This window comes from Gilliamella sp. Pas-s95 (assembly GCF_009795795.1).
Lineage (GTDB): Bacteria > Pseudomonadota > Gammaproteobacteria > Enterobacterales > Orbaceae > Gilliamella > Gilliamella bombicola.
This window is the reverse complement of the sequence record NZ_WTFC01000022.1, coordinates 1-42,601: the sequence shown is the minus strand read 5'-3', so window position 1 is coordinate 42,601 and position 42,601 is coordinate 1. Positions and strand designations below refer to the sequence as shown.

39 protein-coding genes and 1 pseudogene are annotated in these 42,601 nt (G+C 36.5%); 21 read left to right on the top strand and 19 right to left on the bottom strand.

Annotated elements, in window-relative coordinates:
• Positions 1–229, top strand: a 229-nt coding sequence (locus tag GQ598_RS11115) for a hypothetical protein (RefSeq protein ID WP_237410331.1), incomplete at its 5' end; no start/stop codon positions are given.
• A gap of 374 nt (positions 230–603) precedes the next feature.
• Here the strand turns inward: GQ598_RS11115 and citG are convergent.
• The 15 genes from citG to pepN all read right to left on the bottom strand — a co-directional run bounded on the left by citG (position 604) and on the right by pepN (position 17,006).
• Positions 604–1,506: a triphosphoribosyl-dephospho-CoA synthase CitG gene (citG, locus tag GQ598_RS07260; protein WP_160403287.1), complete on the bottom strand. Its 903-nt coding sequence runs from the start codon at positions 1,504–1,506 to the stop codon at positions 604–606.
• A 101-nt stretch (positions 1,507–1,607) separates the two neighbouring features.
• Positions 1,608–4,619: a DNA translocase FtsK 4TM domain-containing protein gene (locus GQ598_RS11360; protein ID WP_160403286.1), complete on the bottom strand. Its 3,012-nt coding sequence runs from the start codon at positions 4,617–4,619 to the stop codon at positions 1,608–1,610.
• Between the two features lie 112 nt (positions 4,620–4,731).
• On the bottom strand, positions 4,732–5,256 hold the full coding sequence (locus tag GQ598_RS07250; protein ID WP_160403284.1) for a gamma carbonic anhydrase family protein: 525 nt from the start codon (positions 5,254–5,256) through the stop codon (positions 4,732–4,734).
• Between the two features lie 5 nt (positions 5,257–5,261).
• Entirely contained in the window at positions 5,262–6,503 is a 1,242-nt protein-coding gene (locus GQ598_RS07245; RefSeq protein WP_202112711.1) for a Bcr/CflA family multidrug efflux MFS transporter, read from the bottom strand.
• A 133-nt stretch (positions 6,504–6,636) separates the two neighbouring features.
• Positions 6,637–7,326 carry a 16S rRNA pseudouridine(516) synthase RsuA gene (gene rsuA, locus GQ598_RS07240; RefSeq protein WP_160403282.1) on the bottom strand — a complete coding sequence of 230 codons (690 nt, stop codon included), beginning with the start codon at positions 7,324–7,326 and terminating at the stop codon, positions 6,637–6,639.
• 21 nt (positions 7,327–7,347) lie between these two features.
• Entirely contained in the window at positions 7,348–8,079 is a 732-nt protein-coding gene (locus GQ598_RS07235) for a class I SAM-dependent methyltransferase (RefSeq protein WP_160403280.1), read from the bottom strand.
• A complete protein-coding gene (prlC, locus tag GQ598_RS07230; protein WP_160403278.1) occupies positions 8,066–10,093 on the bottom strand; it encodes an oligopeptidase A in 2,028 nt (675 codons plus the stop codon). Before prlC ends, GQ598_RS07235 begins: the two co-directional genes overlap by 14 nt.
• Positions 10,094–10,188: 95 nt before the next feature.
• Positions 10,189–10,446, bottom strand: a complete 258-nt coding sequence (gene ibaG, locus GQ598_RS07225; protein ID WP_160403276.1) for a BolA family iron metabolism protein IbaG — start codon at positions 10,444–10,446, stop codon at positions 10,189–10,191.
• 118 nt (positions 10,447–10,564) lie between these two features.
• Positions 10,565–10,837 carry an STAS domain-containing protein gene (locus GQ598_RS07220; protein WP_160403274.1) on the bottom strand — a complete coding sequence of 91 codons (273 nt, stop codon included), beginning with the start codon at positions 10,835–10,837 and terminating at the stop codon, positions 10,565–10,567.
• Positions 10,838–10,843: 6 nt separating this feature from the next.
• Complete coding sequence (gene mlaC / locus GQ598_RS07215) at positions 10,844–11,488, bottom strand: phospholipid-binding protein MlaC (protein ID WP_160403272.1); 645 nt, start codon at positions 11,486–11,488, stop codon at positions 10,844–10,846.
• Between the two features lie 9 nt (positions 11,489–11,497).
• Entirely contained in the window at positions 11,498–12,088 is a 591-nt protein-coding gene (mlaD, locus tag GQ598_RS07210) for an outer membrane lipid asymmetry maintenance protein MlaD (RefSeq protein WP_160403270.1), read from the bottom strand.
• Positions 12,089–12,099: 11 nt separating this feature from the next.
• Positions 12,100–12,879 carry a lipid asymmetry maintenance ABC transporter permease subunit MlaE gene (gene mlaE / locus GQ598_RS07205; protein WP_180214338.1) on the bottom strand — a complete coding sequence of 260 codons (780 nt, stop codon included), beginning with the start codon at positions 12,877–12,879 and terminating at the stop codon, positions 12,100–12,102.
• A complete protein-coding gene (mlaF, locus tag GQ598_RS07200; RefSeq protein WP_160403268.1) occupies positions 12,879–13,697 on the bottom strand; it encodes a phospholipid ABC transporter ATP-binding protein MlaF in 819 nt (272 codons plus the stop codon). The genes mlaE and mlaF overlap by 1 nt, the downstream gene beginning before the upstream one ends.
• A gap of 216 nt (positions 13,698–13,913) precedes the next feature.
• On the bottom strand, positions 13,914–14,243 hold the full coding sequence (locus tag GQ598_RS07195) for a rhodanese-like domain-containing protein (RefSeq protein ID WP_160403266.1): 330 nt from the start codon (positions 14,241–14,243) through the stop codon (positions 13,914–13,916).
• Between the two features lie 129 nt (positions 14,244–14,372).
• Complete coding sequence (gene pepN, locus GQ598_RS07190; protein WP_160403264.1) at positions 14,373–17,006, bottom strand: aminopeptidase N; 2,634 nt, start codon at positions 17,004–17,006, stop codon at positions 14,373–14,375.
• 157 nt (positions 17,007–17,163) lie between these two features.
• Here pepN and pncB point away from each other — a divergent pair, with 157 nt between their 5' ends.
• The 6 genes from pncB to mdtH all read left to right on the top strand — a co-directional run bounded on the left by pncB (position 17,164) and on the right by mdtH (position 24,609).
• Positions 17,164–18,357 carry a nicotinate phosphoribosyltransferase gene (gene pncB / locus GQ598_RS07185; RefSeq protein ID WP_160403262.1) on the top strand — a complete coding sequence of 398 codons (1,194 nt, stop codon included), beginning with the start codon at positions 17,164–17,166 and terminating at the stop codon, positions 18,355–18,357.
• A gap of 161 nt (positions 18,358–18,518) precedes the next feature.
• Complete coding sequence (asnS, locus tag GQ598_RS07180) at positions 18,519–19,922, top strand: asparagine--tRNA ligase (RefSeq protein WP_160403260.1); 1,404 nt, start codon at positions 18,519–18,521, stop codon at positions 19,920–19,922.
• A 290-nt stretch (positions 19,923–20,212) separates the two neighbouring features.
• Positions 20,213–21,358, top strand: a complete 1,146-nt coding sequence (locus GQ598_RS07175; protein ID WP_160403258.1) for a porin — start codon at positions 20,213–20,215, stop codon at positions 21,356–21,358.
• Between the two features lie 302 nt (positions 21,359–21,660).
• A complete protein-coding gene (locus GQ598_RS07170; RefSeq protein WP_091346289.1) occupies positions 21,661–22,803 on the top strand; it encodes a porin in 1,143 nt (380 codons plus the stop codon).
• 135 nt (positions 22,804–22,938) lie between these two features.
• The gene (locus tag GQ598_RS07165; RefSeq protein ID WP_160403289.1) at positions 22,939–23,397 is read left to right on the top strand and encodes a methylglyoxal synthase; all 459 of its coding nucleotides are present in this window, start codon (positions 22,939–22,941) and stop codon (positions 23,395–23,397) included.
• Positions 23,398–24,609 (top strand): multidrug efflux MFS transporter MdtH, encoded by a 1,212-nt coding sequence (gene mdtH, locus GQ598_RS07160; protein WP_160403256.1) that lies wholly within the window; start codon positions 23,398–23,400, stop codon positions 24,607–24,609.
• Here the strand turns inward: mdtH and GQ598_RS07155 are convergent.
• Entirely contained in the window at positions 24,587–25,366 is a 780-nt protein-coding gene (locus GQ598_RS07155; RefSeq protein ID WP_160403253.1) for a class II glutamine amidotransferase, read from the bottom strand. The two genes, mdtH and GQ598_RS07155, sit on opposite strands and share 23 nt — an antisense overlap.
• A gap of 1 nt (position 25,367) precedes the next feature.
• The gene (gene lpcA / locus GQ598_RS07150) at positions 25,368–25,946 is read right to left on the bottom strand and encodes a D-sedoheptulose 7-phosphate isomerase (protein ID WP_160403251.1); all 579 of its coding nucleotides are present in this window, start codon (positions 25,944–25,946) and stop codon (positions 25,368–25,370) included.
• Positions 25,947–26,340: 394 nt separating this feature from the next.
• Between lpcA and ribE the strand changes: the two genes are divergently transcribed.
• The 11 genes and pseudogenes from ribE to gorA all read left to right on the top strand — a co-directional run bounded on the left by ribE (position 26,341) and on the right by gorA (position 36,330).
• Complete coding sequence (gene ribE, locus GQ598_RS07145; RefSeq protein ID WP_091346282.1) at positions 26,341–26,811, top strand: 6,7-dimethyl-8-ribityllumazine synthase; 471 nt, start codon at positions 26,341–26,343, stop codon at positions 26,809–26,811.
• A 4-nt stretch (positions 26,812–26,815) separates the two neighbouring features.
• Complete coding sequence (gene nusB, locus GQ598_RS07140) at positions 26,816–27,235, top strand: transcription antitermination factor NusB (protein ID WP_091346280.1); 420 nt, start codon at positions 26,816–26,818, stop codon at positions 27,233–27,235.
• A 21-nt stretch (positions 27,236–27,256) separates the two neighbouring features.
• Entirely contained in the window at positions 27,257–28,312 is a 1,056-nt protein-coding gene (locus tag GQ598_RS07135) for a TrmH family RNA methyltransferase (protein ID WP_160403249.1), read from the top strand.
• A gap of 159 nt (positions 28,313–28,471) precedes the next feature.
• The gene (nadR, locus tag GQ598_RS07130; protein WP_160403248.1) at positions 28,472–29,398 is read left to right on the top strand and encodes a multifunctional transcriptional regulator/nicotinamide-nucleotide adenylyltransferase/ribosylnicotinamide kinase NadR; all 927 of its coding nucleotides are present in this window, start codon (positions 28,472–28,474) and stop codon (positions 29,396–29,398) included.
• A gap of 61 nt (positions 29,399–29,459) precedes the next feature.
• Positions 29,460–30,236, top strand: a complete 777-nt coding sequence (gene ubiE / locus GQ598_RS07125; protein ID WP_160403246.1) for a bifunctional demethylmenaquinone methyltransferase/2-methoxy-6-polyprenyl-1,4-benzoquinol methylase UbiE — start codon at positions 29,460–29,462, stop codon at positions 30,234–30,236.
• Positions 30,237–30,250: 14 nt separating this feature from the next.
• Complete coding sequence (gene ubiB / locus GQ598_RS07120; RefSeq protein ID WP_160403245.1) at positions 30,251–31,792, top strand: ubiquinone biosynthesis regulatory protein kinase UbiB; 1,542 nt, start codon at positions 30,251–30,253, stop codon at positions 31,790–31,792.
• 98 nt (positions 31,793–31,890) lie between these two features.
• Positions 31,891–32,109 carry a twin-arginine translocase TatA/TatE family subunit gene (gene tatA / locus GQ598_RS11355; RefSeq protein ID WP_160403243.1) on the top strand — a complete coding sequence of 73 codons (219 nt, stop codon included), beginning with the start codon at positions 31,891–31,893 and terminating at the stop codon, positions 32,107–32,109.
• A gap of 3 nt (positions 32,110–32,112) precedes the next feature.
• Positions 32,113–32,436 (top strand): annotated as a pseudogene (gene tatB / locus GQ598_RS07110) (Sec-independent protein translocase protein TatB); the annotation flags it as partial.
• An 11-nt stretch (positions 32,437–32,447) separates the two neighbouring features.
• The gene (gene tatC, locus GQ598_RS07105; RefSeq protein WP_160403239.1) at positions 32,448–33,209 is read left to right on the top strand and encodes a twin-arginine translocase subunit TatC; all 762 of its coding nucleotides are present in this window, start codon (positions 32,448–32,450) and stop codon (positions 33,207–33,209) included.
• A 54-nt stretch (positions 33,210–33,263) separates the two neighbouring features.
• The gene (hldE, locus tag GQ598_RS07100; RefSeq protein WP_160403237.1) at positions 33,264–34,688 is read left to right on the top strand and encodes a bifunctional D-glycero-beta-D-manno-heptose-7-phosphate kinase/D-glycero-beta-D-manno-heptose 1-phosphate adenylyltransferase HldE; all 1,425 of its coding nucleotides are present in this window, start codon (positions 33,264–33,266) and stop codon (positions 34,686–34,688) included.
• Positions 34,689–34,977: 289 nt separating this feature from the next.
• Entirely contained in the window at positions 34,978–36,330 is a 1,353-nt protein-coding gene (gene gorA, locus GQ598_RS07095) for a glutathione-disulfide reductase (RefSeq protein WP_160403235.1), read from the top strand.
• A 113-nt stretch (positions 36,331–36,443) separates the two neighbouring features.
• Here gorA and GQ598_RS07090 read toward each other — a convergent pair whose 3' ends face one another.
• A complete protein-coding gene (locus GQ598_RS07090; RefSeq protein ID WP_160403233.1) occupies positions 36,444–37,781 on the bottom strand; it encodes an MFS transporter in 1,338 nt (445 codons plus the stop codon).
• 231 nt (positions 37,782–38,012) lie between these two features.
• On the opposite strand from GQ598_RS07090, the gene GQ598_RS07085 reads away from it, so the two are divergent.
• From GQ598_RS07085 to mnmE, 3 genes are all read left to right on the top strand, one after another.
• Positions 38,013–38,585, top strand: coding sequence for a DNA-3-methyladenine glycosylase I (locus GQ598_RS07085; RefSeq protein WP_091346254.1), 573 nt, complete (start codon positions 38,013–38,015; stop codon positions 38,583–38,585).
• Positions 38,586–39,185, top strand: coding sequence for a YdcF family protein (locus tag GQ598_RS07080; RefSeq protein WP_160403231.1), 600 nt, complete (start codon positions 38,586–38,588; stop codon positions 39,183–39,185).
• Between the two features lie 144 nt (positions 39,186–39,329).
• Positions 39,330–40,691: a tRNA uridine-5-carboxymethylaminomethyl(34) synthesis GTPase MnmE gene (gene mnmE / locus GQ598_RS07075; protein ID WP_160403229.1), complete on the top strand. Its 1,362-nt coding sequence runs from the start codon at positions 39,330–39,332 to the stop codon at positions 40,689–40,691.
• A 373-nt stretch (positions 40,692–41,064) separates the two neighbouring features.
• Here the strand turns inward: mnmE and GQ598_RS07070 are convergent, their stop codons facing one another.
• Entirely contained in the window at positions 41,065–42,096 is a 1,032-nt protein-coding gene (locus GQ598_RS07070; RefSeq protein ID WP_160403227.1) for an AI-2E family transporter, read from the bottom strand.
• Positions 42,097–42,601 lie beyond the last annotated feature (505 nt).

Here is a 42,601-nt window from a genome sequence, read left to right as displayed (position 1 = left end):
TGGACAAAAAGAGTCCTGTTCAATATCGGGAGTATTATTTTCCAGCAGCTTAGTTTTTTTGTACAACTTTTGGGGTGCAGTTCACATTTTATTCACCCAAGCTCAAAACGTCCGAAACCACCGCACCCAATTTATTCTATTCACCAAAACAAAAAAGGCCCGATTTTTCGCCCAAAAATCGGTCAGAAAAGGTATTGATTTTATTAAAGTTTTTCTGACTTTTTTTTAACAAAAACTGCCTTACAAAAACACAACAATCTTTCTCAAAAACGATGGTTATGTTGTCTGTCTTGTTCCGGCGTCAGAATGTGCCGACAACAGAGCGAGGTCAGCACGCCAAACAGGGATGTTTGGCGAGGCTATTCTCCGTCTGGAACGGATAATAGCCGGTGCGTTAAGACCGAGCGATGGCGGAGGGTAGCCGAAGGCCACATTCTGCAGCCAAGCGCGGGATTGCTAAGGGAATTCGCTCTAATTCCCTTAGCTCGGACGTGGTCACGATAGCTATTTTGTTCACCCAAGGTTAAAACGTCCGAAACCTGCGCACTTAATGTATTCTATTCACCAAAATAAAAAAGACCTAATTTTCCGCCCAAAAATTGGTCAGAAAAGGTATCTATTATATTGAGACAAAAACCAAGTGATCGCAATTAAATCGGCCGAACCACCGGGGCTTAGGTTGCGTTTTATTAATTCGGTATCAAGTTGATACAAATTTTCCCTTACTTTGGGATTCATTATGCCACCTTGTTTGATGAGTTTTTTCGCTTGTTCTTGAACAAAAGCCAACCCATCAAGGCCGCCTCGTGAAACCAGATTAGTATCTTGATTAAAAGCCAGTAAATATAACATCGCCTGTAATAAGCAAGTTTCTTCATCATAGCCACTGTTTTGCATTTCTTGATAGATAGGTAGTGAAACGTTTCGAACAGTTGCATAACCAGATTCTGCTTCGCCACGTGCGCCAGATAAGTGATGACGTTTAAATAGTTTTTCGCCTATTGAATTAGCTTGGTTATTTTGCTGTAGTTCGCTTTGAACTATACCTTGGCAAATGCCTGAAACTTGCTCACAGATGCTTTGTGCATGGGTGGGTAAACCAAGTTGTTCTAATCGGCCAATTGCACCCAATAGCAATCCAAAAGCAAATATGCCACCTTTATGGGTGTTGACTTGGTTGGTGGCTTGGAACATGGCTTGTTCACACTCAATACCAATCGGTCTAATTCCTGCTAAAAATAGTTTGTTATCGTGTAAGGCGGATGCTTTGCCATATTGATAAAAACGTTCAAACCAGTTGCTAATGGCGCTGATGCTGTGGATAAAGGTTTGAAAATTCATGTCGCGGTGGGCGCCGCTGTTATTCATGTCAACTAATCCGGGCTTAGGTGATAGGCAAATTTCTTTAATTAATGCTTGGGTTGCTAATTGTGCAGGTAAGCATCGATTGGAGTCATTATTGAGTTTTAGCTCTAATAATGCTATTTGCTGATAATAAGCGTTCATTATTATTTGTTACCTATTGGGGATGATAGTTATTCTGTTGTGCGCTGTAATGGCATAATAAACCAATCCATTGTTTTAAATAGCTTGGTTTATTATAAGGATTAATAATCACTATGCGTTGATACCGCAAGTACTTCTCGATTACCGTTGTGGCTTGGGGCGCTAATAATGCCTTCTACTTCCATTTGTTCCACAATGCGGGCAGCTCGGTTATATCCAATTCTAAATTTGCGTTGTACGCTAGAAATTGATGCTCTTCGTGTTTCAACAACAAAAGCGACAACTTGATCAAATAATGGATCGAGCTCTTCAGTTAACATATCTGCGTTACCGTTTTCACTTTCGTCGGTTGCTACAGTGACATTTTCGATATATTTTGGTGTGCCACGTGCTTTCCAATCTTGTACAACGGCGTGCACTTCTTCATCACGGACAAAGGCACCGTGAACGCGAATTGGAATGGAACTATTAGGGGCCAAATAAAGCATATCCCCCATACCAAGTAGTGATTCTGCGCCCATTTGATCTAAAATGGTACGCGAGTCAATTTTACTTGATACTGTAAAGGCAATGCGTGTTGGAATATTTGCTTTGATTAAGCCGGTAATGACATCAACTGAGGGGCGCTGTGTCGCTAATACCAAGTGAATACCAGCCGCCCGTGCTTTTTGAGCAAGTCGTGCAATTAACTCTTCTACTTTTTTACCGACTGCCATAATAAGATCTGCAAACTCATCAACCATAACTACAATGTACGGTAATTTTTCAAGTGTCGGCATGTTAAGATCCATGCTATCGGTTGGTTTCCATAGCGGATCGGGAATCGGTCGTCCCATTTGTTCTGCCAGTTTGATTTTTTCGTTATAACCGGCAATATTACGGACACCTAACGCCGACATGAGTCGATAGCGTCGTTCCATTTCGTTAACACACCAATTAAGCGCATTGGCGGCATCTTTCATATCGGTTACTACTTGAGTTAATAAGTGTGGTATCCCTTCGTAAATAGATAATTCAAGCATTTTCGGGTCAATCATTATAAACCTGACATCTTCAGGTTGCGATTTATATAAAATGCTTAAAATCATTGCATTAACGCCGACAGATTTACCTGAACCTGTCGTACCAGCAACTAATAAGTGTGGCATCTTTGCCAAATCAGCAACCACCGATTGTCCAGAAATATCTTTCCCTAATACTATCGTTAGCGGTGATGGCGCATCTTTAAATTGAGGACTATCTAAGACCTCCCTAAAGTAGACCGTTTGGCGATTTTTATTAGGTAATTCAATGCCAACATAAGGTTTACCAGGAATGACTTCGACTACACGTACTGATGGCATGGATAGTGAACGCGCTAAATCACGGTCTAGCGTTGAAATTCGTGCGGCTTTAATACCCGGTGCCAGTTCAATTTCAAAACGAGTAATTACAGGTCCCGGTAAATAATCAACCACTTTAGCTTTTACGCGGTAATCCGATAAACTTTTTTCAATTAGTTCAGACATGGCATTTAAAGCGGCATGATCAACTTCGATTCGAGCTGTCGGTGGCGCGGTTAACAAGTTTAGCGACGGCAAAGGTGTAGTTGGTTTTGGTAATGGTTTATCATTTCGTCGTAATAATGGATGAATTAAACTTTCTTCGTCGCTTTCGTTGGAATGGTAGTGTTGTACATCTTCAATACGATCTTCTTCAGGATAGATATCGTCAATGATTGGATTGGCTTTTTTTAGCGCTTCGGTATCAATATATTCCAGTTGTTTGGCTTCTGATTCTGCTTTTACTTCTGTGTCAGTGTCAGTTTCTGTATCTGTGATGTTTGCTGTGTCTGCTATGTTAATAATATTTGCTTGATCAGTAATAACCTCTGGTTCTTGGATAAATGGTTGCTTAGATTCAATTATTTCAACCTTTGCAACGTCTATAGCTGGTTCAATGTGTGTTTGTTCATGAGTGAATTTAATTTCAGGCTCATTATGTACCGAAGTAAATAAGGGTTTACTTGGAGCATCAGAAATAGTGTATTTGTCTGGCTCTTCAAAAGACAATTTTTCTGCTGATTTTTGCGTTTGTATTACCTGTTTTATTTGCTCCATTGATGAAGACAATGCTTGCTCTTGATCGGGTGTGGCTTTGTTTGTATTTATGTTTTGGATAATCGATTCTAGACGAGATAGAATTTCGTCTGGGTCAAGTTCTTTCCTTGGCGGATTGTCAATTGTTTGTGAGGTTGTACTTGACGGTGGTAATTGGGCATCTTCGCGCGATGATCCAATTAATTCAGCAGTAGTTTTGATTGAAATTTCTTCATTGTCAGTCAATGTCGTAGTATTTGAAGACTGCTCTTGGAAGGTTTCATTGCTCGGGATTGCGGTTGATGTTTGAATGATATGGGAATTATCATTTTTTGTTTCAAATGGTATGGTAAATTGAGGTGATTTTGTCTCCTCATCAGACTCTATTATCGGTTTTTCATGGTGTGAGTCAGGTTGTTCATAGTTATTTGTCGGGCGAGATTTAATTAACCATCTAATCGGTAACAGTAGAAGCATGACAAAAGCACCTAGTTTTTCGATTAGATTGAGCCATGATAATCCAGTTAATAACGTGACACAGGCTAAGCAAGTTCCAAGAAGAATGAATGATAAAGCAACGTTATTTATAATGGGTAAAAGGCTTTCGATGACTATCGCACCCAAATAACCACCAGCTTCAAACTGTTCAGAATCACGAATATTTAAAGCAAAAAATCCTGTAGCACTAAATATAAACGCTAAAATTCCAATAATCCGAAATGAAAGACTAAAGTAGTTAATAGGCTTATTAGCATGCTTGTAAAAATAGACAATTGATTGTAAACAAATAAAAATAACAATGAAAGGTAGGCTGTAAGCGATAAAACCTAAAAATTGAAAAAGAATATCGCAGGTATATGCGCCAATATAACCACCAAAATTACTAATAGGATCGTGCCAAGCAGTACGAGACCAACCGGGATCAGACGGATCGTAACTGTACTGTGATAAAAATAAACAAACAGCTAACCCGATTATTGTAAATAGAATAAATTGAGTTGTAATTTGTTTTCTTGTAATTTTGGGCTTTTTCAAACACGTACCTAAACATTGTCGCTATTAAAATTGTGGGCATTTTATCATAAATTGCACTCTCTCAAAGAGTGAATAAAAGATAAAACCGCATTTATTATTATCAATAGTGTTGTTATGAATTAACAGGGGTTAGATTTTGGTTAAATCGTTTTCCGTTTTGTACATAATGTTGTGCATTTTTTATATTGCCGTTGATTTCTGCTTCGGTCAATTTGCGGATAATTTTCGCTGGTGATCCCATAATAAGACATCCTTCTTCATAAGGAAGCGAATGGGTAACTAGTGAATTAGCACCTACTAAGCAGTTTTTTGCGATTTTAGCGTTATTGAGAATTGTACTGCCCATACCAATTAGTACATTATCTTCAATCGTACAGCTATGAAGAATGACGTTGTGACCGATAGTGACGTTTTCGCCAACAATGCAAGGGATGTCGGTTTCAAGGTGAATTGTGCAGTTATCTTGTACGTTACTATTTTTTCCTATACGTATGGGGGCAATATCACCCCGTAAAACAGCATTAAACCAGATAGAGACACCTTCTTGTAAAACAACATCACCAATAATATCGGCAGATTTTGCAATAAAACAATTTTGATGAATTTGTGGATGTAAATTACCTAGTTGATAAATCATTACTATTACCTTTTGATGTTTTTGATCCTTAAAAATAATCCAACAGAAAGGAAATTACATAAGACCATAGAGCCAACCATTAGCCATTCTGTTGTATTGTCGATCGTTATGGTTGCAGCAGTATGCGTTGAGACTAATATTGATAATAATATACCTATTGCCCCTGCAACGGCAAATCGAATCGTACCGGCAAGAGAAGACGCCGTGCCTGCAATATGGGGGTAAAAGTCTAAAATGATTGCCATGCTATTGCCACCAATGGTTGACATACAACCGATATAACCAGCAACACAAGCAACAAGATAGGCAAACCCAAAATTAAAGAATGTGACGATCATCAGTCCTATTGCCATAATAAATTGGAGCGACAGGCCTAAGCGCATCATTTTAATAGAGCCAACATGTTTTACAAAACGGCTATTTAATGTATTCATTAGGACCATAACTATGATATTGAACGCAAAGTAGTAACCAAAATTAGTGGATGCAACACCGTGCAGGTTCATATAAACAAAAGGCCCTAAGCTTAAAAATGAAAACAATCCAGCACCAGAAAATGCACCTATCATCATATAAATTAACACTTGTTTATGGCGAAATAGCGTAATGAAATTATTTAAAATGCGAATTAAGCTAAATTTATCACGTTTTGTTTTTGCTAGTGTTTCCGGAATAAAGGTGATGACTAGACCAAAGCAGGTTAAAGCAATTAGGCTGATAGTGTAGAAATTGGCTTGCCAATTGAACCAATATAAAATAAATCCACCAATAATTGGAGCTAATAAAGGAGCAACATTAGATATCAGCATTACAAACGACATCATTTTAGAAAATTCATCACGATCACGATAAATATCTTTCATTAGTGCATTTATTACAATTGTTGTTGCTGCTGCCGCAATGCCATGAAAAAAACGTGCTGTGATTAATTGATTAATATTAACTGCAATACCACAGCTTAACGCTGCAACTATAAAAATAATTAAACCAAAAATTAATACGTTACGTCGTCCATAACTGTCAGTAAGCGGTCCAAATAAAAGTTGACCAACAGAAAATCCTAATAAATAGCAGCTGATTGTTAGCTGTACAGCCGAATCAGCTACATTAAAATCACGAGCGATAGTTGGCATGCTTGGTAAATACATGTCTATGGATAAAGGCATTAACATAGAGAGTAATCCAAGAATAAAAATCAGCGCTTTTTTAGAAATTTTAAGATTAACTAAAGTATTTTGAGTTGGCACGTCGTACTTCCTTCAATTTTTATTCAAGATGCGCATAACCAAATGCGCGACAATAAATGACACAAAATTATTTAAAAAATCTTTAATTATCTAAATGAAAAGTTGTGGTTTAGATCTCTGTAAATTTTACGTGTCAATTAAACGAGTCGATTTCATCTTGTGTAAGTGGTCGATATTCCCCTTCAGGTATATCAAGGATTACTTTGCCGATCTGTTTGCGATGCAACGCAACAACATGATTATTGACTGCAGCAAACATGCGTTTAACTTGATGATATCGCCCTTCACTAATGGTTAGTTCAGCGTGAAAATCATCGATAATATATAATTTAGCTGGTTTAGTGAGTGATTTCTCACTTTTTAATTGGATGCCATTATTAAATATATCAATCAGTTCAATGCCTAGTGGTTGTTCAACTGTGACGGCATAGACTTTTTCACAATGATGCTTGGGTGATGTAATTCGGTGTGACCATTTACCATCATCGGTCAGCAATACCAACCCTGTCGTATCAAGATCAAGCCTGCCAGCTGCATGTAATTTTTCAGGCATCGGCTCATCAATAAAATAAAGAATAGTGGGATGGTCAGGATCATCGGTTGAACAAACATAGCCTTGGGGCTTATTGAGCATGAAATAGCGCTGGCTGGTAACTTGTTCGATTTGATAACCATCATAATGAACAATCTGTTTTGGCGATAATTGATAAGCGCCTGATTTTATAATCTCACCATCGACAGTCACTTTTTTAGCTTTGAGTTCTTTGGTGACAATCGTGCGACTGGCGCCTAAGTGATGAGCAAGAAATTTATCTAATCGCATAATTTAAAACGTGTTCCTGTATTACTTTAAAGGTGTATATATATCAAAACGGTGATTTTTTGTTTTAATTTCGGCCGTCGGTTTTTGATTGGCTAAAAACGGCGCATAATCTGGTCTTTTGACCACAACCCGTTTTTGGGCTAATTTTCTTGCTGGTTCTAATAAACTATCAGCATCATTATCACTACCAACTAGTTGTTGGAATATGCGCATCTCTTTTTTGACAAGTGCACTTTTTTGACGATGTGGAAACATGGGGTCGAGATAAATCACATCGGGTTTATCTGGGTAAGCACTTAATCCCTCAATGCTTGAATGATAAATTAAACGTAAATGCTGCTCAAGCCAACTACCAATATGGGGATCTTGATAGGCACGCTGTAAACCATCTTCTAATAATGCAGCAACGACAGGGTGCCGCTCAAACATAGTGACATGACAACCGATAGATGCTAAAACAAAGGCATCTCGACCAAGCCCTGCTGTGGTATCAACAACGGTAGGTAAATACTCACCTTTTATCCCGACTGCTTTAGCAATTGCTTCACCACGACCACCACCAAATTGACGACGATGAGCCATTGTTCCTGAAACGAAATTAACACATATTGAACCTAATTTTGGTTCGTCAGTCTTTTGTAACTCAAGTTGATTGTTTTGGGTAATCAGAGTGAACGGTAGATCGGCATGTGCCGATAACCACTGCTCAGCTAATAATTTTAGCTGAGCTATGTTAGGACTAGTGGATGCCATAATGTCGAAGTAGTGCTTCAAGTTGAGGTTCGCGACCTCGGAAGTTTTTAAATAGTGTCATTGGTTCATCGCTACCGCCTTGCGATAAGATGTTATCAAGAAAGGCATTACCGGTTTTAGCGTTGAAGATGCCTTCTTCTTCAAAACGTGAAAATGCATCAGCGGATAATACTTCTGCCCATAAATAGCTGTAATAACCAGCAGCATAACCTCCAGCAAAGATATGACTAAATGCATGCGGGAATCGACCCCATTCAACAGTAGGCACAACAGCGACTTGTTTTCTTACTTCGGCTAATGTGTTTAAAATATCTGGATCTTTTTGTGTATGTAATTTAAAGTCAAATAGACCAAATTCCAATTGGCGTAAAATAAATAGCGCGGCTTGGTAGTTTTTAGCATCTAGCATTTTTTCTAACATTTCTGCTGGCAGTGGTTCGCCAGTTTGATAATGTCCTGATATAAATGCAAGCGCTTCGGGTTGCCAACACCAGTTTTCTAAGAATTGACTAGGTAATTCAACCGCATCCCAAGGTACACCATTAATACCTGCGACAGATGAAGTATCAATTTCGGTTAACATGTGGTGTAAACCATGACCAAACTCATGGAATAGGGTGGTGACTTCATCGTGCGTAAATAGCGCTGGTTTGTCGCCAACAGGGCGATTAAAGTTACAGGTTAAATAGGCAACCGGTTTTTGTACATGACCATCAGCAAAACGCATACGACCAATACAATCATCCATCCAAGCGCCACCACGCTTGTGTTCGCGCGCATATAAATCAAGATAGAAGCTACCTTTTAATTCACCGTTAGCGGCAAATAGATCATAAAATTTCACTTCAGGATCCCAAACTTCCACGCCTTGTCGCTCTTTGGCTGTAATACCAAAGATACGGTGTACCACCTCAAATAAGCCATCAATCACTCGTTGCTGAGGAAAATAAGGACGCAACTCTTCATCGTTAATGGTGTACAAATACTGTTTTTGTTTTTCACTATAATAAGCCACATCCCATGGTTTGATATCACTAGCACCAAAAAACTCATAAGCATAACGCTTAAGTTCAGCTAGCTCTTTTTCACCTTGAGGTTTAGCTTTAGTTGCTAAATTAGTTAAAAATTCGATGACTTGTGAAGTGGACTCAGCCATTTTTGTTGCAAGAGATTTATCTGCATAGGTATTGAAGCCTAGTAATTGTGCAAGCTCATTACGTAGCGTTAAGATTTGTTTGATGATTTCTGTATTATCCCACTTACCTGCATGAGGGCCTTGATCTGATGCACGAGTAGTATAGGCTTGATAAAGTTCAAAACGTAAATCACGATTATCACAATAAGTCATAACAGGAAGATAACTTGGCATATCTAAGGTAAGTAACCATCCCTCTTTGTCTTTTATTTTTGCTTGTTCTTTGGCTGCAGCAAGCGCACTTTCAGGCATACCAGAGAGTTCTTTGATATCGGTAATTAATTTTGACCAACCCATGGTCGCATCAAGTACATTATTGCTATACTTTGAGGATAATTCTGATAGTTTTGCGACAATTTCACCGTAGCGTTTTTGTTTATCATCAGGTAAGCCAATTCCGGATAATTCAAAGTCACGCAATGCATTATCAATAACTTTTTTTTGTGCTTTGCTTAACGTCGCATATTGTTCGCTTTCTTTGAGCTGTTTATAGGCTTGATATAAAGGTTTATGTTGTCCAACCCATGTGCTGTATTCAGATAATAATGGCAGACAAGCTTCATAAGCTTCGCGTAGTTCTGGGCTATTTTTAACTGAATTAAGATGGCTAACTGGCGACCAAGCTCGACCAAATTTTTCGTCCACTTCATCAATTGGTTGGATTAAGTTATCCCAAGTGTATTGACTATTTTGTTTTAGTACTGTTTCAATTGTATTTCTGCAGTTTTTTAAAGTTTCTTGTATAGCAGGCAAAACATGCTCGGGTTTAATTTTTGAAAAAAGTGGTAATGGTGCATCTGTTAATAATGGATTAGTCATGTAGCGATACCTTTATACACATGGGTTGTCTATTGATAGAATACAATATGGTGGCAAATTCAGTTAATTCAAGAGAATGTCATACTTGGGAAGCATTATAATCCCATCAATTTGCGTTCGCGTTGCCATTCAGTAGGAGTGTAAGTTTTTATAGAAAGAGCATGGATACGGTTATCATGGATGAATTCTGCCAAAGGAGCATAAATTGTTTGTTGCTTTTTTACGCGACTTAAATCGGCAAATAATTCACCGACAGCAATAACTTGGAAATGGCTACCATCGTCGGTCAAGACATGTACATCATCAAGCTCAAGAGAACTTTTTAATTTATCTATAATTTCTTGTTTATTCATTAGTAATACTCATCATTAATATAAATGTAAGGACTATTTTTTATTAAAAGTTTTTTAGTAATTCTGTGTTGTAGTGCCGTTTTTTAGCACGGTGTCTCAGTACAAAACCTAATCTATTTTAAATGTTGATTACAGGTTGTAAATCATACAAGGTAATGAGCGTTTGCAATTGAGGGTTAATACCTTTGAGTTTGACATGATATTTATTGCAAAAATAAATTAACGTCGCGAGCCCTGAAGAGTCAACCCGAGTAAGTTGCTCTACATCAATGCATTTTATACCGTTTAAAATAGAGTCTTGTGTTGACCATAAGTCGTTTAAGGAGTGAACATCAAGTTCACCCTGTAAACATAATATATCTTGTTGTTGTTCTGTTTTGATTCGCGACATTATCGACTAACCTTTTTGTTTAGTATTTGGATCAATATTGCGATTTGAAAGTTCAGTTAATTGTTTGGTTAATGCATCAATACCATCTTGACGTAAAATAGTTGACCATTCATTTTGTTTTGTGGTGATCATGCTTACACCTTCAGCAACTAAATCATAAGCTTTCCATTCGCCTGTGATAGAGTTTTTACGCCATTGAAAATCAATACGCAATGGTTGTTGATTTTTATCCGGTTGATTTAATAAAACACGAATAGAAATAAGTGTTTTGCCAGTTAAATCTTTAGGCGATTCAACTTGATAGGTTTGACCATTATACATAGATAATGCTTGAGCGAAAGCTTGTACAAGGTAGTTTTCAAAAGCTTCAAAGTAAGCCGTGCGTTGTGCTTCTGTTGCACTTTTATAATAATTACCTAAAATCAATGCACCTGCATATTTGACTTGTACATAAGGCAATAAATCCGATCTTACAATCTCTTTTAGTTTGTTAGGGTTTGATTTTAATGCTGCGGATTGTGCATTCATGGTGCTAAAAATCTTATCAGCAGAAACTTGCATTTCTTTATAGGGATCGTTTTCAGCAAAGGCTGTAGAACTAAACAATAAAGCTAATACTAAAAAAATAGTTGTTTTAAATTTGTTTAACATGTTAACTCCTTAGTTTTCAGTTGTATCTTCTTTTTTATCTTTGTTGGCTTTGTCTTTATCTGATGAGCCTCCTATACTGTAAAGGAATTTACCAATGAGATCTTCTAAAACGAGAGCAGGTGTGGTGTTTTGCACAACAAAACCTTCGAGTAAGTATGGCGGAGTTTTATTTTTTTCTGCTTTAGCTAAAATAGCTGGATCAACGCCTGATGCGTCAATACTAAATTCTGTTTCTCTATCAACGCCTATATTGATATCAATAAACTGTTCTCCAAGTATTCCAGATGTCTTAATTGAAAGTGAACTTGAACTTGGAATTTTATTATATTGTGCATCAATATCCATGGCTACATAAGGTTTGTATTGATTGCCATTTGACGAATTTAGCGAAATATTACTGACGCGACCAATGACTACCCCACCAATTTTGATCGGAGAACGTGCTTTTAATCCCCCAATATTCTCAAATACAGCATAAACTCGATAGGAATTATGGCTTGCAAATGATGTTGGATCGGTTACTTTAAAACATAAAAATAGCACTGAACAAATGACCAGTACCATAAATAATCCTACTGTAATTTCGATTTTACGACTCATGTTTAATGACCTCAATGACTAAACATTAATGCGGTTAAAATAAAATCTAACCCCAAAATAACTAATGATGAATAAACAACAGTGCTTGTTGTTGCTCGACTAATTCCTTCTGATGTTGGTACACAATCGTAACCATTAAAAAGTGCAATCCAAGTGCTAGCGATGGCAAATGCAAAGCTTTTGACAAAACAGTTTCCTAAATCATGCCACCAATCAACATTGCTTTGAATAGATGACCAAAAAAAGCCCGCATCAATACCTTTCCAATCAACACCAACAAGCGAGCCACCTAAAATGCCCACGGTGACAAAAATTGCAGTTAAAAACGGCATACTAAAAAATCCAGCCCAAAAACGCGGAGCGATAATACGTCGTAGTGGATCAATTGCCATCATCTCCATACTTGATAACTGTTCAGTTGCTTTCATTAAACCAATTTCGGCTGTTAAAGCAGAGCCTGCACGGCCAGCAAACAGTAGACCTGCGACAACAGGCCCTAATTCGCGAAGTAGGGCTAGAGCAACCATCATTCCAATGCTTGCTTCGGCTCCAAAAGTAGTTAGAATAAAATAACCTTGCAGAGCCAGAACCATGCCTATAAAAAGACCAGAGACAATAATAATGGTCAGTGATTGTACTCCAACAAAATAAAATTGCTTAATGAGTAATGGAAATTGTTTGTTAAATTGTGGCCTACCAATTAATGCCCCAAACAGCATAACACCGGAACGGCCAATCATCGCAATGATATTGATAAACCATTGCCCTAATTTTGCCAGTAAATTCAACATTATTTTATACCTCTGCTTAGGTCTAATCGGTAATCATCAGCAGGATAATGAAAAGGAACTGGTCCATCAGCCAAACCGTCAAGGAACTGTTTAACCCGTGAATCGTCATTATCACGCAATTGCTGCGGTGTACCACCTGCAATAATATGTTGTTCAGCTACAATATAAGCATAGTCTGCAATACTGAGTACTTCACTCACATCATGACTTACAACAATGCAAGTTAATCCTAATGATTGGTTAATTTCAGATATCAGTTTAACAATCACGCCCATTGAGATAGGATCTTGTCCTGCAAATGGTTCGTCAAACATGATTAAATCGGGATCTAGCGCTATAGCTCTAGCTAAAGCGGCTCGTCTTGCCATACCACCAGATAATTCAGAAGGCATCATTTGAGCTGCGCCACGTAAGCCAACCGCTTGCAATTTCATTAGCACTAAATTGTGTAATATAGGTTCAGGTAAGTTAAAGTGTTCGCGTAATGGATAGGCCACATTGTCAAATACCGTTAGATCAGTAAATAAGGCACCTGATTGAAATAACATGCTCATGCGTTTACGTACTTCATACAATCTTGAACGCGACATGCTGGGTATATCTTCACCATCAAATAGAATTTTTCCTGATTGCGGTTTTAATTGTCCACCAATCAGACGTAATAAGGTGGTTTTACCAATACCAGAAGGTCCCATAATTGCCGTGACTTTTCCTTTTGGGACATTCAGACTCATATTTTTATAAATAGGTCTTGTTCCACGATAAAAAGACATATCATGAATTTCAACCAAATTTTTCTGTAATGCCTCTTCCACCATTATTTCCTATACTGCTAAAATTATAATTAGGTCTATTTTACTTGATATTTGTGAATAAAGAAATCAATTAAACGCATTGTCATTTTGCGAATAGTTTTTAATTAAATGGTTTTAATACCTTAAATATTATTAGGAAAGCACATAATCAAAATGGCTATTGGATAATGCCTAAAGAATAAACGAGAAAAAAATAAAGCCCGTTTGATAACGGGAACTTTAATATCTTGGCATTTGTTGATCAATTATGCATGCCCAAGCATCAATTCCCCCTGTCAGGTTGTAAAGGTAATCGGTATCAAAACCATTTTCAGCTAAATAGTTAGCGACATTAAGGCTTCTTATGCCGTGATGACAGTAAATAATAATATCGATTTCATCAGGGATTTTGTCTAAATACAGTGGAATTAGGTTCATTGGAATATGCGTTGCACCATTAATGTTGCAAATAGCGACTTCGTTAGCTTCGCGTACATCAAGTAAGAAAATGTTATCAAACTGGTTTAGTTTTTCTGCCAGTTCTGTTGGTGTGATTTCTTTTATTGTCATTATTTAAGACTCATGAGAATAATTATCAAAAAATTTTAGCTAGAGATGTGTTTTAGTATCAAGCTTCAATTTTTCATTTATGTAATATCATCCTGTAAGAATATTACAGGATGATAATATTTTTGCTATTTATGCTTCTAATGCTTTGCTAATTTTTTCAAATAAATCTTTAGATAAATTTTCAATTTTTAACAAATCTTCAAGTGCTTTTCGCATCTGTTGTTGACGTTTTTCGTCATAACGTTTTAATCGAATCAGTGGATCGATGAGTCTTGCGGCAACTTGCGGATTTTTTTGGTTTAACTCAGTGAGGATTTCAACTAAGAATTGATAACCACTACCATCTTTAGCATGAAATGCCACAGGGTTATTATTTACAAAGGCACCAATTAATGCGCGGATGCGATTTGGATTACTGAGCGTAAATGAGCGGTGAGTTAATAATTTTTTCACTGTAGCAAGGGCGTTCTTATCAGGGCTTGTTGCGTTCAATGCTAACCATTTGTCCATAACTAGTCCATCTTGATGCCATTTATCATCAAAGTCTACTAATAGCTCTGTTCGACAATCAAGTTGAGCTTTTACCGCTACATTCAAGGCGGCTAAACAATCGGTCATATTATTGGCTTGATGATATTGTTGGCTCACTAATGTATTTGCGCGCGAATTGTCATCAGCATAAGCTAATAAAGTTAAACAGCAGTTTTTAAGTGATCGCTTAGCAATATCATTATGTTTAATTTGATATTGTGAAGTGTTATTGTAGTGATAAACAGCTAATAATTCATCATAAAGTTCGTTTGCAAATTGAGTTAATAAAAATAGACGTACTTCATGAATAGCAATTGGATCAACCACAGTAAATAAATTGGCTAATTCGTTTTCAGATGGCAAGGTCAATATTTGCGCGATAAGGGAAGGATCTGTATTTTCTGATAACAATACAGCTCTAAATGCATCTAATACTGAATCAGTTAGTGTTAGCTTTTGATTTTCTTGATGATTTTTTACATTTAAACGAACATATTTTGCCAATAGCATTTGCGCTGCATCGTAGCGGCTAAATGCGTTAGTCGCGTGTTGCATTAGGAAAATGAGATCATTATCTTGATAATCATAAGTTAACTTAACGGGGGCTGAAAAATCACGTAATAATGAAATGATCGGCTTTTCAGTTACCTTATCAAAGATAAATTGTTGTTTACTCTTCTTTAAATTTAAAACATGGTGAATAGTTTTGCCTTGGTATTGCAGTGTAATGACTTCGCCGTTAGGTTGATATAATTCAATATCAAGCGGGATATGTAATGCCTGTTTTTGATTTTGATCTTGTGTCGGTGGTGTATATTGTTCCACTATTAAAGTATATTGTTGATTTGTTGCATCGTACTTATCAGTAACGGTTAGTTCCGGTGTACCTGATTGACTATACCATAATTTAAACTGAGTTAAATCGATGCCAGAGGCATCTTGCATGGCAGCAACAAAATCATCACACGTTGCGGCACTACCATCATGGCGTTTGAAATAGAGTTTCATGCCTGCTTGGAATTTATCTTCACCTAACAAGGTATGCATCATACGAATAACTTCAGCTCCTTTTTCGTATACGGTTACTGTATAAAAGTTATTCATTTCAATAACTTGTTCTGGGCGAATAGGGTGAGACATTGGGCTGGCATCTTCGGCAAATTGAACGGTACGCAAAAGTTTTACATCTTCAATCCGTTTGACTGCGCGAGATCCCATATCGGCGCTAAATTCTTGATCACGAAATACTGTTAATCCTTCTTTTAAACTGAGTTGGAACCAGTCACGACAGGTGACTCTATTACCTGTCCAGTTGTGAAAATATTCATGACCAATTACCCCTTCAATACCTAGGTAGTCATCATCTGTCGCTGTTTGTGGCTTGGCCAGCACATATTTTGAGTTAAAGATATTTAAACCTTTGTTTTCCATTGCCCCCATATTGAAAAAATCGACAGCAACGATCATAAAAATATCTAAATCATATTCAAGTCCAAAACGTGTTTCGTCCCAACGCATTGCATTTTTCAAGCTTGTCATTGCCCAGTGAGAACGATCTAAATTACCTTTATCAACATAAATTTCTAAATCAACTTTACGTTTGGATTGCGTAATAAACTGATCTTTTAAAATATCAAAATCACCAGCGACTAAGGCAAATAAGTAGGCTGGTTTAGGAAAAGGATCTTGCCATTGTACCCAATGACGTCCATCAGCAAGTTCACCTTGCGAGATGCGATTACCATTTGAGAGTAGGTAAGGATAGCGTTGTTTATTCGCAGTGATGCGTGTTGAAAAACGTGCAAGTACATCGGGTCTGTCAAGGTAATAGGTGATATGTCGGAATCCTTCCGCTTCACATTGCGTACAAAGCGCTTCGCCTGATACGTATAATCCTTCCAGTGCGGTATTATTAATCGGTTTGATTTCGTTAACAATCGTTAAAGTAAACTCGGTAGGCACGTTGTGAATAATTAGTCCTGTTTTTGTGATTTGATAATCATTCCATGGTTGCTCGTCGATATTAATGGAGATCAATTTAAGGTCTTCACCATCTAAAATTAAATCGCTTGCCTGTTGGTTTTTTTGAACGACGTGGCTACGGGCTGTTACTGTTGTTATTTCGGGCGCTAAATCAAAATCAAGATCAATGTCGGTAATAGTAAAATTAGGCGCTTTATAATCAAGACGGTTTTTTGCAATAGGTTGCGCTTCAGGTGTTTTTGTATTCATGTTGTTATGACCTTTTGGTTTGGACTCAATTTATACGTTGTGCTAGTGAATATTATAGCCGATTAAAAACAATCTTATTACATAATTAATCTATATCTTCATTATTATTCTGCTATAATCTTCGGAATTTTCTTTAAAGTAATAGCATTAAATTTACATGTTACCAGCAATCATTACATCAATATTAGATACTGATGCTTATAAGTTGCATATGCAGCAGGCTGTATTTCATCGCTATCCTGAAGCAACCGTGGTTGCGCAGTTTCGTTGTCGTAGTGATGATTTACTTGGGCAATATGCAGATCAAATAATACATCAAGTGAAATTAATGGAATCATTAGCTTTGTCTGATGATGAATTTAACTATTTATCAAATATCTCCTTTTTTAAATCTGACTATTTAAATTGGCTTAAAAAATGGCGTTTCAATAGTAATTTGCTTACTATAAAAAATGAAGATGGGGTGCTTTCTATTACCATTAAAGGAAAATGGTTAGATGTCATTTTATGGGAAGTGCCATTACTTGCTATTATCAGTGAGATTGTCCATAAAGATCGTTCGCCAAATATTGGTGTTCCTGAAGCATTGGCAAGGCTAAAAGATAAATTAGCTTTGTTTAATGAGAAAACAGCTAATATGGATATGTCGGGTTTTAATTTAATGGATTTTGGTACTCGTAGGCGTTATTCGTTTTCGGTGCAAGAGGCTGTTGTTAGTTATTTGAAAACGCATTTTAATAACTTTCACAGTACTAGCAATTATTTACTTGCCTATCGTTTAGGGCTTACGCCTGTTGGAACTCAAGCACATGAGTGGTTTCAAGCTCATCAGCGTTTAAGCTATAGTCTTCAGGATTGTCAAACAAATGCGCTTCAGGTTTGGTTAGATGAATATCCTCATGATTTGGGAGTGGCATTGACCGATTGTATTACAATGGATGCGTTTTTACGTGATTTTGACCTGCACTTTGCGTCTCACTATCAAGGGCTTCGTCATGATTCGGGTGATTCAATCGAGTGGGGAGAAAAGGCGATTGCGCATTACCAGCAGTTAGGCATTGATCCTAAAACAAAGTTATTGGTATTTTCAGACAGTTTGAATTTTGATAAGGCACTTAATATTTATCAGCATTTTAATCATCGCGTAAAATTATCTTTTGGCGTAGGTGGTTTTTTGGCTTGCGATATTCCTTCTAAAGAAGCGAATACTAAAGCATTGAATATTGTACTTAAATTAACGGAATGCAATAATCAATCCGTTGCAAAACTATCAGATAGTCCAGGGAAAACAATATCTCAGGATTTAGATTTTATTGATGAATTAAAACGAACTTTTAGTGTTAAAATTTGATAATAATTAATATTTAACCTATCGTTCATATTAGAAAATAGAGATCAGTAATCAAGATTTTATTATTTAAGAATTCCATTTTGCTATGGAATAACCGTTAGAATAGATCTGTATTACTTTAAAGATTACTTAAACAATTAATGTAGAGATGGATAATTAAAATGACTTCAGTTGCACCTATTGTTGATGTGTTACAAGGCAAAATTGCTGTTGGTAGCACAATTTCTGTTCAAGGTTGGGTAAGAACTCGGCGTGATTCTAAAGCCGGCATTTCATTTTTAGCCGTTTATGATGGCTCTTGCTTTGATCCTATTCAGGCGGTTATTGAAAATAATTTACCTAATTATGAACAAGAGATCTTACGTTTAACGGCTGGTTGTTCGGTTAAAGTCACTGGTAAAGTGGTAGAATCACCAGGTCAAGGTCAGAAATATGAATTACAGGCAACACAAGTTGAAGTATATGGCTTTGTTGATGATCCTGAAACTTACCCAATGGCAGCTAAACGTCATTCTATTGAATACTTGCGAGAAGTGGCTCATTTAAGAGCAAGAACCAATATTGTTGGTGCAATAACTCGTGTACGCCATACGCTAGCACAAGCTATTCATCAATTTTTTGACGAACGCGGTTTTTATTGGTTATCAACACCTATTATTACTGCATCAGATACCGAAGGAGCGGGCGAAATGTTCCGTGTTTCGACACTGGATATGTTAAATCTGCCTAAATCGGATAGTGGTAAGGTCGATTTTGATAAAGACTTTTTTGGTAAAGAAGCATTTTTAACTGTTTCTGGGCAATTAAATGCCGAAACTTATGCTTGTGCACTTTCTAAAGTTTATACTTTTGGTCCAACATTTAGGGCTGAAAACTCAAATACAACTCGTCATTTAGCTGAGTTTTGGATGATGGAGCCTGAAGTAGCGTTTGCTGATCTTAACGACAACGCTAAGCTTGCTGAAGATATGTTGAAATATGTGTTTAAAGCCGTATTAGAAAAGCGAGCTGATGATATGCAATTTTTTGCCCAGCATGTTGATAAAGAAGCAATTAAACGTCTTGAGAACTTTATTAATGCTGATTTTGCACAAGTTGATTACACCGATGCTATCACTATTTTACAAAACTGTGATGCTAAGTTTGAAAACCCAGTCAGTTGGGGAATCGATTTAGCCTCTGAACATGAACGTTATTTAGCTGAACAGCACTTTAAAGCGCCAGTGGTTGTAAAAAACTATCCAAAAGATATTAAAGCGTTTTATATGCGTATGAATGATGATGGTAAAACAGTTGCAGCAATGGACGTTTTAGCGCCGGGGATTGGTGAAATTATTGGTGGTTCACAGCGTGAAGAGCGTTTAGATATGTTGGATAAACGTATGGAAGAAATGGGACTGAAAAAAGAAGATTATTGGTGGTATCGAGATTTACGCCGTTATGGTACAGTACCTCACTCTGGATTTGGTCTTGGCTTTGAACGCCTGATTGTTTATGTCACCGGCGTGCAAAATGTACGTGATGTGATCCCATTTCCGAGAACACCACGTAATGCAAATTTTTAAGCTGATTAAATTTCCCGATCTGATATAGGGTTGGGATTTCCAGTTAACTAATTTTTAGTCTATATTTGATTAAAAAATCATCAAACAGTCCTGGTTTTAGGCTTAGACAGCAGGTTTTATGAAAAGTTCGCTTGATTTTAAAAAAAATTTATACATAATTTACGATACTGTAAAAAGTAAATAAAGATAATAGTGATACTATTATCTTTGGAATGAATGATTTTTAAGCAAAATTGACACTAAACTTATGGGGTGTGTCTTTTTTAGAAAAATAACCATGAGGGTAAAAAATGAAACGTAATCTATTGGCAATCGCTATCCCTGCTCTTTTAGTAGCGGCAGGTGCAAATGCGTCTATCGAAGTTTGGAACAAAGATGGTAATAAAGTTGACTTTTATGGCCGAGTAAAAGCAGCTAACAACATCACTGATCGTGGCCAAGCAGGTGAAGGTGATGATACTTCAGCTCGTTTAGGTATGTCTGGTCAAACTCAAATCACTGACAGCGTAACTGGTTACGGTCGTTGGGAATATGAAGCAAAAGCAGGTAAAAACTCTAATAACGAAGTTCGTTATGCGTTTGCTGGTTTAAATTTTGGTGATGCAGGTTCATTCGATTATGGTCGTAATGACGGTGTGTTAAAAGCAATCACAGCTTATACTGACGTATTACCACAATTCGGTGGTGATGCAGCAAACAACGATTGGAACGTGTTATCTGCACGTACTAAAGCTGTTGCAACTTACCGTAACAATAACTTCTTCGGTTTAACTGACGATGTTAGTTTTGCAGTACAGTATGCTGATAATGGCGATAATTCTAATAGTGTTGATTCTATTAGAGGTGGTTCACGTGAAGCTTATGGTGCAAATGCTCAATGGCGTATCTTTGATACTGGCTTAACTGCTGGTGCTGGTTATGCTCAATCAACTTCAAAAGATCATCGTCACAGTACTTGGACTGGCGGTCTTAAATATGATAACTACAATTTATATTTAGGTGCTAACTATTTCCAAAGCAAATTGAAACGTAGAGTAGATCTTGTAAGCTCAGTAACTGGTGATACTCTGAAGACTCTTGATCAAAAAGTTAGAGGTTTTGAATTAGTTGCTCAATATGGTATTGATTTAGAAGTAGGACGTTTAACTCCATCTATCGCTTATGTTCAACATAAAGTTAAGGTTGACTCTGCTCGTTTTGAAGATAACTGGTATTATTACCACTATCGTGGCGTTAATTCACCTTTAGCTAAATACGTATCTGTAGGTGCAACTTACGATCTAAACAAAAACTTCAGTACAATTGTTGAATATAAATTTAACTTACTTGATCGCGATGACGTTGGTGCAGCGCAAAATACCAAAAACCCACGTGGCCACGGTACTAAACCAGGTACTAAAGATGTGTTAGGTGTTGGTTTAATTTACCAATTCTAATCTCTTAATATCTTATAAAAAGGCACTTAGGTGCCTTTTTTTATTTCTTAAATCTTTTTCACTCTAAAAGCACATTTTATGCTTAAAAAAATTTACATTAAGTATTAAAATATTCGCAAATTCGCAGAAATAATCTAATTAACATTATTAAATAGTGAATGTGTACAATAAAATCTATTTGCTATCTAGTAAAATAGATATCACAGTTATAATATAATTGCTATTTATTAGCTGTTATTTATTAAACCAAGAGCAAAACTATTTGCATCTTTAATAATATAAAACACCTACGAGGGTAAAAAATGAAACGTAATCTATTAGCAATCGCTATTCCTGCACTTCTAATTGCAGGTACAGCAAACGCTTCTATCGAAGTGTGGAATAAGGACGGTAATAAAGTTGACTTTTATGGCCGTGTTTATGCTTTAAACTATATTACTGATCGCAATAACCAAACTGGTGAAGGTGATAAAACCACTGCACGTTTAGGTATGTCAGGTCAAACCCAAGTGACTGATAGTGTTACTGGCTATGGGCGTTGGGAATATGAAGCTAAAACAGGCTCTAATGCTGATAATGAAACGCGTTATGCATTTGCTGGTTTAAACTTTGGTGATTTTGGTTCATTCGACTATGGTCGTAATGACGGTGTGTTAAAAACGTTAACATCTTATACTGACGTATTACCTGAATTTGGTGGTGATGCTTCAGACAATGATCTTTATGCATTAACAGCACGTACAAAAGCGGTTGCTACTTATCGTAATGCTGATTTCTTTGGCTTAGTTAATGGGTTACGTTTTGCGGTTCAATATGCTGATAATGGTGATAATAGCTCAACTAGTCACTTTGATAAACATGCTAGCGACGATAAGCGTGATAGTGCTGAAGCATGGGGCTCAGTTGTTGATTGGGATGTGCTTGATACAGGTTTAACTGTTGGTGCTGGTTATGCTCAAACTGGTGGTCATAAAGATGCTAAAGCGTGGTCTGCTGGTATTAAATATGATAACGATAACCTTTATTTAGCAGCATTATATATCCAAGGTAAACAAAAATATGGTTGGGATAATGCATCAACTACTCACAGTGCAAATGATTTAAAAACCAAAGGTTATGAACTTGTTGCACAATATGGTATTGACTTTGAAGTGGGTCGTTTAACCCCATCTGTTGCTTATATCCAACATAAAGTTAAAGATGCATCTAATTATTCAAGTGATGCAGGACTTAAAAGTAATGATTTAGTTAAATATGTTGATGTTGGTTTAACTTATGACTTTAATAAAAACTTACAAGCTATTATCGATTATAAAATCAACTTGTTAGATAAAGATGATATTGGTGCACGCCGTGCTTTATATGAAGATCACTCATTTACCAAATCGCAAATCAATGGCACAACCAAAGATACAGTTGCACTTGGTTTAATTTATCAGTTCTAATTGATTATATCTGATTTTTTTAAAAGGCACTTCGGTGCCTTTTTTATTATCTGTTACTAATTAAATACTCCTTGCACTTTAATTGATACTCTGTTAAAAAATCGATAAAGACAATAATAAATTAGGATAACAATGATGCTCTATACCACACGTAGATTATTGGCTAGAAAAAACATTGCATTAGTTGCTCACGATCACTTGAAGGAATCCTTGCTAAATTGGTGTAACAAAAATCGTGAAATACTCTCTCAGCACAACTTATGCGGTACAGGCACGACAGGGACATTAATTAATAAAGAGACGGGGTTAGATATCATCCCAATGCTTAGTGGACCAATGGGGGGCGATCAACAAATTGGTGCATTAATTGCAGAAGGTAAAATTGATATCCTAATCTTTTTTTGGGATCCACTTAATGCAGTACCCCATGATCCCGATGTCAAAGCACTTTTACGGTTATCGACGGTTTGGAATATTCCTGTTGCTACTAATCAAGCAACAGCCAATGCGTTAATTCAGTCTACTATTTTTACACAAGAAGTTGATATTGAAATTCCTGATTATCAAAGCTATTTAGCTGACAGAGTTAAATAAATGCCAATACCCTCTCAAATTCGTAAAACAGGGCGACAAATATTACTACTTGATAATTTGTTTATTGTCTTAGGTTTTTATGTCGTTTTCCCACTTGTATCAACCCATTTTGTTAGCCAAGTGGGCTGGAGTGCACTCTTTGTTGGTTTTGCGTTGGGATTTAGGCAATTTGTTCAACAAGGTTTTGGTATTATTGGCGGTGCTATTGCTGATCGATTTGGCGCAAAACCTATGATTGTTGTAGGTATGTTTTTACGCTGTGTTGGTTTTATTTCCATGGCGATTGCTGGTGAGCCTTGGTTATTATTACTTTCTTGCTTACTTTCAGCATTAGGAGGACTATTATTTGATCCGCCTCGTATGGGATTAACCATTAAGTTTACCCGTCCACATGAGCGAGGTAAGTTCATATCACTGTTAATGATACAAGATAATGCCGGAGCAGTAATAGGTGCTCTTATTGGTGGAATTTTAATTGATTATGACTTCCATTTAGTATGTTGGTGTGGTGCTTTTATTTTTTTCTTATGTGGGATTTTTAATATTTTTTTTCTGCCGGCGTACCACATTGCTATTGGTAAAGTGCCTATTCTTAATGGCATGAGCATGGTTATAAAAGATAAAAAATTCACACACTATGTGCTTACATTAACTGGTTATTATATACTATGGGTACAAATTATGTTGATGCTACCTTTAACAATCACTCGCGTATCAGGTAGCCCTAGTTATGTGAAATGGATGTATGCTATTCAAGCAGGTATTTCACTGGTACTGCTTTATCCACTTGCTCGTTGGAGTGAAAAATATTTTAGATTAGATCAGCGTCTTAAGTTTGGTCTATTTTTAATGTCATGTGCTTTTATTATTATCGGTTTTACAACACAATTAACAGCATTATTATCACTAATTGCATTATTTTATTTAGGGGCAATTATTGCTGAACCCGCGCGTGAAACCTTATCAACAGTACTAAGTAATCCTAAGGCGAAAGGTAGTTATATGGGATTTAGTCGTTTAGGGCTTGCTCTAGGTGGATTTATTGGTTATACCGGTGCTGGTTGGTTATATGATATCGCTATACAAATAGGATTCCCTCATCTGCCATGGATAGCGTTGACCACAATTGGTCTATTAACATTAAGCTATCTACAACATCAATTTAAAAATGAGCCACCCATGCTACATGTTAAAATGAGGAAGATTGGCTAATTTCACCATCTTTAAATAAAATAGCCTCGCCAGTATTAAGTTTGTTCCATATCTCATTTGAGGTTAATGGTAAGGTTGAAATGATAGTAACAATATCATTTTGTGTTGTGTGTTTTTGAAAATCAATTTCTACATCTTCGTCCAGTAATTTTGCTTTGCCAAATGGTGCTTTGCGGGTTATCCAATGTAAATTAGTTGTGCAATAGGCAAACACATATTGCCCATCAGAAAGTAGCATATTGAATATGCCTAGTTGGCTTAATTGATCTGCACATTGTTTAATAAAATTAAATAGCTCAAGATCATCGACAGGTTTTTGTGAATATTTTTGCTGTAATTGATTAATTAAATAGCAGAAAGCATATTCGCTATCGGTTTCTCCTACAGGTTGAAATAGCCCTGTATCTAAATTTTGGTAATCGGTTAATTGTCCATTATGAGCAAAAGTCCAGTTTTTACCCCACAATTCACGGGTAAATGGATGGGTATTTTCTAGGGCAACACCGCCTCGATTTGCTTGTCGAATATGAGCAATTACGGCTTTAGATTTGATGGGATATTCTTTCACCATTTTCGCAATAGGCGAATAACTGCATGGCTCGGGATCTTTAAATGTACGGCAGCCTTTGCCTTCATAAAACGTAATTCCCCAGCCATCTTTGTGGGGACCTTTGTCCCCACCTCGTTTAATTAGGCTAGTAAAACTAAAGCAGATATCGGTTGGCACATTAGCGCTCATACCCAATAATTCACACATATTATTTAGCCATCTCTTTTTCAATAAGTAAGATTAGAATATGAATGACTTTGATATGAATTTCTTGCACGCGATCTGCATAGCCAAAATGCGGAACACGAATATCGACATCAGCAAGTCCATTCATCTTACCGCCATCTTTACCTGTTAATGTAATGACTTTCATGCCTTTTTGTTTTGCTGCTTCAATTGCTTTCAGCACATTAACTGAATTACCTGAAGTTGAAATACCTAAAAGCACATCGCCTTTTTGTCCAACACCTTCAACATAACGAGAAAAAATATAATCAAATCCATAATCGTTACCGACACAAGAAATATGACTTACATCAGATATTGCTATTGCAGGGTAAGCCGGACGATTGTCACGATAACGTCCAGTTAACTCTTCAGCAAAATGCATTGCATCACAATGAGAACCACCATTACCACATGATAAAACTTTACCTCCTTGTTTAAACGAATTGGCAATTAAAATTGCGGCTTGTTGAATTCGTTCAAGGTTTTTATCGTCTGAAACAAATTTGGTTAATACGTCAACGGCTTGATTTAACTCATCACGAATATTGTCAATGTACACTACTATTTCTCCTTAATAAATTTACATACCATTTTAATTCGTTCCAAATAGCTTGCAAGTGATAAAAATAAAATTCCCAATATTTAACCAATATTGTCAAGAAGAGTGTGTTTAAGTATAAAAATGAATATCAAAATGAAAACGAATTAAAATCATTACTGGTAGCAACAAATAAAACAACAACAAAATTTAAATTAATTTTAATATTAACAAATAATATATTTACAATAGTGAAATTATTTGCATTATTTTTAAATAATACCTTGTATATAACTTGGTCGTAACGCTATTTGCCAATAGGATAAGTCTTTAATTCGTGATACAATTTGGTTAGTATTTTTTCATTTAAAAGAAAGTGAAATCGCATTTAAAATAGAATCGATAAGGAATTAATATGCAAACAATTGAAGGTAAAGTGGCTGCACCAAAAGCCAAAGTTGCAATTGTGGTGGCACGTTTTAATCATTTTATTAATGATAGTTTAGTAAGTGGTGCAATTGATGCATTAACACGTATTGGGCAAATCGATGATAAAAATATTACTGTTATCTGGGTTCCTGGTGCTTATGAAATTCCACTTGCCGCAAAAGTTGCTGCGCAGTCAAAAAAATATGATGCAATTGTGGCATTAGGTACCGTTATTCGTGGAAGCACTGCACATTTCGATTTTGTTGCGGGTGAATCAAGCTCAGGTTTATTAAGTGCAAGCTTAGATAACACCATTCCAGTTGGATTTGGTATTTTAACTACCGAAAGTATAGAACAAGCTATTGAACGTGCAGGCACAAAAGCAGGCAATAAAGGTGCTGAAGCGGCATTAACTGCGCTAGAAATGCTAAATATTATTAAAGCAATTAAGGAGTAATTTAGTGGCATTAGTCAATCCTCGTCGTCGAGCAAGAGAGTGTGCGGTACAAGCAATCTACTCTTGGCAAGTTTCTAAAAACGATCTTGCCGATGTTGAGACCAGTTTTATTGCAGAACAGGACATGAAAGGCGTTGATGCCAAATATTTTCGTGAGTTATTAAACGGTGTGGCAAAGAATACCATCGAATTAGATGAAAAAATGGCACCGTACCTCACTGAACGCACTGTTGATGAATTGGGGCAAGTTGAATTAGCGATACTGCGGATCGCACTTTATGAATTAATGAAACGTCAAGATGTACCTTATAAAGTGGTGATTAATGAAGCCATTGATCTTACAAAAACGTTTGGTGCTGCTGACAGTCATAAATTTGTTAATGGGGTATTAGATAAAATTGCTCCAACCATTCGTACGCGATAACCGATTAATAGTGAGATTGATATGAACGACAATACCGAAAAAAGCAAACCAACTATTTTTTATGCTAAAAATAGTGAACCGAAAAAGCACTCTCGTTCAGCTAAAGAAAAGCTTAGTGGGTGGAAAGGTCAGCGTAAAGATAATGCATCTTCGTTTAACGCTAAACGTGATCATAATGACCGTATTGAAACGTTCAAACCTCGAAATGATAAATCTGAGTTTGTCAAAAAGCGTTTTAATGTTGAACTTAATCAATCTCAATCAGCTATTGCAAATGATTCGCCATGGCAGAAAAAAGTACGTAATAATGATCAAGCCCCTACATTTGGTTATGATGGTTATCGTCAGCGTAAAGAAGAAACATTAGTTTATAGTGAAAATAGTTGTAAAGCGGTTTTTAAACATCGACGCACAGCTATTGTAAAGCTATTTATTACCCAAGAGATGACTTATCAGTTTAAGGATTTAATCGACTGGCTAGTCAAACAGCGGCTGGGTTATGATGTTGTCTCTAGTGAGCAAATTAGCAAAATAACCCAAACTCAACACCATGGTGGTGTCTGTTTAATTGTTAAAAAGCGTATTCCACTCACATTATTGGATTATTTAGAAGAAAGCAATGATAAAGATCATGATTGTATTTTAGCCATTGACGATGTTAACAATCCTCATAATCTGGGTGGGTTAATACGAAGTGCCGCCTTTTATGGGGTAAATGGAGTGATGTTACGCCAAACTAATTTACTTGATAGTGGTTCAGCTATGCGAGTAGCTGAAGGTGGAATAGAAGCTGTTGCCGCAATTAAAAGTGATGATTTTATTGCTTCAATTGATATGTTGAAACAGCATGGCTATCAAGTTGTTGCGTTATTACCTTGTCAGTCAAAGTCTATTGCATCAAGCGAATTGCATAAAACCCGGTTTAACAAAAAAGTAGCTTTAGTTATTTTTCAGCAAATCAACATGAAGTTAATTAATAATGCTGACGTCACCTTACATATACAAGGCAATGAAAATATGCCTGCGCTTAATATTTCAGTGGCAACGGGCATTTTATTATCAAATTTGAAAAAATAAGCCATTAAGAATTTAGCTTTTATCATCGCCTCATCTATTATTGAGACGATAAAAGTTATTTTTAATTATTGATAGCTATCAAATAGCATCATTTGGTTAGAAATTGCGGTTTTTTTCTGTAGAGTATTAATAAGTATTTAAATATGGTCGGTAGTAGCTATGGCTAAACATAAAGTTGGTTTAATTTTCGGGAAGTTTTACCCTTTACATTGTGGTCACATTTATTTGATTGAAAAAGCTATAAGCCAAGTCGATGAATTACATATTTTTCTTGGTTGTGAAGCATCACGGGATAAGCAACTATTTGATAAAAGCCATCTACCAAAGCAACCTCAAATAAGCAATCGTTTTTCGTGGTTAAAAGAGACGTTTAAAGATCGCCATAATATTCATATCCATGTACTTGATGAAGCAGGTATTGAGTTTTATCCTAACGGTTGGCAAGATTGGAGTGATCGTGTTAAGCAGATCCTTGCTGAGCATAAAATTATTCCAAATGTTGTTTTTACCAGCGAGCCCCAAGATGTAAAAAATCATGAACACTATTTCGGTTGTTCGGTTGCTATTGTTGATGCTGATCGACATTTTATGAACATCAGTGCTACACAGATCCGTGAAAACCCTTATAAGAACTGGTCTTTTATTGCGCAAGCAGCAAGACCTTTCTTTGTTAAAAAAGTGGCTATTATTGGTCGAGGTAGATTTTGTGAATTACCTATTCAGCTGGCTAATATTTATAATACGCAATATGTGCCTAATGGCTATATTAATTATATCGAGCGAGAAATTTCGACCCGTCATAACTATTTAAGTGAATGTGATTATATTAAAATTGCAATGTTACACGTTGAACGACTCACTAAAGCAGTAGAAACTGCAAATAAGCTTATTTTTACCTCGATTGATTTTGAAACATTAGCGCAGTATTACAGCCAAATCTTCGAAAAAGAAAACGATGTTTTACAAGCCCTAAAAAACAGTTACCAGTTTGATTTAGTCATTCATGAAAAAGACTTAAAACCACAACGCTCCCAACTTGAATATTTTGAAACAGTTTCAAAGAAGGTTGAAGCATTATTGATTTAGTTCATCACATTTATTATGGCTTATGCTAAAATAAAGTAAATCTTTGTGATAGGTAAATTTTATGTCTCAATCTTTTGATAATAAAGACAATACGAATCAAGAAAAAATTGATTTTGGTTACACGCAAGTTCCAAAGCAAGAAAAAGTAAAGCGTGTTGCTGAAGTATTTCACTCTGTTGCCGATAAATATGACATTATGAATGATCTTATGTCATTTGGTATTCATCGTATTTGGAAAAAAATAACTATTGAATATAGCAGTGTGCGTAAAGGCCAAAAAGTTCTAGATCTTGCTGGGGGCACAGGCGATTTAACGGCAAAATTCTCACAACTGGTTGGTGATGATGGATTAGTTGTTTTAGCTGACATTAACGAATCAATGTTAAAAGTTGGACGAGATAAACTCCGTGATAAAGGCTTATTTAAGAATATTGAATACGTACAAGCCAATGCAGAAGAATTACCTTTTGCTGATAACTATTTTGATTGTATCACCATCTCATTTGGTTTACGCAATGTCACCGATAAAGAAAAGGCTTTACGATCCATGTGGCGGGTACTGAAACCTGGTGGACGCTTATTAATTCTTGAGTTTTCTAAACCACAATATCAAATACTAAATAAAGCATATGATTTGTATTCATTTTCCATGTTACCGTTAATGGGAAAAATTGTGGCAAATGATTCTGAAAGTTATCGCTATTTAGCCGAATCCATTCGTATGCATCCCGATCAAAACACCTTGAAGAAAATGATGGAAGATGCAGGATTTGTTGATGTGAAATATCACAATATGACCGGTGGTATTGTTGCGTTACATACTGGCTTTAAATTTTGATGTGATGAATAATAATGACCTTTTTTAGACTTTTTAAAATCTTAACTGTATTTCGAGCCTATCAATTAAATGAATTGTTGCCGAAACATCGTTCATCAAAATGGCTTGGCATTTTATTATTCTGCTTTTTTTGGGTTAGACCTAAGGCAAAACATCAAGAAATAGGCGAGCGTTTACGACAAGCTCTGCAAGAATTAGGTCCTGTTTGGATCAAGTTTGGACAAATGATCTCAACTCGGCGTGATGTTTTACCTAAACACATAGCTGATGCTTTAGCAAAGTTACAAGACCAAGTCCCCCCTTTTGACGGTAAAATAGCGAAACAACTGATTGAACAAGCATTAGAACAACCGATTGATTATTATTTTTCCAACTTTGATGAAACTCCGTTAGCGTCAGCATCAATTGCACAGGTGCATACTGCGGTATTAAACTCTAGCCAAGCCGAGGTTATCATCAAGGTTTTACGTCCTAATATTTTACCTGTTATCCAAGCCGATATTGGTTTAATGTATTGGGTTGCTAAACAATGTACGACGCGGATAAAATCAGGCGAAAGGTTACGTGCGGTTGAAATAGTGCATGATTATGAAATGACACTATTAAAAGAGTTAGATTTACGCAAAGAAGCTTATAACACAGCAAGATTACGTGATAATTTTATTAATAGCGATATTTTGTATATTCCTTATGTATACCAAGACTTATGTCGAAAAAATATCATAGTCGAAGAACGCATTAAAGGCGTACCTATCGCCGATATTAACCAGCTAAAACAACATAAAGTCAATATGAAATTGCTTGCAGAACGGGGTGTTCAAGCTTTTTTTACCCAAGTTTTTCGTGATAACTTCTTCCATGCTGATATGCACCCGGGCAATATCTTTGTTGATATTACCGAACCACAAAATCCACGTTATATTGGAATTGATTGTGCCATTGTTGGCATATTGAGTGATGATGACCAGCATTATCTTGCCGAAAACTTCTTAGCATTTTTTAATCGAGATTATCGCAAAATAGCCGAAACTTATATCGCATCTGGTTGGGTGCCAGAAACTACTGATGTTATTGCACTTGAAATGGCCATGCGCAATGTCTGTGAGCCCGCATTTGAAAAACCACTGGCTGAAATTTCATTTTCACAGATTTTACTAAAATTATTTCAAGTTGCACGCCAATTTGAGATGGATATTCAACCGCAACTTACTCTTCTTGAAAAAACGCTATTTTATATTGAAGGACTTGGACGTCAGCTTTATCCTGAACTTGATTTATGGCAAACAGCAAAACCATTTTTAGAAAATTGGTATCAAGAAAAATACAGTGCAAAAAAGATACTACAACAAGCATTGGAGTCGCTACCTAAATGGCGCAATATGTTACCAACATTGCCTGAAAAATTAAATGATTACGAACGAATCACCAAACAGATGAGTGCACAATTAAAACAAATTGATCAACAACTACAGCGTAGCAAAAAACGTGAACGAAATCTGTATGGAATGCTGGGGTTAATTTGTGCTTTATGCATTACGATATTAATCATAAATTAACGATTGAAGACTAATAATTACCTATTAAATTGGTGATATTGGGAATATTATAATTTACGTGTATAATTTGGTTAAATACCGCCATTGGAGACAATCAGATGCCAAGCTTACCTCAACTACTCATATTAATCGCTGTAGTAGTATTATTATTTGGAACAAAAAAATTACGTTCATTGGGTTCAGATCTTGGTGAGTCAATTAAAGGCTTTAAAAAAGCAATGAATGATGATGATGGTAAAAAAAATAGTGATAATTCACAAAAAATCGAAAATACCGACTCATCTGATACTAATACCAATAATAACAAAAAAGAGTAACCCGTGTTTGACATCAGCTTTGGGCAATTACTATTAGTATTAATTATTGGTCTGGTGGTATTAGGGCCAGAAAGGTTACCTGTTGCGATAAAAACAGTTGCAGGGTGGATAAAAGTACTACGCCGAATGTCAGCAACAGTACAGCTAGAGTTAAACAAAGAGCTTAAACTGCAAGAATTACAAGACAGTCTAAAAAAGGCCGAACAAAGTGGGCTAACTACATTGACGCCAGAAATTCAAGAATCTATTGACGACTTAAAGCGTGTAACTGAATCATTGCAAAACGAAATCGACTCAGCAACGCAAATCGATCAACAAACACATTCAGATAAAAAATCATGACAGACGATGCTACTCAACCATTAATTGGACATCTTGTTGAACTCAGAACACGACTTTTACGTTGTATTATCTGTATTTTATTGGTATTAATTTGTTTACTTTATTTTTCTAATGATATTTATCATATTGTAGCAAATCCGCTCATCAGCCAATTACCTCAAGGTAGTAGCATGATAGCAACCGATATTGCCGCGCCATTTTTTACACCGATTAAACTTACTGCGGTGGTAGCGATATTCATCTCTATTCCGTATGTGCTATACCAAGTTTGGGGCTTTATTGCGCCAGCACTCTACCAACACGAAAGACGTTTGGTGATGCCTTTAATCGTATCAAGCACAATCCTATTTTATATGGGGATAGCGTTTGCTTATTTTGTGGTGTTTCCATTAGCGTTTTACTTTTTTATTCATACGGCACCGGTTGATGTTGCAATCAACACTGACATTACCAAATACCTCGATTTTGTCATGACTCTTTTTGTAGTATTTGGTTTTGCTTTTGAAGTGCCTGTGGCAATTATTTTGCTCTGCTGGACTGGAATCACCACACCTAAAAGCCTACGTAAAAAGCGTCCTTATATTATTGTTGGTGTGTTTGCCGTTGCTATGTTTGTTACCCCACCAGATGTTTTTTCACAAATATTATTAGCTGTACCTATCTGTTTACTGTTTGAAATTGGCACCTTTTTTGCCCGTTTTTACCAACCACGTCAACATGGCAATATAGAAGATGACTGCCAAGAGTCTGAACAATAGACATAAACAGATAACCAATGAATTAAACTGAACAAGTAAGGATAACAAGTCATAATGAAAACATCATTACCTGATTTTAATTGTGCCAATGTATTAGTTGTGGGCGATATTATGTTAGATCGCTACTGGTATGGAGGAACTAATCGCATATCACCTGAAGCCCCTGTACCCGTTGTTAAAATTGACTCCCTAGAAGAAAGACCCGGTGGTGCAGCTAATGTTGCGATGAATATTACTTCACTTTGTGGTAATGCACGACTTATTGGATTAACAGGCATTGATGAGCCGGCAAAAATTCTTGATGAACAACTCAGTAAACATAACGTTCAATGTGATTTTGTATCCGTTTCAACGCACCCAACCATCACCAAATTGCGAGTCTTATCACGCAATCAACAATTGATTCGTATCGATTTTGAAGAAGGATTTGGTAATGTTGATGCAACGCCTATTCTTGAACGCATTCAAACAGCATTAACGACTAATAAAGTGTTGGTTCTATCGGACTATGCTAAGGGTGCATTATCGGCAGTTCAAGCAATGATTAAACTTGCTAATCAAGCCAATGTACCGATTTTAGTTGATCCTAAAGGTACGGATTTTGAGCGTTATCGTGGTGCAACATTATTAACGCCAAATATGGCTGAATTTGAAGCCGTGGTTGGGCATTGCCGAAACGAAGAAGACATTGTCGAAAAAGGTTATCAGCTTATCAAAAAGTATGATCTTAAAGCCCTACTGGTCACGCGTAGTGAAAAAGGTATGACATTACTACAATTGGACAAACCAATTTACCACCTGCCAACCCAAGCCAAAGAAGTTTTTGATGTCACTGGTGCTGGCGATACTGTAATTGCGACATTAGCCGCCTCTTTAGCTGCCGGGCAATCTTTAGAAGAAAGCTGTTTTTTAGCTAATGCTGCAGCCGGTGTGGTTGTTGGTAAACTTGGTACATCGACTGTTTCACAAGTCGAACTAGAAAACGCCATACGTGCACGTGCTGATGATGGTTTTGGTGTCATGAGCGAAGATGAGCTAAAAGAAGAGGTTCGAAAGGCGCGCATGCGTGGTGAAAAAATTGTCATGACCAATGGCTGTTTTGATATTTTACATGCAGGGCATGTTTCTTATTTGGCAAATGCTCGGAAACTTGGCGATCGCCTAATTGTTGCTGTGAACAGCGATGCCTCGGTAAAAAAACTAAAAGGCGAATCAAGACCAATTAATCCACTCATGCAACGAATGATTGTACTGGGTGCACTTGATTCGGTTGATTGGGTTGTTCCATTTGAAGAAGAAACCCCTCAACGACTCATTGCTAATGTCTTGCCCGATGTCTTAGTCAAAGGTGGCGATTATAAACCCGAAGATATAGCTGGGGGCAAAGAAGTTATCGCTGCTGGCGGTAGCGTTAAAGTGCTTAACTTTGAAGATGGCTGTTCCACGACTAATATTATTAATGCTATAAAAAATCGCTAAATCTTATTGTCAATCAAATCGGTTACTCATTGGAGTAACCGATTTGCTTTAGAATGGGAAAAAACAACTATTTATTTTCTTATTTTAATTACGCCTTAAGACAAACTTTAAAAAAATCATCAAAAAACACTAGTAATGTTGACCAAGTCTTTAATAAAAAAATCATTAACAGTTATTGAAAATTAATAGGTAATAACTATTGTTAAATTTCAAAATTAATACTTTTTTTATTATGCGCTTTATGCAAAGCTAGTGACCAAATTCTGAAAAAGAGTATTAAGGATATTTTATGACCAAACATTATGATTATATTGCCATTGGTGGCGGTAGTGGTGGGATAGCATCGGTTAACCGAGCTGCATCCTATGGAAAAAAATGTGCCATTATTGAAGCAAAATTATTAGGTGGAACCTGTGTGAATGTTGGTTGTGTGCCTAAAAAAGTGATGTGGTATGGTGCACAAATTGCTGAAGCCATTAATCACTATGGTCCCGATTACGGTTTTGATACTACTATTAATAAATTCAGTTGGGATAAATTAATTGCTAGCCGAAGCGCTTATATTGATCGAATCCATCAATCTTATGATCGAGTCCTGAATAATAACAACGTTGATGTGATTCATGGATATGCTAAGTTTGTTGATTCTCATACAGTTGAGGTAAATGGTGAACATTATAGTGCCGATCATATTCTTATAGCTGTGGGGGGCAAACCAACAATTCCGAATATCCCAGGTGCGCAATATGGTATCACATCTGATGGATTTTTTGCGCTAAAAGCCTTACCTAAGCGTGTGGCAGTTGTAGGCGCTGGTTATATTGCTTGCGAAATCGCAAGTGTATTACATGCACTTGGCGCACAAACTCATCAATTTGTTCGCAATGCCACACCATTACGCACTTTTGATCCATTAATTGTTGAAACCTTAATGGAAGTGATAAAAACAGAAGGGCAACACCTTCACACTTTTGCGGTGCCAAAATCCGTCACTAAAAACAGTGATGAGTCATTAACTTTAACACTAGAAAACGGCGAAAGTTATACTGTCGATTGTTTAATTTGGGCAATTGGCCGTGAACCTGCTACAAAAGACATGAATTTACAGGCAGCAGGCATTGACATTGATAATAAAGGCTTTGTGATAGTGGATAAATATCAAAATACCAATGTACCGGGTATTTATTCAGTCGGTGATGATATAGGCGCCATGGCATTAACGCCGGTTGCGGTTGCCGCGGGTCGTCGCTTGTCAGAAAGGCTTTTTAACAATAAACCTGATGAACATTTAGATTATAGCAATATTCCAACCGTCGTCTTCACCCACCCAGCAATTGGTACAGTAGGCTTAACTGAGCCAGAAGCGATACTGCAATATGGTGAAGAAAACGTCAAAGTCTATAAATCCACCTTTACGGCCATGTATACCGCAGTTACGCAACATCGTCAGCCATGTCGTATGAAGTTAGTGTGCGCTGGTAAAGATGAAAAAATTGTTGGTATTCATGGTATTGGATATGGTATGGACGAAATGTTACAAGGCTTTGCTGTCGCACTGAAAATGGGCGCTACCAAAAAAGACTTCGACAATACAGTTGCTATTCATCCAACAGCGGCTGAAGAGTTTGTTACCATGCGTTAATATGATAGCTATTTGTATATCACATTAGTATATAGTACAAAGTTAAATAACAAAGCAGGAAACTCTCCCGCTTTGTTATTGCTAAAATCATTACTGGCTAATAATTAGTTGAGTTACTGCTCCAACCCTTTTTTAGCTAAAGGATAGAAACCAACTCCAATTGCAATTAATGCCACAAAAGAGATATAAATACCCGCACCCAAATAACTATATTCCCCTAATAAATGTTCAGGACTTAATAGATAAATGGTTAATGTTGGTGTAAATGCACTAAATAACGCATAGGCTAAATTATAAGAAAACGATAAGCCTGAATAACGAATTGCAGGTGGAAAAGTCCTTGTCCCAATTATCGGTGTCATGGCAACAGAGCCAATGAAAAGCCCAAAAATAGCCCAAATTAAATAAAGCTTAGTTAGCGACATATCAGGCGATAATGAACTATAAAAATAGAGACTAGAAACCGCAAGGCCTCCCCAACAAATCATCGAGGTTTTAGTTGAACCAAGCTTATCATCTAACCAACCAAAAATAATACAACCTAATGTTAAGGTTAAAGCGGCAATACAACCACCGATCCGCCAATCAAGGTTAGAAAAATGATACATTGCGCCCACAATACGACCCGGGGTAATTAAAATCCCCACCATAATAGCGGTAGACAATGACCACGTTAACAATGCAACAATTGCGCAGGCTGTTTTGTGTTTTTGTAGTACGGTAACAACTGGGATATTTTTCTCAATCGCCTTGCGAGCGGCTAATTCCTTGAAAATAGGTGTTTCTGATAAAAAACGGCGCAAATAAACCGAAATAACCCCAAAAATACCGCCAATAATAAACGGAATACGCCATGCGTAATCTAAAATATTTTGTGTCGTAAAACAAAGATCAATAATAATTGTGACAATAAACCCAAGTAAAATACCACCAGTAATTCCTGATGTTAATGTGCCAACACCAAGTCCATAACGTTGTTTTGGCACATGCTCTGCAATAAATACCCAAGCACCTGGCATTTCGCCACCGATCGCTGCACCTTGTAACATGCGCATAATCAAAAGCAATAGTGGTGCAAAAATACCGATCATTTCGTAAGTGGGTAAAACTCCAATGATGAAAGTTGGTAGCGCCATCATTGCGACACTTAGGGTAAACATCTTTTTACGGCCCACTTTATCGCCAAAATGAGCCATAATAATACCGCCCACAGGTCGAACTAAATAACCAGCAGCAAAAATTCCCCACGCAAACAGATCTAACGTCAAAGGGGATAATGTATGAGGTAAAAATAGCGGTTTAACGATGGTATCGATATAAAGTGCATAAATAACAAAATCATAAAACTCTAGCGTACCACCTAAAGAAGACAAAACTAATGTTTTTAAGTCCTTACTATTTAATGGACGCGCAGGGGGTTGCCACTGTGCATTGATTTCAGACTGATTCATGAACTAACCTTATTCTTATTGTTAAATTGAGATAAAAAATCAAGAAAATTCGTCTTTTTTGACCTAACCTTATAAAGGTCTCCATTCTGCCACAAAAAAAAGCCTTTTTTTTCATCATAAAAAAATTTAATGAATGACATTAAACTGTATATTTGATTTATAATCTTAATATATTTTATTGGATAAAAAGATATCACCATACCATGGTGGTTAATTCAAAAGGATGATTTAATGATAGATCCAAAAGTAAAGCGTTGCAGTTGGGTGACAAACGATCCGCTGTATATTGCTTATCATGACAACGAATGGGGCATTCCCCAATATGATAGCCTTAAGTTATTTGAAAAAATTTGCTTAGAAGGTCAACAAGCGGGTTTGTCTTGGATCACAGTACTAAAAAAACGGCAAGAATATCGCCGTTGTTTTTTTGATTTTAATCCTGAAAAAATTGTTCAATTGACTGAAAAAGACATTGAATTATTCATGGAAAACAAAGGACTAATACGTAACCGACTAAAGCTAAATAGCATAATCAAAAATGCCCAAGCGTATTTATTAATGCAAAAAAATAACGAAGATTTTTCACAATTTATTTGGTCTTTTGTTGATGGTAAACCAATTACTCATTATTACAAAGACAAAAGCGAACTTCCTGTTAGCACAGAAACCTCGGACAAAATGTCAAAAGCATTAAAAAAGAAAGGTTTTAGTTTTGTTGGTTCAACGATTTGTTATGCTTTTATGCAGTCCATGGGGTTAGTCAATGACCATTTTGAATATTGCTTTAAAAAGGAATTTAAGTGAATGAACATGATACAACTAATAAAGTATACCGTTATTGCTATACTCGGTTATTTTATTGTTTGCAATGTGGTTATTTTTGTCTATACCCAGCAACCGCCACAAGATAACGCTGACACCATGGTTATTTTAGGATCCCAAGTAGTGGGAACACCTGCGCAAGCGCCCCTGACATTACAAACGCGTTTAGATGTTGCGGTGACTTATCTACACAATAATCCCAACACAAAAGCCATAGTCTGTGGTGGACAAGGTAAAGACGAATCCGCAACCGAAGCTAGTGTAATGGCTGATTACTTAATCAAAAAAGGCATTGAATCATCAAGAGTTTATATAGAAGACAAATCAACTCGCACCGCTCAACAATTTCTTTATGCAAATGATCTCTTACCTTTAGGAAAAACCGTCGTCGTCACTAATGACTTTCATTTATTGCGCTCAGTCATGTTGGCCAAACGTTCAGGATTCGAGCAAGTATCAGGTCTCTCTGCGCCGTTGAATTGGTCTAATTTTGATAAATATATCGCAATGATAAGAGAGCCATTAGCATTAGCAAACTCTTGGTTATTTGATCATCCTAAAGAACAACTTAAAAAAGAATGATGGTTGCGATGAGATCAGATTTTTATCGATACACTGTTTTTAATTCAATCAGCTAATCAAAGTACCGCCATAAGCAACAGCTGTTTTTACTTGTTGTCCATGGTATCATGGCAACATTGCTGTTTAATTTAAAAATGAATAAAGATGAAATCTGATACTATTGTCGCACAAGCAACACCACCCGGTCGTGGAGGGGTAGGTATTTTACGTATTTCAGGCCCCAAAGCGCAAGCGGTTGCCCAAGCTGTATTGGGCAAATTGCCCAAACCGCGTTATGCCGATTATTTACCGTTTTTAGCATCGGATGGCACTACACTAGATGAAGGTATTGCCTTATTTTTCCCTAATCCCCACTCATTTACTGGTGAAGATGTTCTTGAATTACAAGGTCACGGTGGGCCGATTATTTTAGACTTACTTTTAAAACGCATTCTTGAAATCCCCAATGTCCGCATTGCTCGTCCAGGGGAGTTTTCGGAGCGTGCATTTTTAAATGATAAATTAGATCTTGCTCAAGCTGAAGCGATTGCTGATTTAATTGATGCTAGTTCTGAGCAAGCAGCAAAATCGGCAATCTCATCACTACAAGGCGTATTTTCAAAAAAAATACATGCGCTTGTTGAATCATTGATTCACTTAAGGATATTTACCGAAGCGGCGATTGACTTTCCCGAAGAAGAAATCGACTTTTTATCTGATGGCAAAATTGAGACCCAGCTAAATGAAGTTATTACACACTTAAACGAAGTCAGGCAAGAAGCCAAGCAAGGCTCACTACTACGCGAAGGCATGAAAGTTGTTATAGCAGGGCGCCCTAATGCCGGTAAATCAAGCTTACTTAACGCCTTAGCTGGTCGTGATGCTGCTATTGTGACTGATATAGCAGGCACAACCCGAGATGTTTTACACGAGCATATCCATATCGACGGCATGCCACTACATATTATCGACACAGCCGGACTACGCGAAGCGAGTGACGAAGTGGAACGAATCGGCATTGAACGCGCTTGGCAAGAAATTGAACAAGCTGATCGCGTATTATTTATGGTCGATAGCACTACCACCAACGAAACCAATCCAGAAAAACTATGGCCAGAATTTATTGAACGTTTACCAAAACAGATGCCTGTCACTGTCATCCGCAACAAAGCCGATTTAACGGGCGAAGCACTAGGATATAGTGAAGTAAATGGCTACTCACTTATTCAACTTTCGGCACGAACAGGTGAAGGTATCGCCTTACTACGTGAACATCTAAAACAGGCAATGGGCTTTACTAGTAGTACCGAAGGTGGATTCTTGGCTCGACGTCGCCATCTACAAGCACTAGAAAAGGCTACCCAGCACTTAAACAATGGTAAGCACCAACTTATCACATTCCATGCTGGAGAATTACTTGCCGAAGAACTAAGGCTAGCGCAAGAAGCATTAAGTGAAATCACAGGGCAATTTACCTCTGATGATTTGTTAGGTCGCATATTTAGTTCGTTTTGCATAGGTAAGTAAACATACTTTATAAAAAGTGTTCAGAAAAGCAATTGATTTTATTGAATTTATTTTTTATTGTTTTTTCGGGAGGAAACAACCATTGTTACTCCCCCTAAAATAGTACGGTCAAAAGTTGAAAACTATTTTGTCATAAAAGTAAAAGAGGGGGGTAATCATAAAAAGTGATAAAAAAGCTATAGCACCTACCAAGGCGCGGGAAAGTGTGGAAGAAGGAGTAACAAGCTACCCCATCGTATTACCAGCGCTATAAGTTGTGCTATAGCTGTATTCCATTGTTCAACATTTAGCTTGCTGATTGATCAATAATAAAAATCGATTCCTTAATAACACAACTTATGATAATGGTAACTTGATGAATTAATGATTAAATTTAAATAATTCTTAGCTCTTTTAATGATAATTTAATAAATGCATAAAAAATAGGTGCAAAAATTAAACCAATAACGCCAAAAAGGGTCTCCAAAAAGAGCATCGCAATTAACAATTCACAGATACCTGCATGAATTTTTGTCCCGACTATTTTTGCATTAAGTACATATTCCATTTTATGAATTAAGATTAAATAAACAATAATCCCCATTGCGACAGTAAATGATATGGTAAATGCAACAAAAAAGATTAATCCATTAACAATCAAGTTACCAATAATTGGAATAAGACCAAAAACAAATGTGGCTAACACTAAACTTTTACTAAATGGCAAATGAATGCCAAATAAAGGCAAAATAATAAATAGCAAAATAGCGGTCATCATCGTATTAAATAATGCAATCACAACTTGGGACATAGCTACATATTGAAATACTACAACTAACCGGTTTAAGCTAGCTTTTAAGGCTTTGGTTAATGCTCTTTGTGTAATTTTATTATGTTCAGTGTTGCGTTGATTTTCTTTATAACCCAAAATTAATCCAATGATCATTCCCACAATTAATATAATTAAATCATGAAATACTTTTTTGATGATAGATTGCAGATAAAAGACATGATCTTTAAGGTAAATCATTATAGTTGATTTAACTTCGTCTAAATCATCAGGTAAATAATGGGTAATACTTGGCGGTAGACTGTTTATTACATTATTGACCACTAATTTCAAATTTATCAACGTTTCGGCTGGATGCTTGGCCATATCAACAAACCAAGCAAATAAATACCAAAAGCCACCAATAAAAATGCTCATAATCAGTGTCGTGAGGAAGAGTACCGAAACTAATTTTGATTGATGACTAAAACGTACCATTTTTCGTGATAAAAAATCATCTAATTTTTGTGTTAACGTATAGGTTAACAAGCCAGCTATCACTGCAGGCATTAAATGAACTTGCATCAAAATAATAAAAAAAACAGAAAACAAAACAAGGCAAAATAGACCTAATTTTTGATTATTACTTAGTGGCATAAAGAAAATTTCCTTTTAATAAAAACTTATTTAATTAAAACACGATACGTGGTAACGGTAAAAAATTAACAGAATTATAGCAGAGAGTTCATTATCCGTCCTTTTTTGTTACTAATTAAACATGAACTGTTTATAATTTAGTTAAGGATTTTTAACAGGTTAAAGAAAACTCTTACACAACCTAGGTAAAATGCTAACAACTAACAAACTAGTAAAAACAAGAATAGCGTATCCTAATAACAGCCATCTAACTAACCAAAAATAGGTCAGAAAAGGTATTGATTTTATTGAAGTTTTTATGCGGTGTTTTTTTAGTCAAAAATCACTACTCAAAATCATTCCCACACAATCACGTCAACGCAGGTTAACTCAAACCTTGACAAAACTTTACAATTTTTTAACAAAAAAAGTAGCGCATTATTAGGGCGTGTTGATCTTTCGTGATTATTTTTTAGACGGCATGATGTGAGTTATAATAATTCTGCAAAAAACAACCATAACTCGA

Bases quoted from the DNA above. Each gene is read 5' to 3' on its own strand.
- citG (WP_160403287.1), bottom strand. From the start codon at position 1,506: ATGAACGCTTATTATCAGCAAATAGCATTATTAGAGCTAAAACTCAAT.
- GQ598_RS07250 (WP_160403284.1), bottom strand. From the start codon at position 5,256: ATGATTTATCAACTAGGTAATTTACATCCACAAATTCATCAAAATTGT.
- rsuA (WP_160403282.1), bottom strand. From the start codon at position 7,326: ATGCGATTAGATAAATTTCTTGCTCATCACTTAGGCGCCAGTCGCACG.
- GQ598_RS07235 (WP_160403280.1), bottom strand. From the start codon at position 8,079: ATGGCATCCACTAGTCCTAACATAGCTCAGCTAAAATTATTAGCTGAG.
- prlC (WP_160403278.1), bottom strand. From the start codon at position 10,093: ATGACTAATCCATTATTAACAGATGCACCATTACCACTTTTTTCAAAA.
- ibaG (WP_160403276.1), bottom strand. From the start codon at position 10,446: ATGAATAAACAAGAAATTATAGATAAATTAAAAAGTTCTCTTGAGCTT.
- GQ598_RS07220 (WP_160403274.1), bottom strand. From the start codon at position 10,837: ATGTCGCGAATCAAAACAGAACAACAACAAGATATATTATGTTTACAG.
- mlaC (WP_160403272.1), bottom strand. From the start codon at position 11,488: ATGTTAAACAAATTTAAAACAACTATTTTTTTAGTATTAGCTTTATTG.
- mlaD (WP_160403270.1), bottom strand. From the start codon at position 12,088: ATGAGTCGTAAAATCGAAATTACAGTAGGATTATTTATGGTACTGGTC.
- mlaE (WP_180214338.1), bottom strand. From the start codon at position 12,879: ATGTTGAATTTACTGGCAAAATTAGGGCAATGGTTTATCAATATCATT.
- mlaF (WP_160403268.1), bottom strand. From the start codon at position 13,697: ATGGTGGAAGAGGCATTACAGAAAAATTTGGTTGAAATTCATGATATG.
- GQ598_RS07195 (WP_160403266.1), bottom strand. From the start codon at position 14,243: ATGACAATAAAAGAAATCACACCAACAGAACTGGCAGAAAAACTAAAC.
- pepN (WP_160403264.1), bottom strand. From the start codon at position 17,006: ATGAATACAAAAACACCTGAAGCGCAACCTATTGCAAAAAACCGTCTT.
- pncB (WP_160403262.1), top strand. From the start codon at position 17,164: ATGTTACCAGCAATCATTACATCAATATTAGATACTGATGCTTATAAG.
- asnS (WP_160403260.1), top strand. From the start codon at position 18,519: ATGACTTCAGTTGCACCTATTGTTGATGTGTTACAAGGCAAAATTGCT.
- GQ598_RS07175 (WP_160403258.1), top strand. From the start codon at position 20,213: ATGAAACGTAATCTATTGGCAATCGCTATCCCTGCTCTTTTAGTAGCG.
- GQ598_RS07170 (WP_091346289.1), top strand. From the start codon at position 21,661: ATGAAACGTAATCTATTAGCAATCGCTATTCCTGCACTTCTAATTGCA.
- GQ598_RS07165 (WP_160403289.1), top strand. From the start codon at position 22,939: ATGCTCTATACCACACGTAGATTATTGGCTAGAAAAAACATTGCATTA.
- mdtH (WP_160403256.1), top strand. From the start codon at position 23,398: ATGCCAATACCCTCTCAAATTCGTAAAACAGGGCGACAAATATTACTA.
- GQ598_RS07155 (WP_160403253.1), bottom strand. From the start codon at position 25,366: ATGTGTGAATTATTGGGTATGAGCGCTAATGTGCCAACCGATATCTGC.
- ribE (WP_091346282.1), top strand. From the start codon at position 26,341: ATGCAAACAATTGAAGGTAAAGTGGCTGCACCAAAAGCCAAAGTTGCA.
- GQ598_RS07135 (WP_160403249.1), top strand. From the start codon at position 27,257: ATGAACGACAATACCGAAAAAAGCAAACCAACTATTTTTTATGCTAAA.
- nadR (WP_160403248.1), top strand. From the start codon at position 28,472: ATGGCTAAACATAAAGTTGGTTTAATTTTCGGGAAGTTTTACCCTTTA.
- ubiE (WP_160403246.1), top strand. From the start codon at position 29,460: ATGTCTCAATCTTTTGATAATAAAGACAATACGAATCAAGAAAAAATT.
- ubiB (WP_160403245.1), top strand. From the start codon at position 30,251: ATGACCTTTTTTAGACTTTTTAAAATCTTAACTGTATTTCGAGCCTAT.
- tatA (WP_160403243.1), top strand. From the start codon at position 31,891: ATGCCAAGCTTACCTCAACTACTCATATTAATCGCTGTAGTAGTATTA.
- tatC (WP_160403239.1), top strand. From the start codon at position 32,448: ATGACAGACGATGCTACTCAACCATTAATTGGACATCTTGTTGAACTC.
- hldE (WP_160403237.1), top strand. From the start codon at position 33,264: ATGAAAACATCATTACCTGATTTTAATTGTGCCAATGTATTAGTTGTG.
- gorA (WP_160403235.1), top strand. From the start codon at position 34,978: ATGACCAAACATTATGATTATATTGCCATTGGTGGCGGTAGTGGTGGG.
- GQ598_RS07090 (WP_160403233.1), bottom strand. From the start codon at position 37,781: ATGAATCAGTCTGAAATCAATGCACAGTGGCAACCCCCTGCGCGTCCA.
- GQ598_RS07085 (WP_091346254.1), top strand. From the start codon at position 38,013: ATGATAGATCCAAAAGTAAAGCGTTGCAGTTGGGTGACAAACGATCCG.
- GQ598_RS07080 (WP_160403231.1), top strand. From the start codon at position 38,586: ATGAACATGATACAACTAATAAAGTATACCGTTATTGCTATACTCGGT.
- mnmE (WP_160403229.1), top strand. From the start codon at position 39,330: ATGAAATCTGATACTATTGTCGCACAAGCAACACCACCCGGTCGTGGA.
- GQ598_RS07070 (WP_160403227.1), bottom strand. From the start codon at position 42,096: ATGCCACTAAGTAATAATCAAAAATTAGGTCTATTTTGCCTTGTTTTG.